Source organism: Nonomuraea aurantiaca, assembly GCF_020215705.1.
In the GTDB taxonomy this organism is placed as follows: Bacteria; Actinomycetota; Actinomycetes; order Streptosporangiales; family Streptosporangiaceae; genus Nonomuraea; species Nonomuraea aurantiaca.
Map to the genome: position 1 here is coordinate 112,003 of NZ_JAIWNB010000019.1, position 57,671 is coordinate 169,673.

Consider the following 57,671-nt stretch of genomic DNA (forward strand, 5'->3'; position numbering starts at 1 on the left):
GGCACGGTGACGGCCTGCCGGCGCAGCCGCCGCAGCAGGTCGATGCCGTCGACCACCGGCAGGCCCCGGTCGACGATCATGGCGTCGTAGGCGCGGCTCAGGCCCAGATGCAGGCCCCGCTGCCCCTCCAGGGCCAGGTCGACCGTGTATCCCTCGTCGGTGAACAGCTCCACCAGCATGCCCCCGAGCTCGCGGTCATCCTCCACGAGCAGCAGCCGACGGGAGGGGGAGCCGGCTGTACTCGATGTCCCAGCCACGGATCAACCGTTGCATCACCGCCGCAGAATTACCAGGGTCCCAACAAGTCTTGACATTTCAGGAAATGGTCGACCGGCCGGCGGCTGTCTGCTCCTCCAAGGGGCGTGGCTGTTCGGGGTCGGTTCTCCTGGCCTCCTCGAGGCGTTCGGGCAGCGCCAGCTTGTAGAGCGGCAGGGCCCCCGCGGTCGTGATGACGGCCACGAGCACCAGCATGGCGAACAGCTCCGGCGTGATCATCCCCTGCGCCAGGCCGATGTTGATGAAGATGAGGATCATCAGGCCCCGGGCGTTCATGAGCGCGCCCACCGCGTACGACTCGCGCCAGCTGAAGCCCAGCGCCCTCATCGACAGCGAGCAGCCGAAGTACTTCCCGCTGAAACCCGCCACCAGGATCAGCGCGAACGCCAGCAGCATGGCGCCCCCGGCGATGCCGTTGAGATGGGTGTTCAGCCCCGAGAAGGTGAAGAAGACCGGCAGCAGCAGCGTCGAGACGACATCCATCATGCGGCCGTGCAGCACCTGGCGGAACGCCGGATCACGGGGCATCGTCAGTCCGGCGATGAAGCCGCCGAAAACCGCGTACACACCGATCCAGTCGGTGAGCCAGCCCGCCGTGAGCGGTACGAGGATGACGACGTACATGGCGCCGGGGCCGAGCCGGCCGGTCCGCGCGAGACCGCGGCCCAGCGGACGCAGCAGACGGGCGACCACCGTCAGCATCACCACCGCGAACAGCGTGGCCAGGCCGATGGTGCGCAGGGCGCCGCCGGAGCCCGAGCCGAGGTGGATCGCCGACAGCACCGCGAGGATGCACCACGCCAGGGCGTCGTCGATGGAGGCCGCGATCAGCGTGAGCCGGCCGAGCGGGGAGTTCTCCAGCTTCCGCTCGTACAGGATCCTCGCCAGCATGGGGAAGGCGGTCAGCGACAGCGCGCCCCCGACGAACAGGGCGAACTCCCACCGGCTGACGTCCGGGCGGGAGAGCACGTCCCACAGGAGCAGACCGGTGCACGAGCCCAGGAGCAGGGAGGGCAGGATGCCCGAGACGGCCAGGACCGAGGCCCGGCGGACCTCGCCCGGCGAGCGCGCGCTGTGGTCCAGCCCGGCGCCGACCAGGAACATGTACAGCGTCAGCCCGATGGTGCTCAGCACGTACAGGACCGGCCGGACCTCCTTGGGGAACAGGGCGGCCTGGGCCTCCGGGAACAGCCAGCCGAACAGGGTCGGGCCGAGCAGGACGCCGGCCACCATCTCGCCGAGCACCCGCGGCTGCATGACCATCAGCGCCAGCCGGCCGCACACGCCCGCGGTCAGCAGGATGACGACCAGGGCGGGCAGCACCTTGAGGATCAGTTCGAGGTTCGGGTCACCGGCGGCGACCAGGGCCATCGTGGGCATACCATTCCTCCACTCGTAATCCGGACGATCAGTGGGTGACCACGTGACCAGATGGTCGGGACGGTCAGTGGGTGGTCAGTCGGGACGGTCAGTGGGCGACCGGCTGGCCGTCGTCCGCGAAGTGGCGCTCGCACAGCCGCTGCCTGCGCGCGTCCCAGACCATGTAGGTGCCGAGGACGAGCTGGACGAGGCTGCGCCAGACGTCCTCCCAGCGGTCCCGGAACCGCACGAACAGCAGCAGCGGCCGGTGGGCGGCGCTCCTGTGGGCGTACCGCGGGGTGAGCAGGCACGGTCCCCGGTTGGGCAGGGACCGGGTGTGAGAGGCGGAGGAGTCCAGGGCGTACAGGCGCAGGATCTCCTCCGCCGCGACCCGCATGGCGATCGGCGCCAGCCGCCAGGCCGGGCACGGCCGGTTGGCGGCGACGCCGAACGGGATGTGGTTGAGCTCACGGACCGCCGACCGGTCATGGTGGGAGGGGGCCGGGGCGAAGCGGCCGGGGTCGAAGTGGTCGGGGTCGGTGAAGCCCGCGCGGTGGAACTCCGGGTAGTTGAAGCACAGCACCGAGCCGGCCGGGATCACCGCGTGCTCGTCCAGCGGGATGTCACCCGTGGTGACGCGGTGGGCGATGCCGAAGAGCGGGTAGAGCCGCAGCGTCTCCGCGATCACCTGGTCCAGGTAGCGCGGGCCGCCCGTCAACGCCCTCGCCTGTACGTCCGGGTGCTGGGCGAGGACCATCAGCAGGTGGGCCGTGGCCTCCGACAGCTGGACGACCGCGGTGTTGAAGAAGGCCCCCTGCAGGTAGAGCGCCTGCTCCCTGGCCGACAACCCATCCGGCAGCGGCTGCCGCACCAGAGGCAGCCGGTCCATGAGATACCGGGTCAGCCGGTCGCGCCGGTCCATGTGCCGCAGCCCGCAGCACTTGAGCGAGGTGACGACGTCGTTCGCGTTGCCCACGATCAGGTCGCGGGCCGTGCGCGGGCACCGCCTGCCGAAGACCAGCTCGTAGGAGAACTCCGCCCAGAGCGGCATCATCTGGTCACGCAGCCGGACCAGCCCGCGCGCCTCCCGCAGCGTCCGGGTGACGCAGCGGCGGGTCAGCTCCTCCGCTTCGGTACGCGGGACGGACAGGAAGGCGCGCGTGGCCCGGGCGACGGCGTCATACCGTTCGCCCGCCTCCAGGTGCTCCTGGTGCATCTCGGGGCCGGGCGCCAGCCAGTACCAGAACAGGTCCGACAGGGCGGCGCCCTTGCTCCGGCCGCCGGCCGCCGGATGGGAGTAGACCTCCTTGAACCGCTCGATCCCGACCAGGTCGCCGGGCACCGGGATGCCCTCGTCCCCGTTGACCCGGTTGAAGACGCGTACGCGCAGCGCCACGACCCGGCCCGGCAGCCACCACGGCAGGCTCAGCACCGCCACGACGGCGACCGCCACGGCCACCACGGCCACAACCCCCGTCGCCCCGGTCGCCCCAGGCACGGTCATCCCAGGCACGGTCACCCCGGCAGGCACGGTCACCACGGCCGTCGCACCATCCCCGGTTCGAGCTCATCGATGGACGCGCAGCCGCACAGGGAGAGTGCCCGCTCGACCTCCGTACGCAGCAGGCTGAGCACCCGGCCCGCGCCCCGCTCGCCGTCCGCCGCCAGCCCCCAGATCACCGGGCGGCCCACCGCGACCGCGGCGGCGCCCAGCGCCAGCGCCTTCAGCACGTCGGTGCCGCGCCGCACACCCCCGTCCAGCAGCACCGGGACGGCTCCGCCCACGGCGCGGACGATGTCCGGCAGCAGGTCGACGGCGGCCGGGACCGTGTCGAGCTGCCGGCCGCCGTGGTTGGAGACCACCAGCGCCGAGACGCCGTGGTCGAGCGCCAGGCGCACGTCGGCGGGATGCGCGACGCCCTTGAGCGCGATCGGCAGCGCCGTCATCTCCCTGAGCCGGTCGATGTGCGCCCAGGAGATCTCCGGTGACATGACGATGGGCCGCACTCGCGCGCCGTCGCGCAGGTTCTCGCAGTACAGGCCCTCGGGCAGGTCGTGGAAGCCGTTGTGCCGGTCCCGGGGCCGCGCTCCCAGCGTGGGGGAGTCCACCGTGACGACCAGCGCCTTGCAGCCGGCCGCCTCGGCGCGCCGGACGAGGGTCTCGGTGAAGGCCAGGTCCGGCTGGATGTAGAGCTGGAACCAGAGCTGGACCCCCGGCGCCGCCGCGGCCACGTCCTCGACGGCGACCGTGGACGCCATGGAGACGATCATGATCGTCTCGGCGGTGGCGGCGGCCCGCGCCGTGGCCCGCTCGCCCTCGGAGTCGGCCAGCCGGTGGAACGCGGTCGGCGCCACCAGCACGGGCATGGCCGCGCGGCTGCCGAGCAGGGTGACGCCGAGCTGCAGCTTTCCGGTGCCGCGCAGCACCCGCGGCAGCAGCGCCAGCCGGTCGAACGCCGCCTCGTTGGCCCGCAGCGTGACCTCGTCACCGGCCCCGCCGGCGAAGTAGTCGTAGTGCGCGGGGTCGAGACGCGCGCGGGCGGCGGCTTCGAACTCGCCGAGCGTGTTCATCTCGCCGGTCTCGGGCTCGCCGACCGGGTCCATCACGCCGGCACCGAGGCGGCCTGGCGGGCGAAGAAGGCCCGCAGCGGCGCGACGTGCACCTCCGGGGAGGTCCACTCGTTCTCCAGGTTCTCGGTGATGTGGTGGACGGCGGCCGGGGCGCCGGGCCGGTGATGCCGCACCACCGGATGCAGGTAGTGGCCCTCGTGGGCGCGCGCGGAGTCGCTCTGCCGGATCCGGCCGACCGCGATGTCGAAGGGGTCGACCTTGTCGTGTTCCGGCCCGTACTCCAGAGTGATCGTGAAGTGGCCGGCGTCGCCGATCGGCGGGCCCTCCAGGCCGAGCGGCACCTCCTCCAGGTAGCGGACCCCGCCCCGGCTGTCGGGGACGATGATGTCGGCCAGCAGCCCGAACTGCTGCCACAGCGCCGAGGAGCGGTTGACCCGTTCGAGCACCGCCGCCGCCATGGCCTCCGGGTCGGCCTTGAGTTCGGGGCCGGGCCACGGGACGCCGTGGTATCTGTGCTCCAGGATGCGGTGCAGCGAGCGCGTGCCGTACCTGAAGCCGTGGATGAACCCGCTGGTGCCGCGCTTGAAGTCGCGGGACTGCGTCAGCGTCCCGGCGAAGTAGAGGCCGGGCACGCTGACCGACTCGTAGGCGGGGGTGAGCGCCGGGAACCGGTCCTGGATCATCAGCTCCGGACGGCACCCGTCGTCGAAGATCGAGGCGTCGAACCGGAAGCCGGTGCAGACGATCACCCGGTCGTACGGGATGTCCTTGGTGACCTCGTCGGCGCGGGCGAAGCTCACCGTCACCAGGTACGAGCCGTCGGCCTGCCGCTCGATCCGCTTGACCGAGCCGTCCAGCACCGCGTTCTGGGACTTGAGCTGGTAGGTGTCGAGGAAGTTGTTGTTGACCGCGCGAAGATGCCCGACGAAGTGGGTGCGCCACGCCATCCGTACGGAGTTCGGGCCCGCTACGTGGATCACCGCGGCGGTCTCGACCAGGTTGTCCGCCGTCTCGAAGGCCGAGTTGCCCTTGCCGATGATGAGCACCCGCTGGTTCACGTAGTCGGACGGGTCGGTGGCGGCCGTGTCGTAGGGCTCGGCGGTCTCGATGCCCGGTATCTCCGGGATGTTGGGCCGGCTGACCCCGGTCGCCACGATCAGGCGCTTCGCCTCGTACGTCCGGCCATGCTCGTCGGTCACCCTGAACGGGCCCATGCCGGGCGCGCGGGTGATGTGGACGGCGCGGGCGTCGTGGACGATCCGCAGGCCGCACGCGGCGGCGTAGTCGGCGAGGTAGCGGACCATGTCGTCGGCGGCGGGGAAGTAGCGGTCGCTGTATTGGGTGAACAGCAGGGCCGGGTCGTCCGACAGCAGGGAGTTCCAGTCCATCCGGAGGTTGAGCTCCGGGTCGGAGGTTCCGTTGTACTTCTTGTTGATCGAGATGAGCGTGCGATGGCGCGGGAAGGTGCGGAAGAACGTGCCCGGCGTGGGACCGGCTTCGAGGATCAGGTACGACCGGCCCGCCTTTTCCAGGAAACATCCCAGCTGCAGCCCCGCCGGGCCGGCGCCGATCACCAGGTAGTCGAGGGCGTTGTCCGGCACGTAGGCCTCCGTCGCAGCGATGTCATGAAATGAGCGATGTCATGAAACGGACGACCTCAGTGTTGGCGGGTGATTCTCAGAGAATGCTCAGAGCATCCGCCCGCCGTGCCGGTCCAGCAGGGCGCGCTTGTCCGGTTTGCCGCTGGCGGCGACCGGGACGGCCGACACCACCGTGACCGTCCGGGGCACGCTGTCGTCGCCGAGCTCGGCGCGTACCAGGGCGGTCAGCGCGTCGCCGTCCGGCGTCCGCCCGGCGGCGGGCACCACGAACGCGTGTACGGCCTCCCCGGTCAGCTCGTCCGGCGCCCCGGCCACGTACGCCTCGTCCACGTCGGGATGCCCGGCCAGCACCCGCTCGATCGGACCCGCGTACACCACCATCGCGTTCACCATGATCACATCCCGGGTCCGGCCGACCAGGTGCAGGAAGCCCTCCTCGTCCACGTAGCCCAGGTCGCGGGTGCGCAGCCGGTCGTCCCGCAGCGTGTCTCGCGTCTCCTCCGGCTGTCCCCAGTAGCCGGACATCAGGTACGGGCTGCGTACGTGGATCTCGCCGGTCTCTCCCGTGGCCACCTCCCGGTCCTCCTCGTCGCGGACGCTGATCTCGACCCCCGGATGCGGGCGGCCCACCGAGGCCGTGTGGCCTCGGGCGAGGTCGGCGGGCGTGAGCATCGTGATGTTGCCCGCCTCGGTCTGGCCGTAGCCCTGGTAGACGACCGGGCCGAGTCGTTCCACCGCCGCCGCCAGCCGGGACGGGCTGATCGGGGAGCCGGAGACCATCAGCCCGCGCAGGCTGCCGACGTCGACCTGGTCATCCTTGAGCAGGCGGAGCATCTGGTACAGCCGGGGCACGGTGATGATGGAGCCGGTGATCCGGTGACGCTCGATCGCGTACGGGAAGACGGGCCGCCCGTCGTCCTCCGGGATCACCGCCGTCCCGCCGCCCAGCAGGCACGGCGCCAGGAACTCCATGACGACCATGCTGGCCAGGGTGCCGAACAGCAGGTAACGCCCGAACGAATCGGCGAGCGCCGCCGCGACCGGGCCCCACACGCGGGGCTGCCACGCCCAGTGCTCGCTCAGCGCGCGGTAGGTGATCGCGCAGCCCTTGGGCCGCCCGGTGCTGCCGCTGGTGAAGGTCAGGGCGGCCACGTCATCCGGGCGCGCCGTGACGGTGAGGGGGCGGCCGCCGTGGGCGCGGGCCAGCAGCTCTTCCAACGACAGGACAGGAAGCCCTTCCCAGGACAGGACGGGAAGCGATGCCTCGGGTGCTGCGCTGTCGACCAGCAGGACGTCGACCCCCATCCCGAGCACATGGGCGAGCTGAGCGGCGGGGTAGCCGGGCCGGACGCCCACCACGCGGCAGCCCAGCGCGTGCGCGGCCATGTGTGCGGCGAACGCCTCCGGCGAGACCGCGGTGCGGATGGCGACGCCCCGGCCGGGCCCGAGCCCGGCGTCGGCCAGCGCGCCGGCCAGCCGCCGGATCATCTCCAGCAGCTCACCGCGTGAGACGGTCCGGGATCCGTGCTCGAACGCCGCGCTGCCGGGCGCGTCCCGCAGCGCGTCGAGAAGGGGGTACGGGAACAGCATGGTCGGCTCCTCACCATTGCGGCGGTCGGCTGCGACATGTATCTGGTCATATAACCGGCTTGCCGTCCACCGTGACGTTAGGCACCGCGGATCAGAGGCCGATCAGAGGCGGAAGGGAGCGCGAGGGTGAAGGTGATCGGCGCGGGGTTCGGCAGGACGGGCACGAGCTCGCTGAAGGCGGCGCTGGAACTGCTGGGGTACGGCCCCTGCTACCACATGTCCACGGTCATAGCGGAGCCGTACCGGGTCCGCCAGTGGCTCGACGTGGGGGAGGGCCGCACCCGCGACTGGGACGAGCTGCTCACCGGCTTCCGGTCGGCAGTGGACTGGCCCGCCGCCTCCTACTGGCGGGAGCTGGCCGAGCACTATCCCGATGCGAAGGTCATCCTCACCGTCCGCGACCCGCGGCGGTGGTACGACAGCGTCAGCCAGACCATCTTCGCAGGCGCCCTGGCCGAGCGCCGCCCGGTGCCGATCCGCCGCCGGATCATCCGGTGGCTGGTGGCGCGCCGGGCGCCGGACTTCGCCCTCTACCCGCGCATGGCCAGGGCGACCGTCATGGACCGGGTCTTCGACGGCCGCATCGACGATCCCGCGTACGTCATGAAGGTCTTCGAACGCCACCTCGCCGAGGTCCAGGCGGCGATCCCGGCCGCGCGGCTGCTGGTCTTCGACGTCCGGGAGGGATGGGAGCCGCTGTGCGCCTTCCTCGGGACGCCCGTCCCGGACGAGCCCTTCCCCCAGGCCAACGAACGGGAGGCGTTCGGGCGCAAGCGGTCCGGCAGGCAGCTGCGCCTGATCCTGCGCGGGCGCTGACGGTCCCCGGCACCGGGCAGAATGAGAGGCGTGCCGCGACGTGACTCGACATCCGCCTCCGCCCCGTGCCCGTGCGGGCTGCCGGCGACCTACGGCGAGTGCTGCGGGCGGCTGCACCGAGGCCTGGCCGCCGCGCCCACGGCCGAGGCGCTCATGCGGTCCCGGTTCAGCGCCTTCAGCGTCGGCGACGCCGGATATCTGCTGCGCACCTGGCATCCGGCGGCCCGCCCGGCCCGCCTCGACCTCGACCGGGGGACACGCTGGACCCGGCTGGAGATCCTGGAGACCACCGGGGGCAGCGTCGTCCACACCGAGGGCACCGTCCGCTTCCGGGCCCACTACACCGACAACGGCGAGGCGGGCTGCATCGAAGAGCACAGCCGCTTCGTCCGGCACGAGGGCGGATGGACCTATGCCGGGGCCGACTGAGGGAGAGCGTTGACCTACGACCTGTTGTCCTGGCTGCGCGCCACGATCGAGGGCGACAACGCGACGGCCGAGGCGGCGACTCCCGGCCCGTGGTCCTACGACCCCACCAGGGAGTGGTACGACGGCGACGACTTCGTCACCATGACCAACGGGCAGGAGTTCGTCGGCTTCGGCGACCCGTCGGCCTTCCGGGGCGCGGTCTGCATCACCGGCGACGCCGGTCACGCCCCGTCCATGAGGGACGCCGTGCACATCGCCCGCCACGATCCCCGTGACGTCACGGCCCGCTGCGCCGCCGAGCTGCGCCTGATCGCCGCGCACGGAGACGGGGACGGCCACACAGACGACGACGGGCCCTGCGACACGCTGCGGCTGCTCGCCTACGGCTACCGCCATCGTCCCGGCTGGCAGCCCGAGTGGGCGCCACGCTGAGTTCGACGGCCGGCGTTCGGTGAGCGCGGCAGCGGGTACTGGCCGCCCACTAACAGGAGGGGCGTATGGGATTACGGGCGAGGCTCAACAGCCGGTTCGGGCGGAAGGGACGGCGGCTGCGGGCCACGGCGCGGCAGACCTTCGACTGGCAGGACCTGCGGCCGGGCCAGCAGGAGGCGATGGAGCACCTGCTCGACGGGCGTGACGTGCTGCTGGTCATGCCGACCGGGGCCGGCAAGTCGGCGGTCTACCAGGTGCCCGCGCAGCTGCGCGACGGTCCCACCGTGGTCGTCTCGCCGCTCATCGCGCTGCAGCGGGACCAGGTGATGGGCCTGGAGAAGGCCGACGCGGGCGGGGCCGTGGCGGTCAACTCCACCTCCTCGGTCAAGGCGGGGCTGGAGAAGGTCACGGCGGGGGAGGCGGAGTTCGTGTTCCTGTCGCCCGAGCAGCTGGCCAAGCCCGACGTCGTCGCCCAGCTGGCCAAGGCCGGGCCGTCGCTCATCGCGGTCGACGAGGCCCACTGCGTCTCGTCGTGGGGGCATGACTTCCGCCCCGACTACCTGCGGCTGGGCAAGGTCATCGAGCGCCTGGGGCACCCGCCGGTGGTGGCGATGACCGCCACGGCGGCGCCGAACGTCCGGGAGGAGATCGTCCGCTCCCTCGGCCTGAAGGACCCGGTGCAGATCGTCCGCGGGTTCGACCGGCCCAACATCCGGCTGGAGGTGCGCCGGTTCGTCGGCGACGACGACAAGATCCGTGCCCTGGCCGAGCACGCCGCCTCCCTCGACGGGCTCGGCCTGGTCTACGTCGCCACCCGGCGCGAGGCCGAGGAGTACGCCGCGCTGCTGACCGGGATGGGCCGCCACGCGGAGCCGTACCACGCCGGGATGCGGGCGGCCGAGCGGACGCGGGTGCACGCGCTCTTCACGGCGGGCGAGGTGGACACCGTGGTGGCCACGTCGGCGTTCGGGATGGGGATCGACCGGGCCGATGTCCGCTACGTGCTGCACGCGTCCCCGCCCGAGTCGCCCGACGCCTACTACCAGGAGATCGGCCGGGCGGGCCGGGACGGACGGCCCGCCCACGCCGTGCTGTTCTACCGGCCGGAGGATCTCGGCCTGCGCCGCTTCTTCGCCAGCGGCCGGGCGGACGCCGACGCGCTGCTGCGGGTGGCGACGCTGGTGAAGGAGCACGGCGGCATCGTGCCCGTCACCGAGCTGCGCGCCCTGCTGGAGGTGGGCGCCTCCCAGCTGACGAGCCTGGTCAACCTGCTGGAGCAGGCCGAGGCGGTGACCGTCACCGACTCCGGCGACCTGCGCTACGTGCCGGGCGGGCCGCCGCCGGAGCAGGCCGCCGCGCGGGCGGTGGAGCTCGACGAGATCCGGCACCGCGTCGACGACTCGCGGATCGACATGATGCGCGGCTACGCGGAGACGACCGGGTGCCGCCGCCGCTTCCTGCTGGAGTACTTCGGCGAGCCGTACGACACCGCCTGCCGGACCTGCGACACCTGCCAGGACGGCCAGGAGCCCATCGCGACCGGCGACGGACCGTACCCGCTGCACGCCAAGGTCGAGCACCAGGCATGGGGACGGGGCACGGTCATGCGCCGCGAGCCGGACCGGATCACGGTCCTGTTCGACTCGGTGGGCTACAAGACGCTCGCCCTGGCCGCCGTGGAGGGCGTCCTGCGACGCGCGGACGAGGCGTAGGCCGGGGTCACTTCATCCAGTCCTCCAGGCCGCTCGCCGACAGGGGCAGCTCGGCCGAGAGCACCTCCATGCCGTCCGCCGTCACCAGCAGGTCGTCCTCGATGCGCGCGCCGATCCCGCGCAGCTCGGGCGGCACGGTCAGGTCGTGGGCGTGGAAGTACAGGCCGGGCTCCACGGTGAACACCATGCCCGGCTCGATGAGCGCCCCCTGGTAGGCCTCGGGCGCGGCCTTGGCGCAGTCGTGCACGTCCAGGCCGAGGTGGTGGCCGATGCCGCAGATCAGGTAGCGGCGGTGGTGCTGGCCGCGCTCCGACAGCGCCTCGTCCACCGAGACGGGCAGCATCCCCCAGTCGTCCAGCCCCCGCGCGATGACCTCCATCGCGGCGTGGTGGAAGTCGGTGAACCGGCGGCCGGGGGCGACCTGCGCCAGCGCCGCCCGGTGCGCCCGCTCCACCAGGTCGTGCACCTGGCGCTGGGCGGGGGAGAAGGCGCCGGAGGCGGGGAAGGTGCGGGTGACGTCGGCGGTGTAGTGGCTGCGTACCTCCACGCCCATGTCGAGCAGCAGCAGCTCGTCCGGCAGCACCGGGCCGTCGCAGCGCACCCAGTGCAGGGTCGGGGCGTGCGGGCCGCTGCCCACGATCGAGGCGTAGCCGGGGCCGTTGCCGTACGCCCTGGCGTACCGGTCGAAGGTGCCCTGCAGCCAGCGCTCACCCGGTCCGGCCACCGCGGTGGGGATCTCGGCGAGCACGGCGGCGAACCCCTCGACCGTCCGGTCCACGGCCTCCCTCAGCTGGCCGATCTCCCAGTCATCCTTGATCATGCGCAGCTCGGCCAGCACCCGGGCGATCTCGTCGTCGGTGGAGACCGTGCCGTCGAAGTCCGCCAGCGGCCTGACCGGCACGCCCAGCGCCGCCGACCACTCGGCCAGTCCGGGAGCGGCGCCCACCCACAGCTCCCCGTGGGCGGCGTCGGCGAAGAAGCCCGGCTCGCCGGGATAGGCGGGGACGGGCAGGTAGACGACCGCGTCGCCGTCCCTGACCACCGCCACGGCGTCCTCGGCCACGCAGCCGGTCAGCCAGTAGAAGTCGCTGCCGGGACGGAAGTCGTAGGAGGTGTCGTTGCTGCGCACCGGCGCCTGGCCCGCCGCCACCACGACGGTCCGGCCGGGCAGCGCGGCGCCGAGCCGGGCCCGATGGGCGGCGGCGGCCTCGGCGGCGCCGGGGACGACGGTCGGGGTGCGGTCGGGGATGTCCCAGCCCTTGCCGATGTAGTCAGTGAACGCGGGGATGTCCAGAAGTTTGGGGGGCCTGCCGTCAGTCACCTGTGATGCCTCCTCCGATGTCACGTACCAGTCCGGTCAGCCGGGCGAAGACGCGGTCCTCGCCCAGGCCGTCGTGCTCGTACTCGTTGGTGACCCACGCCTGGGCGTTGCCGATGCGGGCGGCGGTGTCCAGTTGCAGGCCGGAATCTACGTACATGTCGTCGTAATACACGGCGGCGGCCAGCGGAACCTCGTTGGCGGCCAGGCGTACCGGGTCGTAGAGCGGCGGCCAGTCCGCCCGCTCGGCCAGGAGCTCCACGGCCGCGCGGAACGGGCGCAACGCCCGGATCTCGGCGAACATCCAGGGGTACATCATCTCCCCGGTGAACAGCAGCGGCCGGGCCGACTCGGCGAAGGCCGGGTGGCGGGCCCGCTCGCGTTCGGCGGCCCAGCCGGTGGCTCCGGGGCCCGAGCCGTAGATGCTCTCCTGGAGCGCGGCGAACAGCGGGTTGTCGCTGTAGGAGGAGCGGGCCAGTACCTGGTGCAGGAAGGTGTCCGTCACGTGCTCGCCGTCGAGCGCCTCGTCGAGCAGCCAGTGCATGCGCTCGTAGCCCGGCTTCATGCCGAAGTCGATGCCGAGCGACTGCAGCCGCCGTACCGTGAGCACGTCGCCGTCGGGCAGCCGTACGTCCTGCTCGGCCAGCCGGTCGGCCAGGCGGCCCGCGGTCTCCACGTGGTGCGGGTAGCGGCGGTAGAACTCGGCGTTCTTGGCCGCGACGCGGGGATAGGTGCGCCGGTAGACCTCCGCCGCGTCCGGCTCCAGGCCGGGCAGCCCCCCGGTGACGTAGCAGGCGCTCAGCCCCTGCGGCGCCTGCGACAGGTACGTCAGTGTGAGGAACCCGCCGTAGCTCTGGCCCAGCGTCTCCCAGCGACGGCCGCCGAAGACGGTCGTACGCAGGTGCTCGGCGTCGGCGACGATCGAGTCGGCGCGGAAGCGGCTGAGGTAGTCGGCGGCCGCCCGCGCGCTCCCGAACGCGCTCATGACCCGCCCGTCGATCCGCGAGCTGCGCCCGGTGCCGCGCTGGTCGAGCAGGATCACCCGGTGCGTCTTGAGCGCCTGGCCGAGCCAGCCGTTCGTGGTGATCGGGCGCGGGCCCTTGCCGCCGGGACCGCCCTGCAGGTAGAGCAGACACGGCAGGTCCTCGGCCGCCCGCACCGGATCGGCCAGCTCCCGGGCGAACACCGTGATGGTCTCCCCGCCGGGCGCGGACCAGTCGAGCGGCACCTCCACCACGTGGTCGCGCACGCGCATCCCGGGAATCGTGTACGTGGTCAACGGGGGCTCCCTTCACGGCGCCTGCGGTCCCATTCGGGGTTGATGCGGGGGATGGCGGCCAGGAGCGTCCGGGTGTACGGGTCCTGGGGGTCGCCGAAGACGCTCTCGACCGGGCCCTGCTCGACGATCCTGCCCTTGCTCATGACCGCCACCCGATGGGCGATCTGCCGGACGACGGCCAGGTCGTGGGCGATGAAGATGTAGCTGAAGCCGCTCTCGGCCTGCAGCCGCCGCAGCAGCTCGATGACCTGGGCCTGCACGGAGACGTCCAGGGCGGACACCGCCTCGTCGCAGATGACCAGCTTGGGGTGCACGGCCAGCGCGCGGGCGATGCCGATCCGCTGGGCCTGGCCGCCGGAGAACTGCGCGGGGTAGCGCTGGGAGTGGCCCGGGTCGAGCCCGACCCGCTCCATCAGCTCCCTGGCGTGCGCCCGCTTCCCGCCCGTCGGGGGGATCCCCTGGTACACCAGGGGTGCCATCAGGATGCGCTCGACCGTGTGGCGGGGGTTGAGCGAGGAGAACGGGTCCTGGAAGACGACCTGCACGTTGGCGCGGTAGCGGGCCAGCGTGGCCCCCTTCGCGGTGGTGATGTCCTCGCCCTCGAACTCCAGGGTGCCCGCGCTCGGCTCCGTCAGCCTGGCCACCATGCGGGCGGTCGTCGACTTGCCGCTGCCCGACTCGCCCACCACGGCCAGCGTCTCGCCCGGCCGGACGTCGAAGCTGACTCCGTCGACCGCGACGAACTCGGCCTTGCTGCCCAGCGGCCCGCGGCTGACGAACCGCTTGGTCAGCTCGTTCGCCCTCAACAGGGGCTCGCTCATGACATCACCTCGTCGATGGGGGAGTCGTCGATGCGCGGGACGCTGTCCAGCAGCATGCGGGTGTAGTCGTGCCGCGGATCGGAGAAGACCTGCTCGGCGGTGCCGTACTCGACCTGCTCGCCCCGGCACATCACCAGGACGCGGGTGGCGATCGAGCTGATCACCGCGAGGTCGTGGGTGATGAACACCATCCCGGTGCCGCTCTCCCGCCGCAGGTCGGCGAGCAGGCGCAGGATCTGCGCCTGGACGGTCACGTCGAGCGCGGTGGTCGGCTCGTCGGCGATGAGGAGGGCGGGGGAGCAGACCAGCGCCATCGCGATCATGACGCGCTGCCGCTGCCCGCCGGAGAACTGGTGCGGGTAGTAGTCCACCCGCCGCTCCGGGTCGGGCAGGCCCACCTGCTCCAGCGCCTCGATCGCGACCTTGCGCGCGGCCTTGCGCGAGCGGCCCTTATGGGCCCGGTAGACCTCCTCGATCTGCAGGCCCACGGTGTAGTACGGGTTCAGCGACGACAGCGGGTCCTGGAAGACCATCGAGACCTGGTTCCCCCTGATCCGGCGCATGTCCTTGTCGCCGCGGCCGAGCAGCTCGGTGCCGTCCAGCCGGATGCTGCCCCGGGTCACCGCCCCCCGGGGCAGCAGCCCCATGATCGCGAGGCTGGTCATCGACTTGCCCGAACCGGACTCGCCGACGATGCCGACGGTCTCGTCGCTCCCGACGGTGAAGCAGACGTCCTTGACGACGTCCACCGGCCCCCGCGTGGTGGGGAAGGTGACGGTGAGGTCCTCCACGACAAGCAGGTCACTCATTTCGCGGTGATCCTCACTCTCGGGTCCAGCGTGGTGTAGACGAGGTCGACCACCAGGTTGCCCACCACCACGAAGAACGCGGCGAGCAGCGTCACCGCCATGATCACCGGCTGGTCGTTCTTGGCGATCGAGTCGGCGGCCATCTTGCCCACCCCGTTGAGGCCGAAGACCGTCTCGGTGATGAGCGCGCCGCCCAGCAGGGCCGCGAAGTCCATCCCGAAGATGGTGGCGATCGGGGTGAGCGCGGGCCGCAGCGCGTGCCGCCGCATGGTGAGCATGGGCGGCAGGCCCTTGGCCCGGGCCGTGCGCATGAAGTTCTCCGCCAGCGTGTCGATCACGTTGGCCCTGGTCAGCCGCGCGTAGAGGCAGGCGTAGCCGGTGGCCAGCACGACCCAGGGCATCAGGTACGACTGGAACCACAGCACCGGGCCGTCGGAGAAGGAGACCGCCGACGGGAAGGGCAGGATCTGCAGCCACACCACCAGCACGTACTGCAGCGCCAAGGCCAGCACGTAGTTGGGGATGCTCGACCCGCCGAGAGCCAGCCCCATCGCGGTACGGTCCCACCAGGTGCCCTCCTTCACCGCGCTGAGCAGCCCGGCCAGGATGCCGATCAGCAGCCAGAGCACCGCGGCGCCGATCGCGACGGTGGCGCTGACCGGCAGCCGGTCCACGACCATCTCCCAGACCGACTGATTGGTCTGGAAGCTGTAGCCCAGGCACGGGGCCGCGCAGTGGATCAGGTTGGCCCCCGAGCCGTAGTCCCGGCCGACGAAGATGGCCGTCAGGAACGTCCAGAACTGGGTGAAGTACGGCTGGTCGAGCCCGAGCACCCCGCGGATCTGGTCGATCCGCTCGGGCGTGCACGTCTTCCCGCAGATCATCAGCGCCGGATCCGGCGACAGCGTGAAGAAGATGACGAAGGTGAACAGGCAGACCAGGAAAAGGATCACCACGATGCCGGCGAACCGCCCGGCGACATAACGCGCCATCAGGAGGCCTCCCCGGCGTCGAAGGCGGCACGCAGGCGGTCCCCGAGCACGGTCAGGGACAGCACGGTGCAGAACAGGAAGGCGCCGGGCACCGCGAAGTACATCGGGTCCACGGCGTACCAGCCCACCGAGCTGGAGATCATCTGCCCCCAGGACGGTGTCGGCGGGGTCACGCCGACGCCCAGGAACGACAGCCCCGCCTCGGTGCCGACATAGCCGGGCACGGCCAGCGTGGTCATCACGATCAGCGAGCTGCGCAGGTTCGGCAGGATCTCCCTGAACACCAGGACGCCCGTCGAGGCGCCCGACACCCGGGCGGCCTCGACGAACTCCCTGTTCACCAGCGTCAGCGTCTGGCCGCGCACCACGCGGGCGAGATACGGCCAGCCGAAGACGCTGATCACCACCACCAGCAGCACCGACCGGTTGCCCGTCGGCAGCGAGGACAGGATCGCGATCATGAAGATGAGGGCGGGGAAGGCCATCAGGAAGTCCATGATCCGGGAGATCACCTGGTCGACCCAGCCCTGGTAGAAGCCGGCCAGCATGCCGAGCACCACCCCGAGCAGGGTGGTGAGCGCGGTGGCCGCGGCCGCGATCAGCAGCGAGACGCGCGCGCCGTACGCGATGCGCGCCAGGATGTCGCGGCCGTTCTGCGGCTCCACACCGAGCAGGTGGTCGGCGCTGATCCCGCCCAGCGAGCCGCGTGGCAGCCCGCCGAGGTCGGTGTCGATGGCCGCGCTGTCGAAGTCGTTCGGCCCGTGGCCGGTGATCGCGGAGATCAGCGGCGCGCAGATCGCCATCAGCAGGATCAGCACGAGGAAGGCCGTGCTGAGCACGGCCGCCCAGTCGTGCAGCAGCGCGCCGGCGACCCGCCGGGCCGAGGTGGCGGGCGCCACGGGGGCGCCCGCCGCTGGGAGGACAGTGGTGGTGGTCATCTTCGGCTACTTGCCCGGCTTGGCCAGCCCGACGGATACCAGGTCGATGCCCCCGGAGAAGGCGTAGGACTGGTACGCGCCGGCGATGTTGGCGCCAGAGACGATGACGTACTTCTCATAGGCCAGCGGCACGATCGGCGCCAGCTTCATGATCTCCTTGTCCAGCTCGCCGTAGGCGGCGTTCGCGGCCGTGACGTCGGTCATCGCGGCGATCTCGTCGATGCGCTTGTTGATCGCCTTGTCGTTGATCTGGGCGAGGTTCGCGTTGCCCTTGGCGGTGATGTTGCGGCCGTCGAACAACGGCGGCAGGAACGTCGCGCCGGACGCCCAGTCGGGGCACCAGCCGGTGACGGCGGCGTCGTGCTGCTGCGCGGGTGTGCCGATCACCTCGTAGAACGTGGAGGTGTCAATGTTGTTGATCTTGACGTCGATCTTCACCGCCTTGAGCGCCTCCTGGACGGCCACGGCGACCGCCGCCATCTTCGGGTCCGGCCGGGTGTCGAGGGTGAGGCTGAAGCCGTTGGCCAGGCCCGCCTCGGCGAGCAGCTTGCGGGCCGCCTCGGCGTCGGTGGGATAGAGGTCGTAGTCGACCCGGCCGGCGACCGTCGGCGGCTGGATGGAGGTGCCCTTGGCCGCCAGGCTCGACCCGCCCATCCCGGCCACCACGGTGTCCTTGTTGATGGCGTAGTTGATCGCCTGGCGCACCCGCACGTCGTCGAGCGGCTTCTTGGTGGTGTTCAGGCCCATGTAGGTGGTGCAGCCGTTGAGCCCGCTCAGCGAGCGCGCCTTGAGCTGCGGAGTCTGCACCCGTGCCACGGTCGCCGCCTGGATCGTGCTCCCGACGGCGTCGGCGTCGGTGCCCTGTCCGGCCAGCATGCGCTCGTCGATGGTGGCCGCGTCCAGCCCGAACGTCCACTCCCAGGCGTCCGGCTTGGCCGACCTGACGCTGTCGGTCTCGGCCTTCCACTGCGGGTTGCGCACCAGCTTGAGCGAGGAGCCGCGGTTGTAACTGGCCACCTTGTACGGCCCCGAGGCGATCGGCTTGGTGTCGAACGCGGCCGCGGCGCCGGTGCCCTTGGGGAAGGGGATGAAGTTGGCCATGGCCAGGGCGCTGGGGAAGTCGGCGAAGGGCTTCTTGAGGTGGAAGACGATGGTCTTGGCGTCAGGAGTCTCGATCGTGTCGAGGTCGCCGGAGACGTACGGGCCCTTGTAGTCCTTGGGCGCGTCGAGGAGCAGCTTGGCGTACGGCGAGCCGATCCCCGCCTCGGGGTCGAAGCCGCGCGTGGCGCCGAACTTCACCGCCTCGCTGTTGATCGGCGTGCCGTCCTCGAAGAACAGGTTGTCCTTGAGGGTGAAGGTCCAGGTCTTGGCGCCGTCGGACGGCTTGCCCGTGTCGGTGGCGAGGTCGGGCACGATCTTCGTGCTCTCCGCGCCGGGGGCCGCGCCGAAGGTGGTCAGGTTCCGGTAGATGAGCCGGTAGAAGTTGTTGACGCCGCCGTCCCAGCCGCGGGCGGGATCCAGGTGGGAGAAGTCCGCCTTTGTCAGGAAGTGCACGGTGCCACCGGTGGCGGGCTTCGCGGACGAGCCGGACGAGCCGGATCCGGTGGAGGTGGAGGGGGCGGCGCCGCCGCCCCCGCAGGCCGCGAGCGCCAGCACGGCGCTCACCGCGACGCCCGAAAGCGCAGCCGATCTCCTCATGTCGCCTTCTTTCTGAATCAATCCACTGGGTGGGGGTCACGCACTGCGGACCCACACCCGCATGGCCTCGGGGCTACGGTTGCCCCACATGAAGTACGGGACGAAGGTCGTGGTGACCGTCGTCTCCGGGAACGCCCGCTCCTGCGGCAGCTCGGGGTAGAGCTCCGCGGACGGCGGTGGTGCCGTGGCCGCCTTCACCTGGAGGACGACCGCGCCCTCCGACGTGGCGGTGTTGGCGTTAACAGCGTTGGCGTTAACAGTCCGTGGTAGCACCAGGTCGTCGACGTCCACAGGGCAGTCCTGCTGTTCGACGCAGTACACCAGCGGGCCGCGCGCCAGGCTGGCCGCGCCCCGGGTCGCGTCGAGGTGAGGGTGCGAGCCGTGCGCCCTGACCGGCATCGGCAGGCTCAGGCGTACCTCGTCGCCCGCGCGCCAGACCCGCTCGACGCTCAGCCACCCGTCCCGCGCGGCGACGTCGGCCGCCGCGCCGTTGACGGTGACCGTCACGCCCTTCGCCCAGCCCGGCACGCGCAGCATGATCGTGTACGGCCCGTCGGGCGCCCGGTCGAGGACCAGGCGCACGTCGCCGTCCCACGGGTAGTCGCTCTCCATCGTCAGCCCGAGCGCCTCGGTGTCGATCCTGGCCGCGGCGTAGGCGGCGATCAGCAGCGCGCCGTCTCGTTCGGCGGCCATGTGCTCGCCGAGCTGGGTCATCCAGCGCACGATGTTCGGCGGGCAGCAGGGGCAGCCGAACCACGGCCGGCGCAGCGGGTCGCCGCCGTCCTCCGCGCCGCTGCGCTGCTCGTGGTCGGGGCGGCGCTGGAGCGGGTTGTCGTAGAAGAAGGCGGTGCCCTCGGCCGACAGGCCCACGGCGTAGGCGTTGTACTGGATCCGCTCGAACACATCGAGGTACTTGGCGCCCCCGGTGGCCAGGAACATCCGCCACGCCCACTGCATGGTGCCGATGGCCGCGCAGGTCTCGCTGTAGGCGCGCTCGGACGGCAGTTCGTACCGGTCGCCGATGGCCTCGTCGGAGTGGCGGCTGCCCAGTCCTCCGGTGATGTAGAGCTTGGTGGCCACCATGTCGTCCCACAGCCGCTCCAGCGCCTCGAACAGCGAGCGGTCCCCGGTCTCGAGGTACACGTCGGTCGCGCCGGCGGCCAGGTAGGCCATGCGCACGGCGTGGCCGGTCACCGAGGGCAGGTCGCGGAAGGGCAGGTGATCCTGGAAGTACTCGGCGGTAAAGATGCTGTGCTTCAGGTGCCCGTGGCCACGGCGGTCGACGAACAGCCGGGCCTGGGTGAGATAGGCGCGCTCGCCAGTCTCCCTGAACAGCTCGACCAGCGCCATCTCCACTTCCGGGTGACCGCAGACGGCCTCCTCGCGGCCCTCGCCGTAGCGGGCCACGACCAGGTCGGCGAACCTGACCGCCACCTGGAGCAACCGCCGGTCGCCCAGGTGCCGGGCGGCGGCGACGGCGGCCTGGATGAGGTGGCCCAGGTTGTACAGCTCGTGCCCCCAGGCCAGGTCCTCCCACGGCTTCTTGGCGGCGGCCGGGTCCTGGAAGAAGGAGTTCAGGTAGCCGTCGTCCGCCTGCACCCGCTCCAGCAGCCCGACGACCTCCTCGTAGAACTCCCGTACGGGCTCGGCCGCCGTGCCCGTGGCCAGCTCGTACGCCAGCCCTTCGAGCGTCTTGTACAGGTCGGTGTCGAGGAACGGGTAGCGGCCCCGGTACGGGGGCGGGTCGTCCACCAGCAGACGGCTGAGGTTGTCCACGTTCCCGGCGGCGCGCAGCCGCTCGATGGCGTGGGGGACCGTGGCCGCGCTGTTCCTGAGCTGCCAGGCATGCAGCAGGCCGCCCACGATGCGGACGGCGACCGGCTTGACGTGCTCGGACACCAGCTCTTCATCAGTAATGTGTGGCATTGCACTGAACGATAGGTGTCGGGCGGGTGGACTGCCAAGGGTTACGGGGAGGAATTCATCCGCCGTAACCAGACCGTAAACCGGGAAACGGTCATTTCTGGACGCGGCTCCGCGATCCGTACCAGGTCGGGGCCGCGTTCCTAACGCAGGCGTACGCAGTCGGGGTCGAGCCCCTCGACGCCGCCCACACCCAGGAGTTGCAGCGTGCGGACCAGCTCGGCGCGCAGGAGGGCCAGTACCCGGTCCACGCCGGGTTCACCGCCCGCCATCAGCCCGTACAGGTAGGCCCGGCCGACGAAGCAGGCCCGCGCGCCCAGCGCCACCGCGATGGCGATGTCCGCGCCGCTGCGCACCCCGCCGTCCAGGAACACCTCCGTGCGGTCGCCGACCGCGGCCACCACCTCGGGCAGCAGCTCCAGCGGGGTGGGGGCGCGATCCAGCTGCCGCCCGCCGTGGTTGGAGACGACCAGCCCGTCCACTCCCACGGCCGCCAGATCCTTGGCGTCGTCCACCCGCTGCACGCCCTTGACCAGCAGCCGGCCCGGCCAGACCGACCGGATCCACTCCAAATCCCGCAGCGTCACCGTCGGATCGAACATCAGGTTCGTGATCCCCGCCAGGTCGTCCGGCGCGCCGTCGACCGTGGCGAAGCGCAGCGGCTCGCTGGTGATGAAGTCGAACCACCAGGCCGGACGGCTCAGCGCCTGCAGGACGCCACGCCAGCGCAGGGCGGGCGGCATCGTCATGCCGTGCCGCACGTCACGCAGCCGCGCCCCGGCCACCGGCACGTCCACGGTGACGACCAGCACGTCCATGCCCGCCTCACGGGCCCGGTCGAGCGTCTCCTGGCTGCGCCCCCGGTCGCGCACGACGTAGAGCTGGAACCAGTTCCAGCCGTCCGGCGCCGCCGCCACCACGTCCTCGGGCGTCGTGGTCCCCATCGTGGACAGCGTGTACGGCACCGCCGCCCGCGCCGCCGCCCTGGCCACGGCCCGCTCGCCGTCGCGGTGCATCATCCGGGTGAACCCGGTGGGCGCGAGCACGACCGGCATCGAGATCCGCTTGCCGAGCACCTCCACCGCCGTGGGCGCCTCGGAGACGTCCCGCAGCACCCGCGGCCGCAGCTCGGCCCGCGCGAACGCCGCCACCGACCTGGCCAGCGACCGCTCCGCCTCGGCCGCGCCGTCGACGTAGTCGAACACCACCCGCGGCGCGCGCCGCCACGCCAGCCGCCGCATGTCCGCCAGATCGGCCACCGCGGCCAGGCGCCGCGCCCGCGACGGGAACGGGTGCGGCCGGGGCGGCAGTACGGCGCGCAGTTCCTGCCAACGAGGCAGGCGCCGGGGATCCCTCGCCGTCGGCTTCATGCCCAGAACGCTATCAAGCCGGTAAATCCCGGTATACAGCCCGCACACACGCGCCTCCGATGAGTGCGCGCCCCTTGGGTTGCGCCTGGGTCGCCGGGTGGGGTGATCTACGGTGGTGTCCATGCGCGAGGACTGGCTCACCCTGGTGGCGGACTCTCCGGCGGCCAGGGCCACCGGAGCGGAGCTGGTCGCCCGCTGGGCCGAGCCGCACCGCCGCTACCACACGCTCGCCCATCTCGCCGCCGTGCTCGCCGCCATCGACCGGCTCGTGGACGCCGCCGCCGACCCCGTCGCGGTGCGGCTGGCCGCCTGGTTCCACGACGCCGTCTACGACGGGCGGCCGGGCTGGGACGAGGAGCGCAGCGCCCAGCTGGCCCAGGCGCGGCTGCCCCGCTGCGGCGTGCCCGCCGGCCGGGTCGCCGAGGTGGCCAGGCTGGTACGGCTGACAGCCGCGCACGACACGCTGGCCGAGGGCGACCGCGACGGCGCCGTCCTGTGCGACGCCGACCTGGCGGTCCTGGGCGGTCCGGACTACGAGCCGTACACGGCACGGATCCGCCAGGAGTACGCGCACGTGCCCGACGAGCTCTTCCGCCAGGGGCGGGCCGCGGTCCTGCGCAGGCTCCTGGCCGTACCCCGGCTCTATCGGACGGACGAGGCGTACGCGCTGTGGGAGGAGCGCGCACGGGCCAACATGAGCGCCGAGCTAGTGGCGCTTGCGGCGGCGCAGACCCCCGGCGATGAGACGGCGCAGTAGCTCCCGCGAGCTGACCGCCTCCGCGCCCAGCTCCACGGCACGGGCGTGCACGGTCTCCGGCACGTCGTAGTGGTCCCGGTCGAAGGCCCGCTCCGGCACGCCGAGCCGGAGCGCGAAGGCGTGCAGCTCGTCCAGGGAGCTGTCGCTGACCAGGTGCGACCACATGAGGCCGCGCGGCCCCGGCCAGGCTGGGGGATCAATGAGCACCGTCACGAAGTAAAGGGTAGGACCCTGCCGCGCACGGCCAGCTCGCCGAGGTCCTTCACCACCACGTCGGCGCCCTGCGCGCTCAGCTCGGTGGTCTCGCCGTGCCGGTCGACCGCGACGACGAGCCCGAAGCCGCCCTTGCGGCCCGCCTCGATGCCCGGCAGGGTGGCCTCCACCAGGGCCGCCTTGGGCGCGGGCAGCGCCAGGCGGCGCACCGCCTCCAGGAACAGCGCGGGGTCCGGCTTGCCCGGCAGGTTCATCAGGGCCGCGTCGTTGCCGTCGACCAGCACGTCGAACAGGTGCAGCACGCCCGCCGAGCCGACCAGCCGACGGCCGTGCAGGCTGGCGGAGACGGCCGCCGTGCGCGCGCCCCGCCGGCGCAGCTCGTGCAGCAGCGCCACGGTCGAGGGGAAGGCGGCCACCCCGTACTTGTCCACCTGCGCGATGAACAGGCGGTCCTTGGCCAGGCCCAGGCCGTGCACGGTGGGCGCCCCCGCCTCGTCGTCGGGGGCGCCCTCCGGCAGCGTGATGCCGCGTGAGGCGAGGAAGGTACGGACGCCGTCCAGGCGCGGACGGCCGTCGACATGCCGCAGGTAGTCGTCGCGGATGTCGAAAGGCGCCGAGCGGCCGCGCAGGAACGCGTCGAAGACATGCTTCCAGGCGGCCGCGTGCCCCCGAGCGGTGTCGGTGACCACGCCGTCGGTGTCGAACACGATGGCGCTGATCGCGGTCAGGTCGATGACGGGCTCGTTCACTCTGTGAACGTAACCGCTCTACCACGCTACGGGTAGCTTCTCCACGCCATAGACGATGGCAAGCTTTCTGAACGGCACCTCACCGGCCACCTGGAGCCCCGGGAAACGCCGCAGCAGGGCGGGGAAGGCGATCCGCATCTCCATCTGGGCCAGGGGCGCCCCGACGCAGCGGTGGATGCCGTGGCCGAACGCCAGGTGCGAGCCCGCCGTCGGGCGCTCCGGCCGCACCTCCTCGATCCCCTCGCCGAGGTGGGGGTCGCGGTTGGCCGCCGTGAGCGAGCAGAGCACCATCTCGCCCTTCTTGATCGGGTGGCCGAACAGCTCCAGGTCCTCGCGGGCGAAGCGGGGGAAGGCCACCTGCACGACGGTCATGTAGCGCAGCAGCTCCTCGACCACCTGCTCGGTGTAGCGGTCGTCCTCGCGTACCCGGGCGGCCTGCTCGGGGTTCTCCAGCAGCCAGAGCGTGCCGAGCGCGAGCATGCTCGTGCTGGTGTCGTGGCCGCCGGTGAGCAGGCCGTCGGCCATGCTGGCCAGCGTCCGGTCGTCGAGGTCGTCGCCGTGGTCGCGCAGCAGCTGCCCGAGCAGGCCGTCGCCGGGGTTCAGCCGTTCGCGGGCGACCAGGTCCGTCAGGTACGCCATCGCGTCGTTGATCGCCTGAAGGGACGCCTCGGGCCCGGCGGTGAGGTCGAAACGGTTCGTGCTGATCTTCAGGAATTCGGACCGTTCCTCGTACGGCACACCCAGCAGCTCGCACACGACCAGAGAGGGGATCGGCAGCGCGAACGACTCCACCAGATCGGCGGCCGGCCCGTTGGCCGCCATCCGGTCCAGGCACTCCTCCACCAGGGCCTCGATGCGCGGCTCCAGCCTGCGCAGGCGGTGCATGGTGAACTCCGGCGTCAGGTACTTGCGCAGCCTGGTGTGCTCAGGCGGGTCGCGGAAGCCGAGGCCGCCCGGATCCTCCTGGTTGGTGCCCAGGCCGAGCACGTTGCCGAAGTCGTTGCTGAACCGTTCGTGATCGGCGAGCACACTGCGCACGTCGTCGTAGCGGGTGACCAGATAGACCGTCTGGTCTCCCGGGATCGACATCGGGAACACCGGCTGCTCGGTGCGGATGCGGTCGAGCTCGGCCACCGGGTCGAAGCCCTCGCGCATGAACTGGACGAGCGGGAACTCTGAGTCTGCCATCGAAATCCGTCCTGCTGGGATACATCACACTTTGTTGGGATAAATCCCTACATAGATGGTCCCACCCGCAGGCCGCGATCCGGCCGGTCTCAGCCGAGCGCCGGCGTCCTCGTGACCTCGTCCGGAGGTGGGATCGACCGGTCGCGCGCCCAGACCGGAGGCTCGGGCAACGGGGCCTGCGCCACCAGCGACGGCGGCGCCGGTTTGGGTCGGCGTGGCTCGCGCACCCCGCCTTCCCCTCCGCCCGGTTCGTCGAACGGAAAATCCTCGTCGTCGGGGCCGTGCGGCTCGCCCGGACCGAACCCGGGCAGCCAGCTCGGAGCCCCACTGGTGAGAGCACGGCGCCTGCGCGATCGCTTGCTCACGAAGCCTCCTCGGGGCCTCCTCGGGGCCTCCTAGGCCAACCGGCTCCATTCTGCGTCACAACCTTCATGAACGCGAGGTCTCCTGGGGTGGGGGAGGATTGTGGTAAACGTGGGCAAAGCGGGGCGGCAGAGGCCGTTTGGCGTACAGGTACGCCACATTCTGCGATGATCTCGCTATAAGCGGAGTTTGAGCCTCACGGATAGTGACTGATGCCCACCACATTCGAGGAAATAGCTGCCTTCGTCGCCGACAAGCCGTTCGCCACCGCGGTCATAGCGCTGCTGGGCCTGGCCGGGCTGGTGCTCGCCTACCTGATACTCAGGGTCGTCTGGCGGGCTCTCGCCTGGGTCGTCTCGCGCTATATCGCCCCACGTCCCATCGAGGACGTCCTGACCGTCGTGGCCGCCTCCATCGCCACCGGTGTCTCCGCCCAGGGCATGTGGCGCTTCTCCGGTGACGTGCTCGGCCTCGACGGGCCGCTGCGGCTGCTGCTGTTCGCCTTCATCGAGGTCGCGATCATCACCTCGGCCGTACGGGCGCGCCGCAACATGCGCGAGAACTTCTCCGCCGGCATCGACGGCATCGCCGTGTGGGCGCTGACCTGCCTGACCGCCGTACTGTCCAGCATGGACGCGCGCAGCCTGCCCGAGGCCGTCTTCCGGCTCGCGGCCCCGCTGGTCGCCGCGTGGCTGTGGGAGCGCGGCATGGCCATCGAGCGGCACCGCATCAGGGGCACCGGCCGCATCAACTGGCGCCTCACCCCCGAACGGCTGCTGGTCAGGGTGGGCCTGGCCGAGGTGAGCGACCGTACCGCGAGCGAGGTCGACGCCCACCGCAGGCTCACCCGCGTCGCGCTGGCCGCCAAGCGGGCCAAGTCGCTGCGCGAGGGCGGCGCGTCCGAGCGCAAGATGCGCGGCGCGCTGGCCAAGCTCGACAAGGCCATGGACCAGGCCGTCGAGCACACCGGGCTGGCCGTCGACCAGGGCCGCCAGGAGGCGCTGCTCGCCCAGATCGCCGCCCTGTACAACACCTCCGCCCTCATCGACGCCGACCCGCGCGTGCCCTGGGAGCCGGAGGCCGACCACCACCCCGTGCCGGCCCGCCCCGCCCTGCCGCCCGCGCTGGTCGAACTCGTCCAGGACGACGACGAGGACGTCCAGGTGTTCGACACCACGCCGCAGGTCGTCGACACCGCCCAGCGGGCCGCGCTGATGCGCTCGGCCCGCGACTACTGGGACAGGCAGATCGCCAAGGGCATCGTGCCGCGCACGATCGACATCGCGCAGGAGATCGGCCTCTCACTGCCCGCCGCCCGCCAGTATCGTGCCCTGTGGAAGCTGGAGCCCGAGGCGCACGCGCTCATCGAGGCTCTGTACCAACAGCACGGCATCGTGGACACAGGCGCCTTCCCGGCCATCGCCGACGACGGGCGGATGCTGACCACCAAGTCCTGAGCCAGGGGGGCCGGTTGAGGGAGCGCACGCTCGAACGGGTCAGAAAGCTCCTGGCCAAGGCCGAACGCACGGACAACGAGCACGAGCGGGCCACGTTCATGGCGGCGGCGGCGTCGCTCATGGCCAAGTACGGCATCGACTCCCTCGACCCCGCCGACACCCGCCAGGCGCCCGGCGACCGGATCGTCACCCTGCCCAACCCGTGGGCCCGGGAGAAGGCGCGCCTCGTCAGCCTGGTCGCGCAGGCCCTGCGCTGCCGGCCGCTGCTCATCGGGCGCGGCGACGGCGGGCAGCGGGTGCACGTCTTCGGCTTCGCCGCCGACCTCGAACGGGCCGACGTGCTGGCCACCTCGCTGCTGCTGCAGATGGCCACGGGACTGGCCCGGGCACCACGGCCGCCCGACACCGCGATCCGCGCGTACCGGCGATCGTGGCTGCTCGGGTTCACCGACGAGGTGTACCGGCTGCTGCGCGAGGCCGAGACGCGGGCCGAGGAGCGGGCTCCCGCCGCGAGCACCGCGCTGGTGCTGGCCGACCGGCGGGCGGAGGTGGAGCGGGTGGTGGCGGCGCACTACCCGCGCATCCGGCTCAGCGTGCCGCGCACCAGCGGCACCGGCTACCGCGCCGGCGTCGAGGCGGGCCGCCGCGCCGACCTGGGCCGCACCCGCGTGGACACCCGGCCCGGCCGCGAACTGACCTGACCCGCAGCCCCGCCCGCCCGCCCCGCCTCGACCAGGCCTCGGCGGGAGGCCGGGCGCGCGGCGATCGGGCCTCAGCCCAGGGTGTCCGAGACCAGGGAGCGGGCCTCCTTCTGGACCTCGGCCAGGTGCTCGGGCCCCTTGAAGGACTCGGCGTAGATCTTGTACACGTCCTCGGTCCCCGACGGCCGGGCCGCGAACCAGGCGCTCTCCGTCGACACCTTCACGCCGCCCAGCGCCGCCCCGTTGCCGGGCGCCGCCGTCAGCACCGAGGTGATGGGCTCGCCGGCCAGCGACGTCGCCGTGACCTGGTCGGCCGACAGCTTGCCCAGCACCGCCTTCTCCTCCCGCGTCGCGGGCGCGTCGACCCGGGCGTACGCCGGCTCGCCGTACCGGGAGGTGAGCTCCTTGTAGTGCTCGCTCGGCGAGCGCCCCGTGACCGCGAGGATCTCCGACGCCAGCAGCGCCATGATCAAGCCGTCCTTGTCCGTCGTCCACACCGACCCGTCACGGCGCAGGAACGAGGCCCCGGCGCTCTCCTCGCCGCCGAACCCGAGCGAGCCGTCCAGCAGCCCCGGCACGAACCACTTGAAGCCCACAGGGACCTCGTAGAGCCGCCGCCCGAGCGACTCCGCCACGCGGTCGATGACGCTGCTGCTGACCATCGTCTTGCCCACTCCGGCGCCCGCGGGCCAGCCGTCGCGGTGCGCGTAGAGGTAGGAGATCGCCACGGCCAGGTAGTGGTTGGGGTTCATCAGCCCGCCGTCGGGCGTGACGACGCCGTGCCGGTCGGCATCGGCGTCGTTGCCGGTGGAGATCTGATACTTGCCGCTGTTGGCGATGAGCGAGGCCATGGCGTACGGCGACGAGCAGTCCATCCGGATCTTGCCGTCCCAGTCGAGCGTCATGAACCGCCAGGTCGGGTCCACCAGCGGGTTGACCACGGTCAGGTCGAGCCGGTGCCGCTCGGCGATCTCCCCCCAGTAGGCGACACTGGCCCCGCCGAGGGGGTCCGCGCCGATGCGTACCCCCGCCGACCTGATCGCGTCGAGGTCGAGGACCGAGGGCAGGTCGCCGACGTAGGCGCCGACGAAGTCGTAGCGCCCGGTCGTGTCCGCCCGCAGGGCCCTCGTGTACGGAACGCGGAGAATGTTCTTCATGCCCCCGGCCAGCAGGCGGTTGGCCCGGTCCTGGATCCAGGTCGTGGCGTCGGTGTCGGCCGGCCCGCCGTGCGGCGGGTTGTACTTGAAGCCGCCGTCGGCCGGCGGGTTGTGCGACGGTGTGATCACCACCCCGTCGGCCAGACCGGTGGAGCGGTCGCGGTTGTAGGTGAGGATCGCGTGCGAGACGGCGGGCGTCGGCGTGTAGCCGCCGCGGCTGTCGATGAGGACCCGCACCCCGTTGGCCGCGAACACCTCCATCGCCGACACCCGCGCGGGCTCCGAGAGCGCGTGGCTGTCGATGCCGAGGAACAGCGGCCCGTCCGTGCCCTGGGCGTGGCGGTACTCGCAGATGGCCTGGCTGGTGGCGAGGATGTGATCCTCGTTGAACGCCGTGTTCAGCGACGAGCCACGATGCCCGGAGGTGCCGAACGCCACCCGCTGCGCCACTTCGCCGGGATCGGGGTGGAGGGCGTAATAGGCGGTGACCAGCTTGGCGACGTCGACCAGGTCGGCGGGCTGGGCGGGTTGTCCGGCGCGTTCGTGGCTCATGAGGCCACTTTACGAGTGGCCGCCCGGCGAGGCTCGGCTAGACTCGCGTCAGTCACTAGAATGGAGTTCGGTTGCCATGCGTATCGGACTGCTCCTGAACGAATCTCAGGATCCGGACCCGCTGGGCGGGCTCCGCGACAAGCTCGCCAAGGCGGCGGACGACGGCTTCGCCTCCGCCTGGCTGTCCCACATCTTCGGCCTCGACGCCCTCACCACGCTGGCCGTGATCGGCAGCCAGGTGCCCGGCATCGAGCTCGGCACCGCCGTGGTGCCGACCTTCCCGCGTCACCCCCTCGCGCTCGCCCAGCAGGCCATGACGGTCAACGCGGCGGTCCGCGGGCGGCTGTCGCTCGGCATCGGCCTGTCGCACCAGATGGTCATCGAGAACATGTTCGGCTACAGCTTCGAGCGGCCGGGCCGGCACATGACGGAATATCTGGACATCCTGATGCCGGCCACGCGCGGCGAGCAGGTCGACTACGACGGCGAGACCCTCAAGGGCCACGCCCGGCTCACCACGCCGGGAGCGGGGGTGCGGGTGCTGATCGCGGCCCTGGGCCCGCGCATGCTCAAGCTGGCCGGCACCGTCGCCGACGGCACCGTGCTCTGGATGACCGGCCCCAAGACCGTCGCCGAGCACGTCGCGCCCACCATCACCGCCGCCGCGGGCGAAGCCGGGCGGCCCGCGCCGCGCGTGGTCTGCTCGCTGCCGATCAGCGTCACCGACGACGTCGACGCCACCAGGGCCCGCGCCAACGAGATCTTCTCCATATACGGGCAGCTGCCCTCCTACCGGGCCATGCTCGACCGGGAGGGCGCGGCCGGTCCCGGTGACGTGGCGATCGTCGGCGACGAGGACAGCGTGCGCGCCCAGATCGACGCCCTGGCCAAGGCCGGGGTGACGGAGTTCGTGGCCTCCGAGTTCGCCCATCGGGAACGCACCAGGGCATTCCTCAAGACACTCCTCTGATCGGCCGGGACCGGCTGGGATGGGCTCGGACCGGCTGGCATCGGCTGGGATGGGCTCGAATCGGCTTTGATCGGCGCGCCGGTGGGATGACCGGGAGGCATCCGAATAAACTCCCGCAAGGTGAAGCGCTTGCTGCATGGCATAGACGTGTCCAACTGGCAAGGATCCGTCGACTGGACCGACCACGCGGGAGCCGGGGTAGCGTTCGCCTTCGCCAAGGCCACCGAGGGCGGCGACTACACCGACACGTACTTCGCCCGCAACTGGCAGGGCATGCGGGAGAGCTGGATCGTCTGCGGCGCCTACCACTTCGCCCGCCCGAAGGGCGACCCCCACGAGCAGGCCCGCCACTTCCTGGGCGCGGTCGGGGCGGCGGGCGGGTTCCGCCGCGGCGACCTGGTCGCGCTCGACCTGGAGAGCAACGACGGGATCCGGCCCGAGCAGGTCGCCCGCTACGCCCGCCGCTGGTGCCGCTACGTCGAGCGGCACGGCGGCGTGCGCCCGTTCGTCTACACCTTCCCGTGGTTCGCCCGCGCGGGTAACTGCGCGGGCCTCGGCGACTATCCGCTGTGGATCGCCAACCCGGAGAAACCCTGCGGCGAGCCGCTGGTGCCCAGTCCATGGGGCCAGTGGACAATTCACCAATACGCGAACAGCCCGCTGGACCGCAACGTCTTCCACGGGAGCCGGGAAGACCTGACGAGGCTGGGGTTTCACCCGCGATAGCATCGGTGTTCACCACCAACAGTGCTATCCAAGGGAGTCACCGTGTCAGCCGAGCTACGCATCACCCTCGCCGGAGCCGAGCGTGTGGTCGCGGCCGGCACGACGGCCGGTGACGCGCTGGAGGCGGACGGCCGCACCGTCATCGCCGCCAGGGTCAACGGCGAGGCCCGCGATCTGGCCCACGAGGTCGCCGAGGGCGACGTCGTCGAGCCGATCGAGGTCTCCAGCGACGAGGGCCGGGCCATCGTCCGCCACTCCACCGCCCACGTCATGGCGCAGGCGGTGCAGGAGCTGTTCCCCGGGGCCAAGCTGGGCATCGGGCCGCCCGTCGACAACGGCTTCTACTACGACTTCGACGTCGAGCAGGCGTTCCACCCCGACGATCTCAAGCGTGTCGAGAAGCGCATGCGCGACATCGTCAAGCAGGGGCAGCTGTTCTCCCGCCGGGCCGTCTCCGACGACGAGGCCCGCGAGGAGCTGGCGGGGGAGCCGTACAAACTCGAGCTCATCGGGCTCAAGGGCGGCTCGCTCGAGGAGGAGAGCGTCGAGGTCGGCGCGGGCCAGCTGACCATCTACGACAACCTCGACCCGAAGACCGGCGAGCTGTGCTGGAAGGACCTCTGCCGCGGCCCGCACGTGCCGTCCACCAGGTCCATCCCGGCCTTCAAGCTCATGCGCTCCGGCGGCGCCTACTGGCGGGGCAGCGAGAAGAACCCGCAGCTCCAGCGCATCTACGGCACCGCGTGGGAGTCGCGCGACAAGCAGGACGCCTACCTCAAGATGCTGGAGGAGGCCGAGAAGCGCGACCACCGCAAGCTGGGCGCCGAGCTCGACCTGTTCTCCTTCCCCGACGAGCTGGGCTCCGGGCTGGCGGTCTTCCACCCCAAGGGCGGCGTGATCCGCCGGGTGATGGAGGACTACTCGCGGCGCAGGCACGAGGAGGCGGGCTACGAGTTCGTCAACACGCCGCACATCACCAAGGAGAAGCTGTACCAGGTCTCGGGGCACCTCGACTGGTATCGCGACGGGATGTTCCCGCCCATGGAGCTCGAGGGTGCGCGCTACTACCTCAAGCCGATGAACTGCCCGATGCACAACCTGATCTTCCGGGCCCGGGGGCGTTCCTACCGTGAGCTGCCGCTGCGGCTGTTCGAGTTCGGCACCGTCTACCGCTACGAGAAGTCGGGCGTCGTCCACGGCCTGACCCGGGTGCGCGGCTTGACGCAGGACGACGCGCACATCTACTGCACCCGCGAGGAGATGCGCGACGAGCTGACCTCGCTGCTGCGCTTCGTCCTCGACCTGCTGCGCGACTACGGCCTCGAAGACTTCTACCTGGAGCTGTCCACCAAGGACCCGGAGAAGTTCGTCGGCTCCGACGACGCGTGGGAGGAGGCGACTCAGACGCTGCGTGAGGTCGCCGAGGCCGAGAGCCTGGAGCTGGTGCTCGACCCGGGCGGCGCGGCCTTCTACGGGCCGAAGATCTCCGTGCAGGTACGTGACGCCATCGGCCGCACCTGGCAGATGTCGACGATCCAGCTCGACTTCAACCTGCCCGAGCTGTTCGAGCTCGAATACCAGGCGGCCGACGGCACCCGCAAGCAGCCCGTCATGATCCACCGGGCGCTGTTCGGGTCGATCGAGCGCTTCTTCGGCGTGATGGTCGAGCACTACGCGGGCGCCTTCCCTCCGTGGCTGGCCCCCGTGCAGGTCGCCGGCATCCCGATCGCCGACGCGCACATCCCCTACCTGCAGGACGTGGCCAAGAAGCTGCGCGAGCGCGGCATCAGGGTGGAGGTCGACACGGCCGACGACCGGATGCAGAAGAAGATCCGCAACGCCCAGAAGTCCAAGGTCCCGTTCATGCTGCTGGCCGGTGACGACGACATCGCCAACGGGGCGGTCTCGTTCCGCTACCGCAACGGCGAGCAGAAGAACGGCGTGTCCGTGGAGGAGGCGATCGCCGAGATCGTCAACGCTGTGGAGCGTCGCGTCCAGGTCTGACTTTTCAGCGTTTTTGCGCTTTTGAAGGGGTACGGCGAAAGCCCGCCGTACCCCTTCGCGCATGCTGCGGCCTGACATCTTTCCGGCAACGCCACCGTCCACCATTCCACCGACCTCAGACCCGCAGTACCGCCCTACGGCCCAGGGCCGCCCCACGGCGCCACGGCTCAGGCCCGCGCACCACCGGCAACCCCAGAACCTCGGCACTGACCCTCCGTCCCAACCCCCGGCATCGCTCCACAATCCCAGGCCCCACAGCCACCGTCGGCGTGTGTGGGGCGTCGTGGTCGGTTGCGGTCGCCTGACACCGCTTCCCATCGCGGTGCTGCGCTGCGGCGCCGTGGGGTCTGGAAGGGATCTGGAGGGCTCGGGAGGTGGGAGTTGGTGAAGTCTGGAGGTGCGGGGCGGTGAGGGTGCGGTAGTCTGCCCGTACTCTGAAGATCACGCTTCCCAGAGATATGCCGCAGAGTGGAAGCAAGGCCCGCACAGCGCGTGTGAGGACCCCGGAGGGGCGGTGCGATCTGTTCGCATGCCCTTTCGAAGGAGTGTTCTCCCGATGAACGTAGGTCTCGGCCTCCCGATCAATGACCCCGCCCAGCTGCTGACCTGGGCCCGCCGCGCCGACGCCGGTCCCTTCAGCGCACTTGGCCTGCTCGACCGGCTCGTTTACGACAACCCTGAGCCGCTGGTCACCCTCGCAGTCCTGGCCGGTGCCACCTCGCGCGTCCGCCTCCAGACCGAGGTGCTGATCGCGCCCCTCCACAACACCGCGATCCTCGCCAAACAGGCCGCCACGCTCGACCGCCTCTCCGGCGGCCGGTTCACGCTCGGCATCGGCACGGCAGGACGCGAGGACGACTACCTGGCAGCCGGTGTCGACGTCCACCGCCGAGGGCGCCGCCTCGACGAACAGCTCGCCCTCCTGCGACGCGCCTGGTCCGGTGAGCCATGTGGGGTCGGCGATGGCGCAGGGCCGGTGGGGTCTGCGCCGTTTCGGCCTGGAGGTGAGGGTGTGGATCTGGCGGGTCCTGTACCCGTTCGGTCTGGGGGTGACGGTGTGGGTCCGGTGGGTTCTGCGCCGGTTCGGCCTGGGGGTGATGGTGTGGATCCCGCGGGTCCCGTACTGGTTCGGCTTGAGGGCCATGGCGTGGGTTCGATCGGGCCCGCGCCTGCTCGGCTGGGTGGTCCGGAGGTGCTGTTCGGTGGCTTCGTGCCGGCGGTGTTCGAGCGTGTGGCCCGATGGGGTGACGGCTTCCTGGGTGCTGGGCTCGGGCCCCGGTGGATGGACACGGCCTTCCGCGACGTGGAGCGGCGATGGGAGCTCGCCGGGCGTGCGGGCCGTCCTCGCCTGGTGGCTCAGGTCAACGTCGCCCTCGGCCCGGAGACGGTGCTGGCGGAGGCCAGGAAGGAGATGGGCGACTACTACGCCTTCACCGGGCGTCCCGAGCACATGCTGGCCGGGCTGCTCACCACGCCCGCCGCGGTCCGGGACGCGGTCACGGCGTTCACCGGCATCGGGGCCGACGAGGTGATGCTCTACTGCTGGGCCTCCGACCCGGACCAGATCGACCGCCTGGCCGACGCCGTGGCCTGACCCCCACCCGACGACATGTGCCGCCTCCCGGCGGTACGTGTCGTCAGTCTTCCGGCCAATGCTCCGATCCCGGGGCGGTTGCCTGTTGGCCCGGCGTTTGGGTGCGCTGGTCCGGGGCGGTGCTCCTGTGTCGTGGCCAGGGTGGTGGGCTGGTCGGGTTCGGGATCAGGAGGGGTCTGGTTCCGGGGGCTCTCCGATGGGTCTGGGGTCGCCTGGGAGGCGGACGTCGTCGACCGTGACGTTCACCTCGGTCACTCGTAGGCCGAGCATGCGGCTTACGCTGCGGGCCACATTGGTCTTGACGGCGGCGGCGACCTCCATCACCACGTGGCCGTACTCGACCACGATCGTCAGGCTCACCGCCACCTGCCGGTCCTGGATCTGGGCGCTCACGCCCTGGTTGCCGCGCTGGGAGCCGATGCCGATGCGGTCGCGGACCGACTCGAAGGCGCGGGCGAGGTCGCCGCCCATGTCCGCGACGCCTGGCACCTCCCGTGTCGCGAGATAGGCCACCTTCTCCACCACCTCGTCGGCGACCTTGATCCGCCCCTTCACCACGGCCGCGGTGGCCGTCGGCTGGTCCCCAGAGAATGCTGGTGCGGCCGCCTCTCCGTACGGCGCGGCGCCGGGTCCGGCAGCGGGGGCCGTGGCGGATCCGGGCCCGGCGGGTCCAAGCCCGGCGGATCCAGGCCCGGCAGGTCCAAGTCCGGCGGGTCCAGGATTGGCGGGTCCAGGACTGGTGTGGCGAAGTTCGGCGGTGCCAGGTCCGGAGGGGCCAAGTCCGGAGACGCCAGGGTCAGGGAAACCTGAGTCAGGGAAACCAAGGCTGTCCGGGCTGGGTTCCGGGGTGGCGGGGGCGATGCCGCGGACTCCGACGCGCCTGGAGTCGGCACCGCTTCTGCGGGATCCGGCGCCGCTGGGGTCACTGCCGATGCTCCGGGGGTTGGCGCCGCTGGAATCGGCATCGGTGCCACGGATTCCGGTGTCACCAGGGAGGGAGCCGATGGAGCGGACTCCTACATTGCCGGAGTCCGAGCTGGGGCCGGAGTGGGAGCCCAAGCCGGAGCCGGAATCCGAGCTGGAACTGGGTCCCAAGCTGGAGCCGGTCGAGCTGGATCCCAAACTGGACCCCGCGCCGGCACCCCAGCCGGAGCCGGAGTCCGCGTCGACGCTGGAGTTAGGGCCGATGGAGCGGAGCGAGCCACCGCCGTAGGGTTCAGGGCCTCGTTCCGGGGTGCCGGTGCCGGTATCGCCATGTCCTGCGGAGAGGTAGCTCGGAGGTTCGTATCCCGTGCTGCTCGTCCCCGTGGTGCCCGGGTTGGTGGTGTCGTCGCCTAATGCGTCGGTCATCGCGGCCTCCTCTGGGCGGTCTTGAGGATTGTCCCGGAAGCCTGTGCCGTTTGTCCCAAGACCTGGGGCCCTATGCTGCTAGATATGCACGATCAGGCAGGGGCCGGGGCACCAGACAACTTCCAGCGGCTGTGGACTCCGCATCGGATGGCCTACATCAAGGGCGAGGGTAAGCCGACCGGGACGGGCGCCGATGACGGGTGTCCGTTCGACGCCATCCCCAAGATGAGCGACGAGGAGGGGCTGATCGTGGCCAGGGGGGAGGTCGTGTACGCGGTGCTCAACCTATACCCCTACAACTCCGGTCACCTCATGATCGTGCCTTATCGGCACGTACCCGACTATGACCTGCTTGACGGTGCCGAGCTGGTGGAGTTGGCGGAGTTCACGCAGCGGGCGGTGCGCGCGCTGCGTAAGGCGAGCGGGGCCCAGGGGTTCAACGTCGGCATGAACCTCGGTCAGGTGGCGGGCGCGGGCATCGCCGCCCACCTGCACCAGCATGTGGTGCCGAGGTGGGGCGGCGACACCAACTTCATGCCGGTCGTCGCGCAGACCAAGGTGTTGCCGCAGCTACTTCGTGACACGCGCGAGCTGCTCGCCGACGCTTGGGACTGACGGCCGCGGCAGCGCGGAGATGCCGGCCGACAGCAGCAGCGGGATCGCCAGAGCCAGGGCCATCGACAGCACGGCCGCGCCGGAGTCGTTGACCAGCATCCCGAGGACGCCGCTCACGAGCGTGCCGATCAGCCCGGCGCGCAGCGCGGGGGAGTAGGTGAAGGCGGCGGGCACCACTCCGGCGGAGGCTTGCTCGGGCCGCAGGATCGCGTAGACGAGGAACGCGGTGGCGGCGATCACGATCGGCATCAGGTTGGGGCTGAGCAGCGTGGCAAGCATGGCGCTGAGCTTACGCAGGATGACCTCGAGCGCCTCGCCGCTGAGCACCTGTCCGACGAAGCGGCCCAGGTGGGTCTGCTTGTCGGGCGGCTGCAGGTAGTTGATGACCGCGAACGTCATCACGATCACCGCCCCCGCCACGCAGAACGCGCCCAGCTTCACGATCGACACCCGCTTGCCCGCTATGAGCAGCGCGGTCACCGCGATGCCCGGGACGAACGCGATCACGCCGCCGAAGTCGCTGCCCATGCCCGAGCCGCCGAGCACCATCGCGAACGCCCCCAGCACCACCACCGCCGCCACGCCCACCTTGCCCGGGAAGCGGTGGGCGATGGTCGTGGTCGCCAGCAGCGTGCCGGTGGCCAGCAGCGCGAACGGGATGTTGCCCAGGCCGTAGTAGCGGGCGCCCACCTCGGCGCTGTAGCCCATGATGCTGTTGAGCTGCAGGGTCGTGCCGGTCAGCAGGTCGTCGGCGAGCGTGAGCGCGGTGATGCCCGCCACGACCGTGAGCGGGCCGAGCGGGCTGCGCCGCCACGGCCCCGCGCAGGCGAGGAGGGTGATGGCCGCCGTCCAGCCGAGTGCGCCGCCGATCAGGCCCGGCAGGGTGGACCACGGCAGCAGGTTGACCAGGTAGCTGGAGACGGGCAGCGAGGCGAGGGCGACCGCCGCCAGGCGTACCCCGGGCAGGCCCTTGCGGCGGCGCAGCAGCAGGAACGCGATCAGGTAGAACAGGACCTGCAGCACGGCGACGACCGTGAAGTAGATGCCCTTCACCGAGCGGATCGTCTGCGCGGTGGCGTCGGCGCGGCGCAGCCGGTCGATCGTCGCGCTCTGCGCGCTCACCTGGAGCGGCACGCCCACGACCGTGGCGGGCACCGGCACGCCCGCCGTGGTCAGCGCGGTGGCGGTCAGGTCGGGCAGGATCGAGATGTCGTCGCGGTGCGTGGAGGCGGCGCCGAGCAGGCGGCCCTGCGCGCCCGGCTGGCGCAGCATCGCGACCCGCAGGTGCGGCACGGAGCCGTGGTCGGACAGGCCGGCCAGGATGACGGTCGCGTCGGCGGGCAGGGCCGACAGCAGCGCGCCCGCCTTCGCGTCGGCCTGCCGCAGCGCGGCCCGGCGCTCGGGGGCGCCGAGCTGGTCGGGCACGCGGGGCAGCTTGCCGGTGGACAGGTAGGGACGGATCAGGTCGTCGACCTCGGCCGCCACCACCCGGCACTGCGTCAGGTCGGCGGCCGTGGCCTGTTCGGGGGAGGCGAGGTAGCGCGACACCGCGCCGCTCCGGTCGGCCAGCGCCAGCGCGGCGCCGGGGCCGACCGCGACCGAGCACTGGCCCACGGCCTTCAGCGCCTCGCCGAGCGTGCCCGCGTTGCGCTGGCCCGCCACGTCGATGAGGTAGCGGTAGTCGGGGATGACGGCGCCCTGGCCGCGCGTCTCCGGCGCCGGTGCCGCGCCGCAGCTGTAGCCGGAGGCCGACCTGCTGCCTGCCGACACGGTCAGCCAACCGTCGTAGGGGCAGGTCAGGCCGCCCACAGTGCGTACGGACAGCGATCCGATCGCACTGGCACCCGCGAGCCGCCACAGATGGGGCGTGTCGTTCGGGGTGATGTCGTTCCAGTGGAGCCCCGGCACACCGATGAGCGCCACCCGCCCACCGCCGTCCTCGGCCTGCCCCGCCTGGGCGAACCCCCCGACGAACAGGAGAACCGCCAACACGACCAGCACGCGCCTCACGGGAATGTCCCCCTACGATCTACGGCTACCGTCCGCAGCATCGTCTCACCTCGCCGTGGGTGGCGAGACCGTTCAGCTCCAGGCTCTCAGGCCGGGGCGACCGTGACCTTGGCGGGCTTGCTCTCGTTCTGCAGGCGGTCGAGGGAGGTCACCAGATAGGTGCCAGGCGCGTTGGTGGTGAACGTGGGCGCGGTGACCACGGCCACCAGGTTGCGGGCGTCCACGGCCTGGCAGTCCTGGCCCGACTTCGGGACCTCGTAGACCACGTACGAGCGGGCCCCATGACTGGCGTTCCACGAGACGACCGAGCCGGCCGCCTTGACCGCGGCGGGTTTGGCCGGGGCCTCGCCGCCGCGGTCCTTGATGAGCGGCAGCAGCGCCGGGCGGCTGTAGTGCTCCTTGGCCAGGCGGTCGATGGCGCCCAGCGGGTTGCTGAGCAGCTGCGCGGCGCTGAAGTAGACGTCGCCGCCGATCTGCCGGTATTCGCGGTTGAGCGTCAGATGGGCGGACAGCTCGCCCGCCTTGGTCCACGCCTTGTCGTCCTTGGCGCCCACCCGGTAGAGGGCCTGGCCGATGTAGAGGTCGACGCCGGTGCCCTTGACCTCGTTGGCCCACCAGGGCGCCAGGGCCCGGTAGTCGGCCGCCTTGAAGCCGCGCGACCAGTAGAGCTGCGGCATCACGTAGTCGACCGTGCCCGCCTTGATCCAGTGCCGCGCATCCGCATAAATCGAGTCATAGGCCGACATGCCGGCAGTCTTGGAGCCCGTCGGATCCTCCGACTTGTTGCGCCAGATGCCGAACGGGCTGACGCCGAACTTGACGTACTTTTTGGTCGCGTGCACGGCCTCGTCGACCTGGGCGATCAGCTTGTCGACGTTGTCGCGCCGCCAGTCGGCCAGGTTCTTGCCCTTGCCATACTTTGTAAAGGCAGCCGCGTCGTCGAACGTGCCGCCGCTGCCCGGATACGGGTAGAAATAGTCGTCGAAGTGCACCCCGTCGATGTCATAGCGTCGCGTCACGTCGGTGACGACCTTGGCGACGTGCTCGCGGACCTGCGGCAGGCCGGGGTTGTAGTAGAGGCGCCCGTCATACTTGACCGTCCAGCCCGGGTGCTGACGGGCTGGGTGGCCGGCGGGCAGCTTGGCCACGTCGCCGTCGTAGGAGGCGCGATAGGGGTTGAACCAGGCGTGAAACTCCAGGCCGCGCTTGTGGGCCTCGGCGATGAGGAACGGCAGCGGGTCCCAGCCCGGGTCCTTGCCGGCCGTGCCGGTCAGATATTGCGTCCACGGCTCTAGCGAGGACTTGTAGAGCGCGTCGGAGGCCGGCCGCACCTGTACGAACACCGCGTTGAAGCGGCGTTTGACCGCCGCGTCCAGGATCTTGACGTAGTCGGCCTGCTGCCTGGCGACGGAGAGGCCGGTGCGCGAGGGCCAGTCGATGTTCTTGACCGTGGCGATCCAGACGCCACGCAGCTGACGCTTGGGGTAGCGGACGTCGGCGGTGCAGGTGGCCCCGTCCCGAGTGACGACCGCCGTCTTCTTCGCGGCGGTGGTCGAGGCGGTCACCGCGGGTGTCTGCTTGGCTCCCGGTCCGAAGAGGTAGGCGGCGCCGACGGTGACGGTGGCGAGGGCGGCAGCGGCGATGAGAGGGCGTCCGTTTCGCATGATGTTCCAGTCTGGCATTGGCTCCGACGTGCGCAGGCCGGAAAAAAGAAATCGTTTCGTGATGTTCGAGTGGCCAGAGTAATGGATGTGCCGGGAGGGACGGCGTCCCTCCCGGCCTCTGTCCCGTACGTCAGTCCGTGACGGCGACCTTCTCCGCCACGTGCGTCGGCAGCGGCTCGTAGCGCAGGAACGCCCGCTGGAAGGTGCCCGTGCCGTGCGACATGGACCGCAGGTCGATCGCGTAGCGGGTGATCTCCAGCTCGGGCACCTCGGCCTTGACCAGGGTGCGTCCGGTGCCCACCGGCTCGGTGCCGAGAACCCGTCCGCGCCGCGACGACAGATCCGACATCACCGAGCCCACGTAGTCGTCGGCCACCAGCACCGACAGCTCGTCGACCGGCTCCAGCAGCAGCGTCGGCACCTTGGCCGCGGCCTCCTTGAGTGCCAGCTGCCCGGCGATCTGGAAGGCCATGTCGGAGGAGTCGACCGAGTGGGCCTTGCCGTCGTACAGCGTGACGCGCACGTCCACCATCGGATAGCCGGCGACGACGCCTCGCTCCATCTGCGCGCGCACGCCCTTCTCGACCGACGGGATGAACTGCCGGGGCACCACCCCGCCGACGATCTTGTCCACGAACTCGAACCCGCCGCCGGACGGCAGCGGCTCCACTTCCAGATGGCAGATCGCGAACTGGCCGTGACCGCCCGTCTGCTTGACGTTGCGGCCCATCGCCTGGCACTTGCCGCCGAACGTCTCGCGCAGCGGCACCCGCAGGTCGATGCGCTCGACCTCGACGCCGTGCCGCTTGGACAGCCGGTCGAGGAGCACGTCGGTGTGGGCCTCGCCCATGCACCAGAGCACGAGCTGCCTGGTCTCGGCGTTGTTCTCCAGCCGGAGCGTCGGGTCCTCGGCCACCAGGCGGCCCAGCGCCTGTGACAGCTTGTCCTCGTCGGCCTTGGACTTGGCCTGGATGGCGACGGGCAGCAGTGGCTCGGGCGTCTCCCACGCCGTCATGAGCAGGGGTTTGTCCACCTCCGACAGGGTGTCGCCGGTCTCGGCCCGGGAGAGCTTGGCCACCGCGATGATGTCGCCCGCCACCCCCTTCGGCGCGCCGCGCTGCTGCTTGCCCAGGGGGCAGGTGAGGGTCCCGATGCGTTCGTCCACGTCGTGGTCCTCGTGCCCGCGCTCGGCCAGGCCGTGTCCTGACACGTGCACGGTCATGTCGGGGCGCAGGGAGCCGGAGAAGATGCGCACCAGGCTGATGCGGCCCACGTACGGGTCGCTGGTGGTCTTGACGACCTCGGCGACCAGCGGGCCGTCGGGGTCGCAGGTGATGCCCTTGACAGGCTTGCCGTCGAGGGAGGTGATCTCCGGCATCGGGTGTTCGAGCGGGGAGGGGAAGCCCTGCGTCATGAGTTCGAGCACCTCTTGGGCGCCCACGCCGATGCCGCTGCACAGCACGGGGAAGAAGCTGCCCCGCGCGACGGCCTTCTCGAGGTCCTCGATGAGGACCTTGGTGTCGATCGGCTCGCCCTCCAGGTAGCGCTCCATGAGCGACTCGTCTTCGCTCTCCTGGATGATGCCCTCGATCAGGACGCCGCGGTGCTCCTCGATCTGCGACTCGTACTCGGCGCCCGGGTCCTTCTCGGTACGCGTGCCCGTGGCGTAGTTGTAGAACTTCTGGGACAGCAGGCCGATCAGGCCGTTGACGTGCCCGTTGGTGATCACCGGCAGGTAGAGGGGGGCCACGCCGTCGCCGAAGACGTCCTGGCAGGTGGCGAGGACCTCGTCGAAGTCGGCCCGCTGGTGGTCGATCTTGGTGATCACGACGGCTCTGGGCATGCCGACCTGGCTGCACTCCTCCCACAGCATCTGGGTCAGCCCGTCGATGCCCTCCGAGGCCGACACGACGAAGAGGGCGGCGTCGGCCGCGCGCAGTCCGGCGCGCAGGTCGCCCACGAAGTCGGCGTAACCGGGGGTGTCCAGAAGATTGATCTTGATGCTGTTGTGCACCAGCGGCGCGAGTGACAGGTTCACCGAGCGCTGCTGCCGTACCTCGACCTCGTCGAAGTCGCTGACCGTGTTTCCGTCCTCCACCCGGCCGGCCCGCTGAATGGTGCCCGTCGCGGCCAGCAGCTGCTCCACGAGGGTCGTCTTACCCGCCCCTGAATGGCCGACCAGCACGACATTGCGTATCGCATCCGCCCTGTCGGCCGCTGGTGCCCTGCCCGCGGCTCCCATGGCGTGACCAGGGTTCTTCTCTGCCACATTCGCCTCCCGCGTCGTCGGTTGACGTGCCAACGCCGCGCCCGAGCGAGGGGACAGAAACCGCATGGACGCGGTGTGTTCACCAAATACCCCTGTGGCGGATATCACAAGGGGGGTGGGGCAAAGAAAGTCGTCGGCTCGTAAATGGCCTACGATCAGACCGCGATGCTGAAACTCCTGCGCCCGGCCATGACCCGGATACTCACCCCGCTCGGCAGGGCTCTGGCCGCCCGCGGAATCGGGCCGAACGTCGTCACGGCGATCGGCACGATCGGCACCGTCGTCTGCGCCCTGCTCTTCTTCCCGCTGGGCCAGCTGTCCTGGGGCGCCCTGCTGATCACGGTGTTCGTGCTGTTCGACCTGCTCGACGGCCTGGTGGCCCGGCTCGGCGGCAAGGGCGGCAGCACCTGGGGGGCCTTCCTCGACTCGACCCTGGACCGGGTGGCCGACGCGGCCATCTTTTCCGGGCTGATTCTTTACTTCATCTCGAAGGACGACGCGCTGATGGCCGCGGTGACGCTGGCCGGCCTGGTCGCCGGGACCCTGGTGTCCTACGCCAAGGCCAGGGCGGAGGGCCTGGGGCTCACCTGTGACGTGGGGCTGGCCGAGCGGCCGGAGCGCCTGGTCGTCGTGCTGGTGGCCACCTTCTTCGCCGGGCTCGGCGTGCCGTACGTCCTGCCCGCGGGGATGTGGCTGCTGGCGCTGGCCGGCGCGGTCACGGTGGTGCAGCGGGTGGTCCATGTCCACTCACAGACGCGGCAGACGAGGGAGCGATGAGCCAGAAGACGTCGGTCACCGATCGGGTCGTCGCGGCGGGGTTCGCGGCCGGATGGAAGCTCGTCCCGCTGCTGCCCCAGCGCGCGACCGCGGGGGCCTTCCGGCTGCTGGCCGACCGGGTGTGGCGCAGGCGCGGCAGGTCGGTGCGCCGTCTGGAGTCCAACCTGGCCAGGGTGACCGGGCTCGATCCCGGCAGCGACGAGCTCCGCGCGCTGAGCCGGGCCGGCATGCGCTCCTACTTCCGCTACTTCCACGAGGTGTTCCGGCTGCCGTCGATGCGCCGCGAGGACATCGTCCGCCGCACGCACGTCACCGGCGCCGAGCACATCCACGACACGGTGGCCGCCGGGCGCGGGGTGGTGCTGGCGCTGCCGCACATGGGCAACTGGGACCAGGCCGGCGCGTGGCTGGTGGGCGTGGGCCACCCGTTCGCGACCGTCGCCGAGCGGCTCAAGCCCGAGTCGCTGTTCCGCCGCTATGTCGCCTTCCGTGAGGGACTGGGCATGGAGGTGCTGCCGCTCACGGGCGGTGACGGCCACAACTTCGGGACACTGGCCACGCGCGTACGCCGGGGCGGCGTCGTCTGCCTGCCCGCCGAGCGCGACCTGACCAAGAGCGGCATCGAGGTGCGCTTCTTCGGCTCGGCCACCAAGGTGCCCGCGGGCCCGCCGCTGCTGGCCGTCCAGACGGGCGCGGCGCTGCTGCCCGCCACCGTCTACTTCCACGGCGACGACTGGGGGATCGACATCCACGAGGAGATCCCCGTGCCCGAGGAGGGCACCAGGCAGGAGAAGGTCGCCATCGTGGCGCAGCGGCTGACGGACGTCTTCGAGAAGGGCATCGCCGAGCACCCGGAGGACTGGCACATGCTGCAGCGGCTCTGGCTGGAGGACCTGGCGAGATGAAGGTGGGCATCGTCTGTCCCTATTCCTGGGACATGCCCGGCGGGGTCAAACAGCACATCGACGACCTGGCCCAGGCGCTCATCGCGCAGGATCACGAGGTCTCGGTCATCGCGCCGGCCGCCGACGACGAGGAGCTGCCGCCGTACGTGACGGGCGCGGGCCGGGCCATCCCGGTGCCCTACAACGGGTCGGTGGCCAGGATGTCGTTCGGCTTCATCTCGGCGGCCCGGGTGCGGCGCTGGGTGCGCGACGGCCACTTCGACGTGCTGCACATCCACGAGCCGCTGGTGCCGAGCCTGGGCGTGCTGGCCTGCTGGGCGGCCAAGGGGCCGATCGTGGCCACCTTCCACGCCTCCTGGACGCGCTCTCGGGCCATCGCGGTGGCCGAGCCGGTGCTGCGCAGCGCGCTGGAGAAGCTCAGCGGGCGCATCGCGGTCTCCGACGCGGCCCGCAAGAGCCTGGTCGAGCAGTTCGGCGGCGACACCGTGCTGATCCCCAACGGCGTGACCGTCAGCCGCTACGCCCACGCCGAACCGCTCGACGGATGGGGGCCCGACGGCGCCACGCTCGGCTTCCTCGGCCGGATGGACGAGGAGCGCAAGGGCCTGCCGATCCTGCTGGACGCCTTCAAGCCGCTGGCGGCCGAACGTCCGGAGCTCAAGCTGCTCATCGCCGGGCCGGGCGACGCCAAGGACGTCTACGACCGGGTGCCCAAGGAGCTGCACGACCGGGTCACCGTCCTCGGCATGGTCAGCGAGGCCGACAAGATCCGCGCTTACCACTCGGTCGACGTGTTCTGCGCGCCCAACACCCGGGGCGAGAGCTTCGGCATCGTACTGGCCGAGGCGATGGCCTCCGGCGCGACCGTGCTGGCCAGCGACATCCCGGCCTTCCGCAAGGTGCTGGGCGAAGGCCAGGCGGGCGCGCTGTTCGCCAACGGCGACCCGGCCTCGCTGGCCCGCGAGGCGGCGGCGCTGCTCGACGCGCCGGAGCGCCGCGCGAAGCTGGCCGCGGAGGCGCTGGTCGCGGTCGGCAAGTACGACTGGTCGACGGTCGCCCGTGACGTGGTCCGGGTCTACGAGACGGTGACGGCAAGCGGCGCCGGCGGCGTGGAGGAAGATCTGTGACCTCGACCATGATCGTGCTGGTCGCGGGCATCGTCGTGGTGCTCACGGCCGTCTACATCTCATGGCGAGCCGGCCGCCTCGACCGGCTGCACATCCGGCTGGAGCTGGCCCGCGAGGCGCTCGACGCCGCGCTCATGCGGCGCCGGGCCGTGGTGCTGGAGCTGGCCGGCTCCCGGCTGCTGGATCCGGCGACCTCGCTGGTGCTGGCCGCGGCGGCGCACGAGGCCAGGATGGCCGGGCCGGACGATCGCGAGCACGCCGAGAGCGACCTGTCGGGCGCGCTGCGCGCCGTGGTCGACCAGGAGCGCTTCACCGAGAAGCTGTCGGAGTCGCCCGGCGGCCAGGTGCTGCTCGAAGAGCTCGGCGCGGCCGTGGCCAAGGTCGTCTATTCGCGCCGTTTCTACAACAGCGCCGTGGGAGTCACGCGTACGGCGCAGCGGCGCTGGCTCGCCAGAGTCCTTCGCCTGGCCGGACATACCGAATTCCCCCAATTCTTCGAAATAGATGACAATCCACCGGCGACTATGGCAACTGAATGACCCGATTTGGAGAGCGCCGGTAGGCTTCTTCCGTTTCTTGGCCCATGCGGAGGAGTACACAGGTGCGGCTACCTCGGATGATTACCGTGACGCTGGCCGGAGCGGCGGTTCTGCTGCCGGTCGCGGCCTGCTCGTCGAACGAGCCCGCGGCGGGCAAGGCGCCGCAGGCCGCCACGGCGTCCCCGACCGAGGAGCCCGCGGCGGAGCCCGGCAAGACCCACCCGTTCACCGGACTGCCCATGGAGGGCGCCGCCAAGCCGGTGCTCGCCGTGAAGATCGAGAACACCGCCGCCGGCAAGCCTCAGCTCGGGCTCAAGAGCGCGGACATCGTCTACATCGAGCAGGTCGAGGCCGGTCTGACCCGTCTGATGGCGGTCTTCTCCTCCAAGCTGCCGGCCAAGGTGGGGCCCGTACGCAGTGCCCGCATCTCCGACCTGCACATCGTGCCGCAGTTCGGCAAGCCCGCCTTCGCCTACTCGGGCGTGCAGTCGTTGATGCTGCCGTTCATGGCCAAGGCGTCGCTGTACGACGTCGGCGACACCCGCAACCCGGGCGCCTTCTTCCGCCAGCCGGGCCGCTTCGCCCCCTACAACCTGTTCGCCTACACCAAGAAGCTGCTGTCGCGGGCCCCGGGCGCCGACAAGGCCAAGGACATCGGCTTCACCTTCGGCGACGCCCCGGCCGACGGCGGCGTGGACAAGAAGACCTACAGCGTCAAGTGGCCCGGCGCGCGCTTCACCTTCGGCTGGTCCGAGACGGACAAGAAGTGGATGATCTGGCAGGATGGCAAGAAGGACATGGCGGCGGAGGGCGGCCAGCTCGGCGCGCCCACGATCGTGGTGCAGTACACCAAGACCGAGCGCTCCCAGTTCCACGACAAGAACCAGAGCTACACGCCCCTGGTGCACAGCGTCGGCAAGGGCTCGGCGGTGGTGCTGCGCGACGGCAAGGCGTACAAGGCGAAGTGGGAGCGGAAGTCGGAGGAGAGCGGCACGACGTTCACCACGGAGAGTGGCGAGCCGATGAATTTCGCGCCCGGCCAGGTCTGGGTCGCGCTCGCCAGCCGCAAGCCCGTCATCCCCTGAAATGCGCACCTAGATGTACAAGAGGGCTGATAAATCCTGACACGGTGGAGTGTCAGGGGAGAGGCCCTCAGGACCTACCATGGGTTTGATAACTTACCGTTCGCTTTTGTGAGGAAGACCGTCGTGGCCAGCACGCCCGAAAACACCCCCGTCACCGGCACCGCGCGCGTCAAGCGTGGCATGGCCGAGATGCTCAAGGGCGGCGTCATCATGGACGTCGTCACCCCCGAGCAGGCGAAGATCGCCGAAGACGCCGGCGCTGTCGCCGTGATGGCCCTGGAGCGCGTGCCCGCCGACATCCGCGCGCAGGGCGGTGTGTCCCGGATGAGCGATCCCGACATGATCGACGGCATCATCGCCGCCGTGTCGATCCCGGTCATGGCCAAGGCCCGCATCGGCCACTTCACCGAGGCCCGCGTGCTGCAGGCCCTGGGCGTCGACTACGTCGACGAGTCCGAGGTGCTGACCCCGGCCGACTACGCCAACCACATCGACAAGTGGCAGTTCACCGTGCCCTTCGTGTGCGGCGCGACGAACCTGGGGGAGGCCCTGCGCCGCATCACCGAGGGCGCGGCCATGATCCGCTCCAAGGGTGAGGCCGGCACCGGCGACGTCTCCAACGCGGTCACCCACATGCGGACGATCCGCGGCGAGCTCAAGCGGCTCAGCTCGCTGCCCGAGGACGAGCTCTACGTCGCCGCCAAGGAGCTGCAGGCGCCGTACGAGCTGGTCGCCGAGGTGGCCCGCACCGGCAAGCTGCCCGTCGTGCTGTTCACCGCGGGCGGCATCGCCACCCCGGCCGACGCGGCGATGATGATGCAGCTCGGCGCCGAGGGCGTGTTCGTCGGCTCCGGCATCTTCAAGTCGGGCGACCCGGCCAAGCGCGCCGCCGCCATCGTCAAGGCCACCACGTTCTACGACGACCCCGACGTCATCGCCAAGGTTTCGCGCGGGCTGGGCGAGGCGATGGTCGGCATCAACGTCGACGACATCCCCCAGCCGCACCGCCTCGCCGAGCGCGGTTGGTGACACCGGCCGCTGTGCGGCGTGTCGCCGCAGGTCACGCGCGACTCGGGATGAAATGATCTAGTACGCCGGGCACACCGCCACGACGACGGAAATTTCCGAATAGGGCGATATCCGTGAAGGATGTCGCCTTTTTCGTGTTAGGTGGTGTTCACCCGGGCGTCACGATTCTGAGTCAGGCTACGGGACGCCCCCTCCCCCTTGATCGTCCCAGGAGCGCCCCGTGTCCAAGCTCAACCGCCGGCACTTCCTCGTGGCCGGGTTAACCGCGGGTGCCGCCGCGGCTCTCCCGGCCACCGCCGCCCACGCCGACCCCACCCCGGACCCCGCCGCCGAGACCGCCCAGAGCCTGGCCTCGCGGGGCCTGACGACCGACCCCTTCACCCTCGGCGTCGCGAGCGGCGACCCCGACCACGAGGGCTTCGTGCTGTGGACCCGGCTGGCCCAGCAACCGCTGGCCGAGGACGGTTTCGGCGGCATGCCGCAGCGGCCGTTCCCCGTGCTGTGGCAGATCTACTCCGACGAGCGCTGCCGCCGCGTGGTCCGCGGCGGCGTCACCGTGGCCGCCCCAGAATGGGGCCACAGCGTGCACGTCGAGGTCGACAGCCTCGGCTCCGACCGTGAGTACTGGTACCGCTTCCGCGTCGGCCCGTACGTCTCGCCCGTCGGCCGGGCCAGGACCGCCCCGCACCCGCTGTCGTACGGCGGCGCCCTGTCGATGGCCTTCGTCTCCTGCGCCCAGTACGAGCACGGCTACTTCACCTCCTACCGGAGGCTGGCCGAGGAGCACCCGGACCTCATCCTGCACCTGGGCGACTACCAGTACGAATACACCAAGAACACCTACAACATCCCCGGCGGCAACGTACGGAACCACGAGGGCCCCGAGACCGCCACGCTGGCCAACTACCGCCAGCGCCACGCCCAGTACAAGACCGACCCCGATCTGCAGACCGCCCACGCCGCCGCCCCCTGGCTCGTCGTCTTCGACGACCACGAGGTGGACAACAACTGGGCCGACGACATCCCCGAGCACGCCGAGGACCAGCCGACCTTCCTGCAGCGCCGCGAGGCCGCCTTCCGGGCCTACTACGAGAACATGCCGCTGCGCCGTACCTCCATCCCGCGCGGCATCGACATGCAGCTCTACCGGCGCGTGCGCTGGGGCCGGATGGCGAGTTTCCACATGCTCGACACCCGCCAGTACCGCGACGACCAGGGCTGCGGCGACGGCTACAAGGACTGCCCGGCCGCGGTGGACCCGAACAGGTCGATCACCGGCGCCGCGCAGGAGGAGTGGCTGGTCGACGGCTTCCACAAGTCGCGGGCGCAGTGGGACATCATCGGCCAGCAGGTGTTCTTCGCCCAGCGCGACAACAACGCCGGCCCGGCCAAGGTCACCAGCATGGACGCCTGGGACGGGTACGTCGCCTCCCGCCAGCGGATCACGCAGGGGTGGGTCGACGCCAAGGTCCGCAACCCCGTCGTGCTGACCGGTGACGTGCACGCGCACTGGGCCAGCGACCTGAAGCTGGACTACGACGACCCGACCGGCCCGAGCGTGGGCTCCGAGCTGGTGGCCAGCTCGATCTCCACCGGCGGCGACGGCGCGGACTCCGACCCGGCCACGCACCCGTTCCTGGCCATCAACCCGCACCTGAAGTTCTACAACAACCAGCGCGGCTACGTGCTGACGAAGATCGAGCGCGACAAGCTCACCGCGGACTTCAAGGTGGTGCCCCACCTGCGGGAGCCCGGCGCGGAGGCGTACACGAGGGCGACGTTCGTGGTCGAGGACCGCGTCCCCGGCGTGCAGCAGACGTATCTGCGCCCGCTCGACCCGTCCGTGCTCGCGCGGCGCGTCACGGTGGACGAGACCGTCCGCCTGGAGACCGAACGCCCGTAATCCCCATCAATCCGGCAAGGCGGCGCCCGAGAGGGCGCCGCCTTTTCCCTGGCTGGAATATTAGCCAGGCTAAGTTAGTTAGGCTAAGTATCATGAGGGACGATCCCACCGAGCTGGCCGAACAGGTCTCCGCCGTGCTCCGCCACCTGGTGCTGCTGCTCAGGCGCACGGTGGCGGGCCAGCCGGTCACCAGCCAGCAGTACGCCGTCCTCGGCTCCCTGGAGCCCGGCCCGCGCCGGATGACGGAGCTGGCCGAGGAGCACGCCGTACAACTGCCCACCATGTCCGTGCAGATCAACCGCCTGGAAGAGGCGGGGCTGGTGGCCAGAGGGTCCGACCCCGCCGACGCCCGCGTCAGGGCGGTCGAGCTCACCGACGAGGGCCGCGTCCGGCTGCGGGCCGTGCGCCAGGCCAGGATCGCCCACCTCAGCCGAGAACTGGCGGCGCTCAGCGACGACGAGCGAGCCGCCCTGGCGGTCGCCTTGCCCGCATTGGCGAAGCTCGGCCGCACATGAGAGGAGCACTATGCAGTCCGGTGGCGGAATCCTTCGTCAGCCGATGTCCGTCTGGGCCACCGCCTTCGCCGCGGTGGTCGCCTTCATGGGCATCGGTCTCGTCGACCCCATCCTGCCGTCCATCGCCCAAGGTCTGAAGGCCACACCCAGCCAGGTGTCGCTGCTGTTCACCAGCTACTTCCTGGTGACCGCCGTCGCCATGCTGCTGACCGGCTGGGTCTCCAGCCGCATCGGCGGCAAGCGCACCCTGCTGGCCGGGCTCGCGCTGGTCATCGTCTTCGCCGCGCTCGCGGGCACCTCCACCAGCGTCGCCGAGCTCGTCGGCTTCCGCGCCGGCTGGGGACTGGGCAACGCGCTGTTCGTGGCCACCGCGCTCGCCGTCATCGTCGGCGCGGCCAGCGGCGGCGGCGCCGCGGCCATCATCTTGTACGAGGCCGCGCTCGGCCTGGGCATCTCCGCCGGTCCGCTGGCCGGCGCGCTGCTCGGCGACTGGAACTGGCGAGCCCCCTTCTTCGGCACCGCCACGCTGATGGCCGCCGGCTTCGTGCTGATCGCCACCCTGCTGGAGGCGACGCCCAAGCCGGCCGTCAGGACCAAGCTGAGCGCGCCCCTCCGGGCCCTGGCCCATGGGGGCCTGTCCACCACGGCCTTCACCGCGCTGTTCTACAACTTCGCCTTCTTCACGATCCTCGCCTTCACCCCGTTCATCCTGCACATGACCGCCTACGGCATCGGCGCGGTGTTCTTCGGCTGGGGCGTGTGCGTGGCGCTCGCCTCGGTGTTCGGCGCGCCGCCGCTGCAGCGCCGGATCGGCTCGGTGAACGTCCTGCACCTGGCGCTGGCCCTGCTGGCCGTCCTCCAGATCGGCATCGCCGTGTCGGGACACGCCGGGATCGTCATCTGCACGATCCTTTCCGGCATCCCGATCGGCCTGAACAACACCGTTTTCACCGAGTCGGCCATGGAGGTCTCCGACGCGCCCCGGCCCGTCGCCTCCGCCGGCTACAACTTCGTCCGCTGGATGGGCGGCGCGCTGGCCCCCTTCATCGCCACCAAGCTGGGCGAGGAGCTCGGCGCCCCGGTCCCGTACGCGCTCGGCGCCCTCTGCTGCCTGATCGGCATGGCCATCCTGTACGTCCGGCGCCACCACCTGAGCGCCCTGTCCCGCGTGGACGTCGTGGCCCAGGAGGCCGCCGCGGCGGCGTGATCGGCGCCCCCTAGGAAGATCCCAGGTCGTCCTGGTGTTGAATTGTCCGAAACCCGTAAGCCGGACGGAAGGATCACCGTGCCCACGATCGGTGTACTCGCTCTCCAAGGAAGCGTGCGCGAGCATGTGCGCATGCTCCAGGAGGCCGGCGCGTCGGCCATCGCCGTACGCCGGCCCGCCGAGCTGGACACGGTCGACGGCCTGGTCATCCCCGGCGGCGAGTCGACCACGATGTGGAAGCTCGCCGACACCTTCGACCTGCTCGAACCCCTGCGGATGCGGATCAAGGACGGCATGCCCGCGTACGGCTCCTGCGCCGGCATGATCATGCTGGCCGACCGGATCGAGGACGGCGCCGAGGGACAGCAGACCATCGGCGGCATCGACATGGTCGTCAGGCGCAACGCCTTCGGCCGCCAGATCGACTCCTTCGAGTCCGATCTGGACTTCGCCGGCGAGCGGGTGCACGCCATCTTCATCCGCGCCCCATGGGTCGAATCGGTCGGCGCGGACGTCGAAGTGCTGGGCATCGCCGAGCCTGGGGATAGGATCGTCGCGGTCCGGCAAGGACCGCTGCTCGCGACCTCGTTCCACCCTGAGCTGACGGGTGACACGCGCGTGCACCGATACTTCGTAGACATGCTGAGGGAGCTCTAGGTAATGTCCGGCCACTCCAAATGGGCGACGACGAAGCACAAGAAGGCCGCGCTCGACGCCAAGCGCGGCAAGCTGTTCGCGAAGCTCATCAAGAACATCGAGGTGGCGGCCAGGACCGGCGGCCCCGATCCGGACGCCAACCCGACGCTCTTCGACGCCATCTTCAAGGCCAAGAAGAACTCGGTGCCCAACGACAACATCGAGCGGGCCCGTAAGCGCGGCGGCGGCCTGGAGGCGGGCGGCGCCGACTGGCAGACCATCATGTACGAGGGCTACGCGCCCGGCGGCGTCGCGGTGCTCATCGAGTGCCTCACCGACAACCGCAACCGCGCGGCCTCCGAGGTGCGCGTCGCGCTCACCCGCAACGGCGGCTCGCTGGCCGACCCCGGCTCGGTGTCCTACATGTTCAACCGCAAGGGCGTCGTGCTCGTGCCCAAGCAGGGGCTCGACGAGGACGACGTGCTGGCGGCCGTGCTGGAGGTGGGCGCCGAGGAGGTCAACGACCTGGGCGACTCCTTCGAGGTCGTGTCCGAGGCCGGCGACCTGGTGCCGGTGCGCAAGGCGCTCCAGGAGGCGGGCATCGACTACGACTCCGCCGAGTCGAGCTTCCTGCCCACGATGAGCGTGCCGCTCGACGAGGACGGCGCCAAGAAGGTGTTCCGCCTCATCGACGCGCTGGAGGACAGCGACGACGTGCAGAACGTCTTCGCCAACTTCGACGTCTCCGACGAGGTCATGGAGAAGCTGGAGGCGTGATGGCGCACGCCTGATCTGAGTCCGCTGTAAGGTCGGGCGTCGTGACCTCCCCCCGTACCTCTACCGACATCTCGCCCACCTTCGCGTCTCCGGCCCTCGGCTGGCTGCTCCTGCTGCCGGCCCTGCTGGGCACGTTGATCACCTTGCTCCTGCCCACCGTCCAGACGATCCTGCTCAGCCTTCAGTCGGCCGGGCTCACCGGACCGAGCGTCTTCGTGGGACTGGCCAACTACGGCCAGGTGCTGGGGCAAGGGGCGTTCTGGAAGGCACTGGTCTTCACGCTGTCCATAACGGTCATCCCGCTGCTGGTGGCCGTGGTGGTCGGACCGCTGCTCGCGCTGGCGCTCGACTGGTCGGGCGCCTGGCCGAGGCGGGCCGGGCGGATCGTGCTGTCCCTCGCCCTGGTGGCGTTCTCGCCGGTGGCCGTGGCGCTCTCCTGGATGCGCGGGCTGATGTCCGGCGCGTCCGGCCTGGCCTCGCTGGCCGAGGGCCTGCGCGATCCCGCGACGGCTCCGGGAACGCTCCAGCTCATCCTGGCCGCCGCCACCTTCGGCGTGGTCTGCGCGCTGGCGACGATGGCGTTCCTGCCCGCGCTGCGCGGCGGCACCGTCTCACCGGCCATGCTGGCCGTGGGCGGGCTCGTCGCGCTGGCGATGGTCGCCGCCGGGCTGCAGACGTTCGCGATCGGGCTGACCCTGACGCACGGCGGGCCCAACGGGTCCACACAGACGCTGAGCCTCGTCCAGTACACCTACGCGTTCATGGTGGGCAGGGTCGGGCTGGGCGCGACGGTGGCGACCATCATGGGGTTGATCCTGGGCGTCCTGGGGATCGGCGCGGTCTGCGTGGCGGCGGCGAGCGGCATGCGCATCACGGTCGAGCCCCGCGCGGCGACCGCGCGGGCGGAGACTCCCGCCGCACAGTCCGGTTCTGGTGCCAAGGTGATCGTCGGCGTGGTGGCGCTGGTGGTGTTCGCCGCCGTCGGGCTCGCCTTGACCTGGCCGTGGCTGTCGGCGCTGCTGGCGCCCGCCCAGCCGGGAGCCGCGGCCCCGTCCGGGCCGCCGACCGTGGTCAACACCTGGGTGCCCGCCCTGATCGGCGCGCTGGTGTCGGTCGGCGTCGCCTACCTCGGGGCGCTCGGCATCGGCGGGCTGCGGCCGCTGGGCCGCAGGAGCGAGTGGCTGCTGCTCGTGTTCGCCCCCTGGCTGTTCGTCGGGATGGGCCCGCTGAGCCTGGCCGACTGGCGCACGATCCGCGGCATGAACCTGATCGACTCCTTCGTCGCCCTCGTCCAGCCGGTGCTGGTCAGTGTGCCCGCCCTGCTGATCCTGACGCTGCTGTGCAAGGGGCTGGCCGCGCGGACCGACAGGGACTTCCTGGGCGGCGTGGTCCTGCCCTCGCTCCCCATGGCCGGCATCCTCGTCCTGGCCCTCACGCTCGTGAACGGCCAGGACCTCCTGTGGCCCCTGCTGGTCGCCCAGGACCCCGGCCTGGCCACCGCGCCGGTCCAGCTGCTCACCCGGTCGAGCGGCTACACCGCGGCCGCGCCCGACGTCGGCCTGGCCACGCCGCCGGCCGTGGTCGCCGTCGCCCTGCTCGGGATCGTCGCCGCGCACCTGCTCTACCTCGACCGGCTCGCCATCACCGTGGGTCGTTCGCGGGCGGACGTCTCACCTGCGTAAATTGTGGGACCGTGGACATCCGTGATGTGACCTCCGACGACCTCGACGCCGTTCTCGACCTCCGCCAGCGCTCCTTCGGCCTGATCCCGGCCGCCGAGCGGGAGCGCTGGCGCCAGGCGGCGCTGCCGGCGCTGGCCGAGGGCCGCTACTTGGGCATGTTCGACGGGCCCAGGCTGGTCGCGACCTCGCGGCTGCGCCCGTTCACCCAGTGGTGGCACGGCAAGCCGCAGCCCATGGCCGGGGTCGCGGCCGTCACCGTCAGCCCGGAGGATCGCGGCAAGGGCGTCGGCGGCCGGCTCATGCAGGCCACCGTGGAGCGGGCCGTGGCCTTCGGCGACGCCGTGTCCGTGCTCTATCCGGCGACCACGCCGCTCTACCGCTCGGCCGGCTACGAGCACGCGGGAGCGCAGCACCGCGTCACGCTCCCGGCCGAGTCGCTGCGGACGATCCCGCCGAGCGGCCGGGTGGAAGTGCGCAGGATGGGGCCCGGCGACGCGGCCGAGGTGGTCTCGGTGCTGCGGCGGGCACACGGCACCGCGCGCGCCTGCGGCCCCGTCTCATGGGACGAGCGCACCTGGGCGCTGCGGCTCGGCGAGGCGGACGACTTCCTCTATCTGGCGCCGGACGGCTACGTCGTCTACCGCTGGGACGGCCAGGACATCGAGGTCGACAACCTCGTCGCCGAGTCCGAGGAGACCGCCAGGGCGCTGTGGTCGCTGGTGGGTACCGCCTCGTCGATGGCCGAGCACGTCACCGCCAACGTCGCGCCCGACGATCCGGTGCTGTGGCTGCTGCGTGAGCGGTCCACGGAGCGGGTCAAGCAGGTGCGGTGGATGTTCCGCGTCCTCGACGTGGCGGCGGCCGTGGAGCGCAGGGGATACCCGGCCACCGTCGCGGGTGACGCGGTCGTCGAGGTTACCGACCGGTTGCGGGCGGGCAACACGGGGCGCTGGCGGCTGGAGTTCTCCGGCGGCGCCGGGGCCGCCATCCCGCTCGGGAACTCGGGGGAGGCCGGGCCGGTGTTGTCGATCAACGGCCTGTCCGCCCTGTACGCCGGGATCCCGGCGGCCACGCTGCGGCGCGGCGGCCTCATGTCCGGGCACGAGCGCTACGACGAGCTGCTGGACACCGTCTTCGCCGCCAAGCCGTACATGCTGGACTACTTCTGACCGCCCCATCCACGTCCGTTCTCCGGCGGGCTGACCGTCGCGGGCGTTTCCAGCGGCCGGTTCGCGGTCGCGGGGTTCCGACGGCGGGTCCACGCTCGTGGACGCTCCCGACGGCCGGTTCGCGGTCGCGGGCGTCTCGACGTCCGGCCCACGCTCCCGGGCGTTTCCCGATGCGCGGGCACGTCAGCCGGGGTAGAGTCTCGTGCCGAACAGATGTTCGGCGGCGCGGGGAGGCAGGCCGGTGCGGGTGATGGGCGTCGATCCGGGGCTGACCCGGTGCGGCCTTGGCGCGGTCGAGGGGCGGCCGGGCGCGCCGCTGTCCCTGGTGGCCGTCGGCGTGGTGCGCACCGGCGCCGACGAGGAGCTGGGCGCCCGGCTGGTCGGCATCGAGGCAGGCATCGAGCAGTGGCTCGACGACGTGCGCCCCGACGCCGTGGCGGTCGAGCGGGTGTTCAGCCAGCACAACGTCCGCACGGTCATGGGCACCGCCCAGGCGGCGGGCATCGCGGTCCTCTGCGCGGCCAGGCGCGGCCTGCCCGTCGCGCTCCACACCCCCTCCGAGGTCAAGGCCGCCATCACCGGCAGCGGCACCGCCGACAAGAAGCAGATCGGCGCCATGGTGACCCGGCTCCTGCGGCTCAGCGAGATGCCCAAGCCCGCCGACGCCGCCGACGCGCTCGCCCTGGCCATCTGCCACGTGTGGCGCGGCGGCGCCCAGCACAAGCTGGCCCAGGCCGTGGCCAGGGCCCAGAGCCGCACGGCCCAGGGCCGTACGACAGGAAAGGGCGTGGCGCTGTGATCGCGTCCGTGGCCGGGCAGGTGACGGCGATCACCCCCTACGGCGCGGTGATCGAGGTCGGCGGGGTCGGCATCCTCACCCACTGCACACCGGCCACCCTCGCCGCGCTCAGGGTGGGCGAGGAGGCGCGGCTGGCCACGTCGCTGGTGGTGCGGGAGGAGTCGCTCACCCTCTACGGCTTCGCCACCGCAGACGAGCGCACCGTCTTCGAGCTGCTCCAGACGGCCAGCGGCGTCGGCCCCAAGGTGGCGCTGGCCATGCTCGCCGTCCACACGCCCAACGCGCTGCGCGTCGCCGTGGCCTCCGCCGACCTCAAGGCGCTCACCAAGGTGCCGGGCATCGGCCCGAAGGGCGCCCAGCGCATCGTGCTGGAGCTCAAGGACCGGCTCGGCACGCCCGACGAGGCGGTCGACGCGGCGCTCAACGGCAACCGGCGGGCGGCGGCCTGGCGCGATCAGGTCCACTCGGGGCTGGTCGGGCTGGGCTACTCCGGCAAGGACGCCGACGAGGCCATCGCCGCGGTCGAGCCGGAGGCGGGTGACGACCCGCAGGTCGCCGTCCTGCTGAAGGCCGCCCTGCGATCGCTGAGCAGCGCGCGATGAGCGGGGAGGTCCAGGCGTGAGCCTTGAGCGTGATCTCGTCTCGCCCGACGCCGAGGGCGACGAGCTGCAGATCGAGGCGGCGCTGCGGCCCAAGCGGCTGAGCGAGTTCATCGGCCAGGCGCGGGTGCGGGAGCAGCTGTCGCTGGTGCTGGAGAGCGCCATGCGGCGCAATCGGCCGCCGGATCATGTGCTGATGAGCGGTTCGCCGGGTCTGGGCAAGACGACACTGGCTATGATCATCGCAGCCGAGTTGAGCGCTCCGCTCCGCATCACCTCAGGGCCGGCCCTGGAGCGGGCCGGTGACCTCGCGGCCATCCTGTCGACGCTGGCCGAGGGCGAGGTGCTGTTCATCGACGAGATCCACCGGATGGCCCGGCCCGCGGAGGAGATGCTCTACCTCGCGATGGAGGACTTCCGCGTCGACATCATCGTCGGCAAGGGCCCGGGCGCCACCGCGATCCCGCTCGACATCGCGCCGTTCACCCTGGTCGGCGCCACCACCAGGGCCGGTCTGCTGCCCGCGCCGCTGCGCGACCGGTTCGGCTTCACCGCGCACATGGACTTCTATGAGGTCGAGGAGCTGGAGCGGGTCCTCTACCGCTCGGCCAGGCTGCTCGACGTGACGCTGCCGGGCGAGGGGGCGCAC

General features: G+C 71.1%; 53 protein-coding genes (2 of these 53 only partly in view). 29 read left to right on the forward strand and 24 right to left on the reverse strand.

Annotated elements, in window-relative coordinates; genetic code table 11:
- The 6 genes from LDL49_RS36180 to LDL49_RS36205 form a co-directional block, all read right to left on the reverse strand.
- A protein-coding gene (locus tag LDL49_RS36180) for a response regulator transcription factor (RefSeq protein WP_308016236.1) crosses the window boundary here: on the reverse strand, positions 1–206 show its 5' portion. 433 nt of this gene lie to the left of the window's left edge; only the first 206 of its 639 coding nucleotides appear in the window; its start codon is at positions 204–206; its stop codon lies off the left edge, out of view.
- Between the two features lie 109 nt (positions 207–315).
- The gene (locus LDL49_RS36185; RefSeq protein WP_225298094.1) at positions 316–1,656 is read right to left on the reverse strand and encodes a cation:proton antiporter; all 1,341 of its coding nucleotides are present in this window, start codon (positions 1,654–1,656) and stop codon (positions 316–318) included.
- Between the two features lie 88 nt (positions 1,657–1,744).
- A complete protein-coding gene (locus tag LDL49_RS58645) occupies positions 1,745–3,175 on the reverse strand; it encodes a cytochrome P450 (RefSeq protein ID WP_225298096.1) in 1,431 nt (476 codons plus the stop codon).
- Complete coding sequence (locus tag LDL49_RS36195; RefSeq protein ID WP_225298301.1) at positions 3,169–4,239, reverse strand: alpha-hydroxy acid oxidase; 1,071 nt, start codon at positions 4,237–4,239, stop codon at positions 3,169–3,171. Before LDL49_RS36195 ends, LDL49_RS58645 begins: the two co-directional genes overlap by 7 nt.
- A complete protein-coding gene (locus LDL49_RS36200; protein ID WP_225298098.1) occupies positions 4,239–5,807 on the reverse strand; it encodes an NAD(P)-binding domain-containing protein in 1,569 nt (522 codons plus the stop codon). The genes LDL49_RS36195 and LDL49_RS36200 overlap by 1 nt, the downstream gene beginning before the upstream one ends.
- 87 nt (positions 5,808–5,894) lie before the next feature.
- Positions 5,895–7,397 carry a class I adenylate-forming enzyme family protein gene (locus tag LDL49_RS36205; RefSeq protein ID WP_225298100.1) on the reverse strand — a complete coding sequence of 501 codons (1,503 nt, stop codon included), beginning with the start codon at positions 7,395–7,397 and terminating at the stop codon, positions 5,895–5,897.
- A gap of 126 nt (positions 7,398–7,523) precedes the next feature.
- On the opposite strand from LDL49_RS36205, the gene LDL49_RS36210 reads away from it, so the two are divergent.
- From LDL49_RS36210 to LDL49_RS36225, 4 genes are all read left to right on the forward strand, one after another.
- The gene (locus tag LDL49_RS36210; RefSeq protein ID WP_225298102.1) at positions 7,524–8,213 is read left to right on the forward strand and encodes a sulfotransferase family protein; all 690 of its coding nucleotides are present in this window, start codon (positions 7,524–7,526) and stop codon (positions 8,211–8,213) included.
- A 21-nt stretch (positions 8,214–8,234) separates the two neighbouring features.
- Entirely contained in the window at positions 8,235–8,642 is a 408-nt protein-coding gene (locus LDL49_RS36215) for a YchJ family protein (RefSeq protein WP_372470507.1), read from the forward strand.
- A 9-nt stretch (positions 8,643–8,651) separates the two neighbouring features.
- Positions 8,652–9,074 (forward strand): DUF6221 family protein, encoded by a 423-nt coding sequence (locus tag LDL49_RS36220; protein ID WP_225298106.1) that lies wholly within the window; start codon positions 8,652–8,654, stop codon positions 9,072–9,074.
- 65 nt (positions 9,075–9,139) lie between these two features.
- Positions 9,140–10,786, forward strand: a complete 1,647-nt coding sequence (locus LDL49_RS36225) for a RecQ family ATP-dependent DNA helicase (protein ID WP_225298108.1) — start codon at positions 9,140–9,142, stop codon at positions 10,784–10,786.
- A gap of 7 nt (positions 10,787–10,793) precedes the next feature.
- Here LDL49_RS36225 and LDL49_RS36230 read toward each other — a convergent pair whose 3' ends face one another.
- From LDL49_RS36230 to LDL49_RS36280, 9 genes are all read right to left on the reverse strand, one after another.
- Positions 10,794–12,107: an aminopeptidase P family protein gene (locus LDL49_RS36230; RefSeq protein ID WP_225298110.1), complete on the reverse strand. Its 1,314-nt coding sequence runs from the start codon at positions 12,105–12,107 to the stop codon at positions 10,794–10,796.
- Positions 12,100–13,383, reverse strand: a complete 1,284-nt coding sequence (locus LDL49_RS36235; RefSeq protein ID WP_225298112.1) for an alpha/beta fold hydrolase — start codon at positions 13,381–13,383, stop codon at positions 12,100–12,102. Before LDL49_RS36235 ends, LDL49_RS36230 begins: the two co-directional genes overlap by 8 nt.
- Positions 13,380–14,204, reverse strand: a complete 825-nt coding sequence (locus tag LDL49_RS58650) for an ABC transporter ATP-binding protein (RefSeq protein WP_308016237.1) — start codon at positions 14,202–14,204, stop codon at positions 13,380–13,382. The genes LDL49_RS36235 and LDL49_RS58650 overlap by 4 nt, the downstream gene beginning before the upstream one ends.
- On the reverse strand, positions 14,201–15,013 hold the full coding sequence (locus tag LDL49_RS58655; RefSeq protein ID WP_225298114.1) for an ABC transporter ATP-binding protein: 813 nt from the start codon (positions 15,011–15,013) through the stop codon (positions 14,201–14,203). Before LDL49_RS58655 ends, LDL49_RS58650 begins: the two co-directional genes overlap by 4 nt.
- Complete coding sequence (locus LDL49_RS36260) at positions 15,010–16,005, reverse strand: ABC transporter permease (protein ID WP_225298117.1); 996 nt, start codon at positions 16,003–16,005, stop codon at positions 15,010–15,012. The genes LDL49_RS58655 and LDL49_RS36260 overlap by 4 nt, the downstream gene beginning before the upstream one ends.
- Entirely contained in the window at positions 16,005–16,943 is a 939-nt protein-coding gene (locus LDL49_RS36265; protein ID WP_225298119.1) for an ABC transporter permease, read from the reverse strand. The genes LDL49_RS36260 and LDL49_RS36265 overlap by 1 nt, the downstream gene beginning before the upstream one ends.
- A 6-nt stretch (positions 16,944–16,949) precedes the next feature.
- On the reverse strand, positions 16,950–18,641 hold the full coding sequence (locus LDL49_RS36270; protein ID WP_225298120.1) for an ABC transporter substrate-binding protein: 1,692 nt from the start codon (positions 18,639–18,641) through the stop codon (positions 16,950–16,952).
- 36 nt (positions 18,642–18,677) lie between these two features.
- Positions 18,678–20,567, reverse strand: a complete 1,890-nt coding sequence (locus tag LDL49_RS36275) for a glycoside hydrolase family 127 protein (protein ID WP_225298122.1) — start codon at positions 20,565–20,567, stop codon at positions 18,678–18,680.
- A gap of 140 nt (positions 20,568–20,707) precedes the next feature.
- A complete protein-coding gene (locus LDL49_RS36280) occupies positions 20,708–21,934 on the reverse strand; it encodes an alpha-hydroxy acid oxidase (RefSeq protein WP_225298124.1) in 1,227 nt (408 codons plus the stop codon).
- Between the two features lie 121 nt (positions 21,935–22,055).
- On the opposite strand from LDL49_RS36280, the gene LDL49_RS36285 reads away from it, so the two are divergent.
- Complete coding sequence (locus tag LDL49_RS36285) at positions 22,056–22,691, forward strand: HD domain-containing protein (RefSeq protein WP_225298126.1); 636 nt, start codon at positions 22,056–22,058, stop codon at positions 22,689–22,691.
- Here LDL49_RS36285 and LDL49_RS36290 read toward each other — a convergent pair.
- The 4 genes from LDL49_RS36290 to LDL49_RS36305 all read right to left on the reverse strand — a co-directional run bounded on the left by LDL49_RS36290 (position 22,641) and on the right by LDL49_RS36305 (position 25,206).
- Complete coding sequence (locus tag LDL49_RS36290) at positions 22,641–22,904, reverse strand: DUF4031 domain-containing protein (protein WP_225298128.1); 264 nt, start codon at positions 22,902–22,904, stop codon at positions 22,641–22,643. The genes LDL49_RS36285 and LDL49_RS36290 overlap by 51 nt on opposite strands.
- Positions 22,901–23,653: an HAD family hydrolase gene (locus tag LDL49_RS36295; RefSeq protein WP_225298130.1), complete on the reverse strand. Its 753-nt coding sequence runs from the start codon at positions 23,651–23,653 to the stop codon at positions 22,901–22,903. The genes LDL49_RS36290 and LDL49_RS36295 overlap by 4 nt, the downstream gene beginning before the upstream one ends.
- An 18-nt stretch (positions 23,654–23,671) precedes the next feature.
- Complete coding sequence (locus tag LDL49_RS36300; protein WP_225298133.1) at positions 23,672–24,841, reverse strand: cytochrome P450; 1,170 nt, start codon at positions 24,839–24,841, stop codon at positions 23,672–23,674.
- 89 nt (positions 24,842–24,930) lie between these two features.
- A complete protein-coding gene (locus LDL49_RS36305; RefSeq protein ID WP_225298135.1) occupies positions 24,931–25,206 on the reverse strand; it encodes a hypothetical protein in 276 nt (91 codons plus the stop codon).
- Positions 25,207–25,416: 210 nt separating this feature from the next.
- On the opposite strand from LDL49_RS36305, the gene LDL49_RS36310 reads away from it, so the two are divergent.
- On the forward strand, positions 25,417–26,661 hold the full coding sequence (locus LDL49_RS36310; RefSeq protein ID WP_225298137.1) for a hypothetical protein: 1,245 nt from the start codon (positions 25,417–25,419) through the stop codon (positions 26,659–26,661).
- 14 nt (positions 26,662–26,675) lie between these two features.
- Entirely contained in the window at positions 26,676–27,362 is a 687-nt protein-coding gene (locus LDL49_RS36315; RefSeq protein ID WP_225298139.1) for a DUF2786 domain-containing protein, read from the forward strand.
- A 71-nt stretch (positions 27,363–27,433) separates the two neighbouring features.
- Here LDL49_RS36315 and pgm read toward each other — a convergent pair whose 3' ends face one another.
- The gene (pgm, locus tag LDL49_RS36320; protein WP_225298141.1) at positions 27,434–29,071 is read right to left on the reverse strand and encodes a phosphoglucomutase (alpha-D-glucose-1,6-bisphosphate-dependent); all 1,638 of its coding nucleotides are present in this window, start codon (positions 29,069–29,071) and stop codon (positions 27,434–27,436) included.
- A gap of 76 nt (positions 29,072–29,147) precedes the next feature.
- Between pgm and LDL49_RS36325 the strand changes: the two genes are divergently transcribed.
- From LDL49_RS36325 to LDL49_RS36340, 4 genes are all read left to right on the forward strand, one after another.
- On the forward strand, positions 29,148–30,041 hold the full coding sequence (locus LDL49_RS36325) for an LLM class F420-dependent oxidoreductase (protein ID WP_225298143.1): 894 nt from the start codon (positions 29,148–29,150) through the stop codon (positions 30,039–30,041).
- 129 nt (positions 30,042–30,170) lie between these two features.
- Positions 30,171–30,767, forward strand: a complete 597-nt coding sequence (locus tag LDL49_RS36330) for a glycoside hydrolase family 25 protein (RefSeq protein ID WP_225298145.1) — start codon at positions 30,171–30,173, stop codon at positions 30,765–30,767.
- 42 nt (positions 30,768–30,809) lie between these two features.
- Positions 30,810–32,771 carry a threonine--tRNA ligase gene (thrS, locus tag LDL49_RS36335; RefSeq protein ID WP_372470508.1) on the forward strand — a complete coding sequence of 654 codons (1,962 nt, stop codon included), beginning with the start codon at positions 30,810–30,812 and terminating at the stop codon, positions 32,769–32,771.
- Positions 32,772–33,327: 556 nt separating this feature from the next.
- Positions 33,328–34,365, forward strand: a complete 1,038-nt coding sequence (locus tag LDL49_RS36340) for an LLM class flavin-dependent oxidoreductase (RefSeq protein ID WP_225298149.1) — start codon at positions 33,328–33,330, stop codon at positions 34,363–34,365.
- 165 nt (positions 34,366–34,530) lie between these two features.
- Here LDL49_RS36340 and LDL49_RS58660 read toward each other — a convergent pair whose 3' ends face one another.
- Positions 34,531–34,920 carry an Asp23/Gls24 family envelope stress response protein gene (locus LDL49_RS58660; RefSeq protein ID WP_225298151.1) on the reverse strand — a complete coding sequence of 130 codons (390 nt, stop codon included), beginning with the start codon at positions 34,918–34,920 and terminating at the stop codon, positions 34,531–34,533.
- A gap of 448 nt (positions 34,921–35,368) precedes the next feature.
- Here LDL49_RS58660 and LDL49_RS36350 point away from each other — a divergent pair, with 448 nt between their 5' ends.
- Together LDL49_RS36350 and LDL49_RS36355 are read left to right on the forward strand one after the other, a co-directional pair.
- A complete protein-coding gene (locus LDL49_RS36350; protein WP_225298153.1) occupies positions 35,369–35,578 on the forward strand; it encodes a hypothetical protein in 210 nt (69 codons plus the stop codon).
- 221 nt (positions 35,579–35,799) lie between these two features.
- Positions 35,800–36,330 carry an HIT family protein gene (locus LDL49_RS36355; RefSeq protein ID WP_308016238.1) on the forward strand — a complete coding sequence of 177 codons (531 nt, stop codon included), beginning with the start codon at positions 35,800–35,802 and terminating at the stop codon, positions 36,328–36,330.
- On the opposite strand, the gene LDL49_RS36360 is transcribed toward LDL49_RS36355, so the two are convergent.
- The 3 genes from LDL49_RS36360 to LDL49_RS36370 all read right to left on the reverse strand — a co-directional run bounded on the left by LDL49_RS36360 (position 36,286) and on the right by LDL49_RS36370 (position 42,273).
- On the reverse strand, positions 36,286–38,331 hold the full coding sequence (locus LDL49_RS36360) for a hypothetical protein (protein ID WP_225298155.1): 2,046 nt from the start codon (positions 38,329–38,331) through the stop codon (positions 36,286–36,288). The two genes, LDL49_RS36355 and LDL49_RS36360, sit on opposite strands and share 45 nt — an antisense overlap.
- Before the next feature lie 95 nt (positions 38,332–38,426).
- Positions 38,427–40,004: a glycoside hydrolase family 10-like protein gene (locus LDL49_RS36365; protein WP_225298157.1), complete on the reverse strand. Its 1,578-nt coding sequence runs from the start codon at positions 40,002–40,004 to the stop codon at positions 38,427–38,429.
- A gap of 130 nt (positions 40,005–40,134) precedes the next feature.
- Positions 40,135–42,273 (reverse strand): elongation factor G-like protein EF-G2, encoded by a 2,139-nt coding sequence (locus tag LDL49_RS36370; protein ID WP_225298158.1) that lies wholly within the window; start codon positions 42,271–42,273, stop codon positions 40,135–40,137.
- Positions 42,274–42,438: 165 nt separating this feature from the next.
- Between LDL49_RS36370 and pgsA the strand changes: the two genes are divergently transcribed.
- The 16 genes from pgsA to ruvB all read left to right on the forward strand — a co-directional run.
- Positions 42,439–43,050 (forward strand): phosphatidylinositol phosphate synthase, encoded by a 612-nt coding sequence (gene pgsA / locus LDL49_RS36375; protein WP_225298160.1) that lies wholly within the window; start codon positions 42,439–42,441, stop codon positions 43,048–43,050.
- On the forward strand, positions 43,047–43,955 hold the full coding sequence (locus tag LDL49_RS36380; RefSeq protein ID WP_225298162.1) for a phosphatidylinositol mannoside acyltransferase: 909 nt from the start codon (positions 43,047–43,049) through the stop codon (positions 43,953–43,955). Before pgsA ends, LDL49_RS36380 begins: the two co-directional genes overlap by 4 nt.
- Positions 43,952–45,082: a glycosyltransferase family 4 protein gene (locus tag LDL49_RS36385; protein WP_225298165.1), complete on the forward strand. Its 1,131-nt coding sequence runs from the start codon at positions 43,952–43,954 to the stop codon at positions 45,080–45,082. The genes LDL49_RS36380 and LDL49_RS36385 overlap by 4 nt, the downstream gene beginning before the upstream one ends.
- A gap of 8 nt (positions 45,083–45,090) precedes the next feature.
- Positions 45,091–45,621 (forward strand): LemA family protein, encoded by a 531-nt coding sequence (locus tag LDL49_RS36390; RefSeq protein WP_263655963.1) that lies wholly within the window; start codon positions 45,091–45,093, stop codon positions 45,619–45,621.
- Positions 45,622–45,698: 77 nt separating this feature from the next.
- Positions 45,699–46,706: a DUF3048 domain-containing protein gene (locus LDL49_RS36395; protein WP_225298168.1), complete on the forward strand. Its 1,008-nt coding sequence runs from the start codon at positions 45,699–45,701 to the stop codon at positions 46,704–46,706.
- A gap of 108 nt (positions 46,707–46,814) precedes the next feature.
- Positions 46,815–47,735, forward strand: coding sequence for a pyridoxal 5'-phosphate synthase lyase subunit PdxS (gene pdxS, locus LDL49_RS36400; RefSeq protein ID WP_225298171.1), 921 nt, complete (start codon positions 46,815–46,817; stop codon positions 47,733–47,735).
- 220 nt (positions 47,736–47,955) lie between these two features.
- Positions 47,956–49,638, forward strand: coding sequence for an alkaline phosphatase D family protein (locus LDL49_RS36405; protein ID WP_225298172.1), 1,683 nt, complete (start codon positions 47,956–47,958; stop codon positions 49,636–49,638).
- A gap of 92 nt (positions 49,639–49,730) precedes the next feature.
- Positions 49,731–50,153 carry a MarR family winged helix-turn-helix transcriptional regulator gene (locus LDL49_RS36410; protein ID WP_225298175.1) on the forward strand — a complete coding sequence of 141 codons (423 nt, stop codon included), beginning with the start codon at positions 49,731–49,733 and terminating at the stop codon, positions 50,151–50,153.
- Positions 50,154–50,196: 43 nt separating this feature from the next.
- The gene (locus LDL49_RS36415) at positions 50,197–51,360 is read left to right on the forward strand and encodes an MFS transporter (RefSeq protein WP_225298177.1); all 1,164 of its coding nucleotides are present in this window, start codon (positions 50,197–50,199) and stop codon (positions 51,358–51,360) included.
- Between the two features lie 78 nt (positions 51,361–51,438).
- Positions 51,439–52,017 carry a pyridoxal 5'-phosphate synthase glutaminase subunit PdxT gene (gene pdxT, locus LDL49_RS36420; RefSeq protein ID WP_225298179.1) on the forward strand — a complete coding sequence of 193 codons (579 nt, stop codon included), beginning with the start codon at positions 51,439–51,441 and terminating at the stop codon, positions 52,015–52,017.
- Positions 52,018–52,020: 3 nt separating this feature from the next.
- Complete coding sequence (locus LDL49_RS36425; protein ID WP_225298181.1) at positions 52,021–52,773, forward strand: YebC/PmpR family DNA-binding transcriptional regulator; 753 nt, start codon at positions 52,021–52,023, stop codon at positions 52,771–52,773.
- A 41-nt stretch (positions 52,774–52,814) separates the two neighbouring features.
- Positions 52,815–54,455 (forward strand): ABC transporter permease family protein, encoded by a 1,641-nt coding sequence (locus LDL49_RS58665; RefSeq protein WP_225298183.1) that lies wholly within the window; start codon positions 52,815–52,817, stop codon positions 54,453–54,455.
- Between the two features lie 11 nt (positions 54,456–54,466).
- Positions 54,467–55,624, forward strand: coding sequence for a GNAT family N-acetyltransferase (locus LDL49_RS36435; protein ID WP_225298185.1), 1,158 nt, complete (start codon positions 54,467–54,469; stop codon positions 55,622–55,624).
- A gap of 241 nt (positions 55,625–55,865) precedes the next feature.
- Positions 55,866–56,423 carry a crossover junction endodeoxyribonuclease RuvC gene (ruvC, locus tag LDL49_RS36440; protein ID WP_225298188.1) on the forward strand — a complete coding sequence of 186 codons (558 nt, stop codon included), beginning with the start codon at positions 55,866–55,868 and terminating at the stop codon, positions 56,421–56,423.
- Entirely contained in the window at positions 56,420–57,025 is a 606-nt protein-coding gene (ruvA, locus tag LDL49_RS36445; protein ID WP_225298191.1) for a Holliday junction branch migration protein RuvA, read from the forward strand. Before ruvC ends, ruvA begins: the two co-directional genes overlap by 4 nt.
- Positions 57,026–57,041: 16 nt before the next feature.
- Positions 57,042–57,671 carry the 5' portion of a Holliday junction branch migration DNA helicase RuvB gene (gene ruvB, locus LDL49_RS36450; RefSeq protein WP_225298193.1) on the forward strand. It continues 402 nt past the right edge of the window, so only the first 630 of its 1,032 coding nucleotides appear in the window; the start codon lies at positions 57,042–57,044; its stop codon lies beyond the right edge, outside the window.

Coding starts and splice junctions, on each gene's coding strand:
- LDL49_RS36185 (WP_225298094.1), bottom strand. CDS start 1,656: ATGCCCACGATGGCCCTGGTCGCCGCCGGTGACCCGAACCTCGAACTG.
- LDL49_RS36195 (WP_225298301.1), bottom strand. CDS start 4,239: ATGGACCCGGTCGGCGAGCCCGAGACCGGCGAGATGAACACGCTCGGC.
- LDL49_RS36205 (WP_225298100.1), bottom strand. CDS start 7,397: ATGCTGTTCCCGTACCCCCTTCTCGACGCGCTGCGGGACGCGCCCGGC.
- LDL49_RS36215 (WP_372470507.1), top strand. CDS start 8,235: ATGAGAGGCGTGCCGCGACGTGACTCGACATCCGCCTCCGCCCCGTGC.
- LDL49_RS36225 (WP_225298108.1), top strand. CDS start 9,140: ATGGGATTACGGGCGAGGCTCAACAGCCGGTTCGGGCGGAAGGGACGG.
- LDL49_RS58650 (WP_308016237.1), bottom strand. CDS start 14,204: ATGAGCGAGCCCCTGTTGAGGGCGAACGAGCTGACCAAGCGGTTCGTC.
- LDL49_RS58655 (WP_225298114.1), bottom strand. CDS start 15,013: ATGAGTGACCTGCTTGTCGTGGAGGACCTCACCGTCACCTTCCCCACC.
- LDL49_RS36260 (WP_225298117.1), bottom strand. CDS start 16,005: ATGGCGCGTTATGTCGCCGGGCGGTTCGCCGGCATCGTGGTGATCCTT.
- LDL49_RS36265 (WP_225298119.1), bottom strand. CDS start 16,943: ATGACCACCACCACTGTCCTCCCAGCGGCGGGCGCCCCCGTGGCGCCC.
- LDL49_RS36270 (WP_225298120.1), bottom strand. CDS start 18,641: ATGAGGAGATCGGCTGCGCTTTCGGGCGTCGCGGTGAGCGCCGTGCTG.
- LDL49_RS36275 (WP_225298122.1), bottom strand. CDS start 20,567: ATGCCACACATTACTGATGAAGAGCTGGTGTCCGAGCACGTCAAGCCG.
- LDL49_RS36280 (WP_225298124.1), bottom strand. CDS start 21,934: ATGAAGCCGACGGCGAGGGATCCCCGGCGCCTGCCTCGTTGGCAGGAA.
- LDL49_RS36285 (WP_225298126.1), top strand. CDS start 22,056: ATGCGCGAGGACTGGCTCACCCTGGTGGCGGACTCTCCGGCGGCCAGG.
- LDL49_RS36300 (WP_225298133.1), bottom strand. CDS start 24,841: ATGGCAGACTCAGAGTTCCCGCTCGTCCAGTTCATGCGCGAGGGCTTC.
- LDL49_RS36310 (WP_225298137.1), top strand. CDS start 25,417: ATGCCCACCACATTCGAGGAAATAGCTGCCTTCGTCGCCGACAAGCCG.
- pgm (WP_225298141.1), bottom strand. CDS start 29,071: ATGAGCCACGAACGCGCCGGACAACCCGCCCAGCCCGCCGACCTGGTC.
- LDL49_RS36325 (WP_225298143.1), top strand. CDS start 29,148: ATGCGTATCGGACTGCTCCTGAACGAATCTCAGGATCCGGACCCGCTG.
- LDL49_RS36340 (WP_225298149.1), top strand. CDS start 33,328: ATGAACGTAGGTCTCGGCCTCCCGATCAATGACCCCGCCCAGCTGCTG.
- LDL49_RS36350 (WP_225298153.1), top strand. CDS start 35,369: ATGGAGCGGACTCCTACATTGCCGGAGTCCGAGCTGGGGCCGGAGTGG.
- LDL49_RS36355 (WP_308016238.1), top strand. CDS start 35,800: ATGCACGATCAGGCAGGGGCCGGGGCACCAGACAACTTCCAGCGGCTG.
- LDL49_RS36365 (WP_225298157.1), bottom strand. CDS start 40,004: ATGCGAAACGGACGCCCTCTCATCGCCGCTGCCGCCCTCGCCACCGTC.
- pgsA (WP_225298160.1), top strand. CDS start 42,439: ATGCTGAAACTCCTGCGCCCGGCCATGACCCGGATACTCACCCCGCTC.
- LDL49_RS36380 (WP_225298162.1), top strand. CDS start 43,047: ATGAGCCAGAAGACGTCGGTCACCGATCGGGTCGTCGCGGCGGGGTTC.
- LDL49_RS36385 (WP_225298165.1), top strand. CDS start 43,952: ATGAAGGTGGGCATCGTCTGTCCCTATTCCTGGGACATGCCCGGCGGG.
- LDL49_RS36390 (WP_263655963.1), top strand. CDS start 45,091: ATGATCGTGCTGGTCGCGGGCATCGTCGTGGTGCTCACGGCCGTCTAC.
- LDL49_RS36395 (WP_225298168.1), top strand. CDS start 45,699: ATGATTACCGTGACGCTGGCCGGAGCGGCGGTTCTGCTGCCGGTCGCG.
- LDL49_RS36410 (WP_225298175.1), top strand. CDS start 49,731: ATGAGGGACGATCCCACCGAGCTGGCCGAACAGGTCTCCGCCGTGCTC.
- LDL49_RS36415 (WP_225298177.1), top strand. CDS start 50,197: ATGTCCGTCTGGGCCACCGCCTTCGCCGCGGTGGTCGCCTTCATGGGC.
- LDL49_RS36425 (WP_225298181.1), top strand. CDS start 52,021: ATGTCCGGCCACTCCAAATGGGCGACGACGAAGCACAAGAAGGCCGCG.